The sequence below is a fragment of the Qipengyuania marisflavi genome (genome assembly GCF_005884405.1).
GTDB classification, from domain to species: Bacteria; Pseudomonadota; Alphaproteobacteria; order Sphingomonadales; family Sphingomonadaceae; genus Qipengyuania; species Qipengyuania marisflavi.
This window is the reverse complement of sequence record NZ_VCAO01000001.1, coordinates 114,680-170,565: the sequence shown is the minus strand read 5'-3', so window position 1 is coordinate 170,565 and position 55,886 is coordinate 114,680. Positions and strand designations below refer to the sequence as shown.

Below are 55,886 nucleotides of genomic sequence, written 5' to 3'. Positions count from 1 at the left end.
ACGGTATTGCGCTGGCATCGGCGCAGGGCGGGATCACCATGAACCTGACGCCAGAGATTGTTTACAAGGCGCTGGCCGCCAAGCCCTTTGGCAAGGAACAGACCACCAAGACGTGGTCCGATGTCGATCCCTCACTGCCGAACAAGCCGATTCTGGTTTACGGCCCGCCCTCCACCTCGGGAACGCGCGACGCGCTTAAGGAACTGGTGCTTGAAGCCGGGTGCAAGACCAATGCCGACATGAAGGCGCTAAAGGACAGCAACGAAGACGAGTTTAAGACCCTGTGCACCGAAGTGCGTTCAGACGGCCTTTATGTCGATCAGGGCGAGCAGGATAACCTGATCGTCCAGAAGATCGAAAGCAATCCAAATGCCGTGGGGATTTTTGGCTACTCCTATCTTGAGGAGAACGCCGACAAGGTGCAGGGGCTGAATATGAACGGCGTTGCCCCGACCTATGACAACATCGCAAGCTTCGCCTATCCCGGCGCGCGTCCGCTTTATATCTATGTGAAAAAGGCGCATCTGAACGCCATTCCCGGCCTCAAGGAATTCTTGGCTGAGTGGAGCAATGTGTGGAGCAAGGACGGCCCGCTGGCCAAGCTTGGTCTGGTCGCTTCGCCTGACGACGTGATGGCAGCCAATGCCAAGGCTGTGACCGAGTTCACGACCCTCGATGGCGCGCAGCTGAAGTAAGGCTCGCACCAGAGTATGTCCCCAGCCATCCTGCTTCTCCTGGCCCTCGGGCTCGGCCTTGCCGGATGGCTGGCGGCGCGCGCACGCGCGTGGAGTTTCCGCCGGGCCAAACCCGGCATCAAGCTGGCCGCATTACCCAGTTACCATGCGTGGTATGTGGCGCTGTGGATCGCAGTGCCGGTGCTGTTATTCGTGTCCTTGTGGACCGTGATTTCACCGGGTCTGATCACGCAATCGGTGCTGGCCGACGCTGCCGCATCGAACCTGCCCAGCTTCGGCTTTCAGCGTCAGATGATCCTGAACGAAGCGCGCAATGTTGCCACCGGAGCCGCGCCAGCGGTGTTCAATCCCGACGCTGCGGCGCTGGTTGATCCCTACCGCGCGGCCATCGCGCGCTATCAGTGGATCGGGCTGGCAGTGACGCTGGCAATCGCATTTATGACAGGTGTTTGGGCGTTTCTGCGGCTGAAGCCTGACTTTACCGCCCGCACTCGCGTCGAACGCGCAGTGATGGGCATCCTGCTGGCCGCTTCGCTGATCGCGATCCTCACAACCTTGGGCATTGTGGTCAGTCTGGTGGTTGAAACCATCCGGTTTTTCGGGATGGTCTCACCACTCGATTTCCTGTTCGGGACGCATTGGGGTCCCGACCCGATGGCCAATCCAGAGGTGCCAGATGGCAGCCGCTATGGCGCGATCCCGCTGTTCTGGGGCACTATCTTCATCGGCGCGATTATTGCGATGATCGTCGCGATCCCGCTTGGATTGATGAGCGCAATTTACCTTACACAATACGCTACCCCCCGATTGCGTGCCTGGCTCAAACCGGCGCTCGAAATTCTCGCTGGCGTGCCGACAGTGGTCTATGGCTATTTCGCCGCGCTGACTGTTGCGCCCGCTATCCGCGACCTTGGCTTTTCGTTGGGGATGTCCAACCCTTCCAGCGAGAGTGCGCTGGCCGCTGGTCTGGTCATGGGCGTCATGATCATTCCCTTCGTTTCATCGATGGCGGACGACAGCATAGCGGCGGTTCCGCAGGCAATGCGCGATGGCAGTCTGGCAATGGGTGCGACCACCAATGAGACAATCCGCCGCGTGCTGGTGCCCGCCGCCCTGCCCGGTATCGTGGCCGGGGTGATGCTGGCGATCAGCCGCGCAATTGGTGAAACCATGATTGTCGTCATGGCCGCCTCCACTGCGGCCAACCTGTCTGCCAACCCGCTTGAGGCGATGACCACGGTCACTGTGCAGATCGTCGCCATGCTGACCGGCGAAGGCAGCTTCGACCATCCCGCCACGCTCAGCGCCTTTGCGCTGGGCTTTGTGCTCTTCCTCGTGACGCTGGGGCTCAATTTCATCGCCCTGCGCGTCGTCAAGCGGTACCGGGAAGCCTATGACTGACGCGGCTGAGCCCACTCGCACCCCGACCCGCACGGCAGCTTTCGAAAAGCGGTTGCAGCAGCGCTACGCAGCGGAAAAGCGGTTCAAGGCCCTGGGTCTGGGCGCGGTGCTGTTCTCCGTCGGCGTGTTGCTGTTCCTGCTGGTCACTATGACCATCAACGGGATCGGCGGGTTCCAGCGCACTGAACTGACTGTGCCGATAGACTTCTCGCAATCCGGGATCGCGGCAGATCCGGTGATGATGGAGCAGGCCGGTGCCGCCAATTCGCTGAAGGCGCAGGGGCTGCCCGCTGTGGTCGAATTCTACGCGGTCAAGGCGCTTGGCGAAGCGGGAGCCGAGGAACTCAGCGCAACCGCGTGGCGCGATGTTGCCGATGCCGTGATTGCCGATCCGCAAACCCTCAGCAGCGAAGTTACCTTCAACCTGCCCGCCAGCGCCGATCTGGCAGCAGGCTATTCGGGTGAAGGCTCGCCCGAACTACAGGCGCTGGCCGCCGATCTCGCTGACAAGGGCGTGTTGGAGAAGAATTTCGACACCGGCTTCCTGCAACGTGCCGATGCCACCGATCCGCAGGCGGCAGGCATTTGGGGCGCGCTCAAGGGGTCTATCCTGACCATGATCGTCACCCTGCTGCTGGCATTTCCCATCGGTGTGCTGGCGGCGCTCTATCTTGAAGAATACGCTCCCAAGAACCGCTGGACCGATGTGATCGAAGTTTCGATCAACAATCTGGCGGCTGTGCCCTCGATCATCTTCGGCCTGTTGGGGCTCGCGGTGTTCCTGTGGATCTTCCCCAGCTACCGCTCTGCCCCGCTGATCGGCGGTATGACATTGGCGCTGATGACCATGCCAGTCATCGTGATTTCCGGGCGCAATGCTATTAAGGCGGTCCCGCCCAGTATCCGCGATGGGGCGCTGGCCATCGGCGCCTCTCCGGTTCAGGTGGTTTTCCATCATGTTCTGCCGCTTGCCCTGCCCGGCATTCTGACGGGCACCATCATCGGCATGGCGCGCGCATTGGGCGAAACCGCGCCGCTGCTGATGATCGGTATGCGCGCCTTTGTCGCTACGCCGCCCGATGGCTTTACCTCGCCCGCAACCGTATTGCCGGTGCAGATCTTTCTGTGGTCGGATGAAATCGACCGCGGCTTCGTTGAACGCACCAGCGCGGCAATTATCGTGCTATTGCTGTTCCTGCTCGTGATGAACGGCCTCGCAATCTACCTGCGCAACAAATTCGAGAAAAAATGGTGACTGTAGTCCATCCCAATCTGGAAGATACCGACGCCAAGATGCAGGCGCGCGATGTGTCCGTATATTACGGAGACAAGAAGGCGATTGACGAGGTGTCGATCGACATCCCGACCAAATATGTCACGGCCTTCATCGGCCCGTCTGGCTGCGGCAAATCGACTTTCCTGCGCACGCTCAACCGCATGAACGACACCATTCCTTCGGCGCGGGTTGAAGGCTTGATCGAACTGGACGGGGCGGACATCTATCGCTCTGGCATGGATGTGGTGCAGTTGCGCGCCCGTGTGGGGATGGTATTCCAGAAACCCAACCCCTTCCCAAAGTCGATTTACGAAAACATCGCTTACGGCCCCCGCATCCACGGGCTGGCCGAGGGTAAAGACGAGCTCGACGCCATAGTCGAAAAATCGCTTCAGCGGGCTGGTCTGTGGCAGGAGGTCAAAGACCGCCTGCAGGACAGCGGCACCGCGCTTTCGGGTGGCCAGCAGCAGCGGCTTTGCATCGCACGCGCCATTGCCGTCGATCCCGAAGTTATCCTGATGGACGAGCCTTGCTCGGCCCTGGATCCCATTGCGACCGCCAAGATCGAGGAGCTGATTGACGAGCTTAACGGCAGCTACGCCATCGTCATCGTCACCCACTCGATGCAACAGGCCGCCCGCGTCAGCCAGCGCACCGCATTCTTCCATCTGGGAAAAATGGTGGAATACGGGCGCACATCTGACATATTCACCACCCCGCTCGAAAAGCGGACCCAGGACTATATTACGGGACGGTACGGCTGATGCAGGAACACACCGTCAAGGCATTCGACGAGGACATCACCCGGCTGCGCGGCCTGATCGCGGAGATGGGCGGACTGGCCGAAGTTGCAGTGCATGAATCGATGGAAGCGCTGGTCAAGGGCGACGACGCGCTGGCCGACCGCGTGGTCAAGAATGACCGCAAGATCGACGCGCTGGAAACCGCAATCGACAAGCTGGCCATTCGCGTGATCGCATTGCGCGCACCGATGGCGGACGATCTGCGCGAAGTGATTGCCGCGCTCAAGATCGCCGGCGTGGTGGAGCGGATCGGCGATTATTCCAAGGCTATCGCCAAGGCCAGCAAGGAAATCAGCCGCAGCCGCAAACAGTTTGAACCGCTGACCCTGCTCCCTGCAATGGCCGAAGTGGCCGCCGAAATGGTCCATGATGTGCTGACCGCCTATGCCGCGCGCGATGCCGAATTGGCACTCCAGGTCATCGCCACCGATGAAAAGGTCGATGCGTTCTACAATTCGATTTTCCGCAATCTGGTCAGCCACATGGTCGAAAACCCCTCGACCATCAGCAGCGCTGCACAATTGCTGTTCGTGGCGCGCAATCTGGAACGCGTTGGCGACCATGCAACGAATGTTGCTGAAATGGTCCATTATGCCGCAACCGGGGTTTATCCGCCCGACGACGATGGCTGACACATTACTGTAGCCTGGAGGTCATAAAGCTTTGCCGACCGAGACGAATCTTTCGCAGGAAGGCGCTCCAGTGCACGCGGCCAAACTATTGCTGGTTGAGGACGATCCCGCCCTCTCTGAATTGCTCGAATATCGCTTCACCAACGAGGGGTACCGCGTCCGCACCACTGCGGACGGTGACGAGGCGCTGCTGCTGGCAAGCGAGGACGTGCCCGATCTTGTGATCCTTGACTGGATGATAGAAGGGACCAGCGGGATTGAGGTTTGCCGCCGCCTGCGCCGCGACAAAGCCACTGCGCACATCCCGATCATCATGCTGACCGCCCGCGAAGTCGAAGACGACCGCATACGCGGGCTGGAAACCGGCGCCGACGATTACCTGACCAAGCCATTCTCACCGCGCGAGTTGCTGGCGCGGGTGGCGGCAGTGATGCGGCGGATCCGTCCGGCGCTGGCTGGGGAGAGCCTGCAAGTCAGCGATGTCGCGCTGGATCCCGTCGCCTATAAGGTCACGCGTCAGGGACAACCCATCCATGTCGGCCCCACCGAGTTTCGCTTGCTCAAATTCCTGATGGAAAATCCCGGCAGAGTGTTCAGCCGCAACCAATTGCTCGACGGTGTCTGGGGCACGGAAAGCGATATCGAGCTGCGCACTGTGGACGTCCATATCCGCCGTTTACGCAAAGCTATCGAAGTGGACGGCGGTGCCGAACTGATCCGCACCGTGCGCAGCGCAGGCTATTCGATCGAACCCTGAGTTACCGGCAGACACTGCTCCAGCGCGCCGTCATATCCAGATGCAGATGATCGCGGTGTGCGGCATTGTAATCGGGGCTGAGAACTGTTGCGAAAGCGCCGCAAGCCCCATCGCGGATTTCCCGCAGGAAGCGGGCCTTGTCCCCCTCACCCTGCCAATCGCGCAGCACGCTGATGCGCGTGCCATCGGCCAGAACAAAACCGGCGATGTCGATAGCATTGGCAGTCGCGTGCTCGCTCCAAGGGCCGTCATTTCGGCCATAGAGACGGCGGCAGGAATAGGCACCAAGATGCTCTATTTGTTCGACTTTACTACCGAAAATATCCTGTGCAGCCGACTCGAGAACGTCACGTTTCCACCGCTTCAATGCCACTGCCGACAGACATGTCATTGGCGGCGTCGCAGGACTGAGCGGATAATCAGTCAACCGCGTCCGATCCTCGCGCCGACAGTCGCCTTCGCCCGCCGGCGCCAGAGCGGCAAAGCCAATCTCGCTACGCTCCAGAACCGCGCGGCAGGCTGCTGTATCGCTTCTTAAGGCCAGCAGCTTGGCCTCGGTGGCCCATCCCTCAGGATGCCTCAAATCCAGCGGAGCCCACGGATCATGCTGGGGATGTGCGGCCAGCCAGGTGCGCCCGCCAACCAGCAACGCCAGCAGCATGAGCAGGGCCACAACCCGTCGGTCGCCCGAAAACCTGCCGATCTTTCGCGAGATTACCGCCACCGGCTTACATTCCCAGCAAATCGGTCAGGATGACAGCCGCAATCATCAGGAAGGCACCGCCAATGCCCCTGTCAATCCACTTGCGCGTGGCCGCACTCTCCATCACTCCGGCCAGCTTGCGACCGGCACCAATATACATTCCGCCAATCGCCAAATCGGCGGTCAGCGCGACCAGCGCCAGCACCATGATCTGCACCCCAACCGGGCTCCCCGCATCAACAAATGGCGGAATGATCGCAGCCATGTAAATCAGCGATTTCGGATTGCCGATCGCCACCATGATCCCATCGCGAAAGGCATGGCGCGAAGGTTCCCTTGCAGGTTCAGCAGCAGCGTCATCGCTACGGAACGAATGCCTGATCGCCGCAATGCCCAGCCATGCCAGATACAGCACGCCTGCCACTGCCAGCAGCCGAAACGCCAGCGGATATGCCGCCGCCAGCGTGCCAAGGCCAAATGCCGCCACGATCCACCAGACCACATAACCGATCTGCATACCCAGCAACGCCGCGATGCCCGACCGCGCACCGCGCCAGATCGCCTGGCTGGTCACAAACAGCATCGAAGGCCCCGGCACAATGCTGGTGGTGGCAGTTACCAGCGCAAATGCAGCCAATTTTTCAGCGTCGATCATGTCCAGCGCCTAGCAATATCCTCAGTAGAAATCGCGCGATTTCGGAATGATGGATTGGTGATGCGCAAGCTTACTATGCTTCGGCTGCATACAGCATCAATTCTGCTCTAGCTGCGCGAGCCGCACTTTTACCGCCGCAAGATCCGCGTCAAACAGCCGCGTCTGTTCCTCGCACGCAGGTCCTTCAAGGCGCAGCAGGTAGGAAGGGTGCGCGGTGATCCACAGCTCGCTACCATCATCGAGCACTATCGGCGCACCGCGAGCCTTGGTGATGCTGACCGTCTTGCCCAGCACTCCGCGCGCGGCGCTGGCCCCCAGTGCGAGCACCAGCCTTGGCTGCACGATCGCGCGCTCGGCCTCCACCCACCAGCGGCAGGTATCGATCTCCTTCGCGGCGGGCGATTTGTGCAATCGCCGTTTGCCACTCATCACGTATTTGAAATGCTTGACCGTGTTGGTGACATAGGCCCGCTGACGATCAATTCCGGCCCTTTCCAGATGGCTGTCGAGTAGCTGCCCCGCAGGCCCGACAAAGGGGCGCCCGGCCAAATCTTCCTGATCACCCGGCTGCTCGCCCACAATCATCAGCGCCGCATCCTGCGGCCCCTCGCCCATCACCGCGTGATTATCCAGATTGCCAATCGGGCATTTGCGGCAGGCATGGAGCGCCTTGTCGATAGCGGTGAGCGTTTCGGGCCGCTGATCGAATTCCAACGCGCCCGCCGCCACCATTGTGGCCTCGCGCGCCTGTGCCCCGGCAATCAATTCCGGGATCAACGCGGCTTCGGGCATATTCTTCCAGTATTTCCTGGGCATTTCCTTCAGCATAGCGCCGACCTTCAGCCGCGCAGGATTGAAGATCGAGGCATAATATTTGCGCCACAAATCCTCCATCGGATCACCCTCAGGAGCATCGCTGCGCTGGGCAGGAGGACCTTCCGACATGGTTTTGCCATCCCAATGCAGACAGCCTTGCGGGGTCAGGATCGACCATTTCATGTTGGCGAAGCGGCGCATGAAGAACCCGGCATTGGCACGCAGGATGTGATGCTCCGGCTCGAACCAGGCGACATAGTGCTCGCCCACTTCCTCACCTTCTGGACCTTCTGGACTTTCTAGACCTTCTGGTTCCACAAGGCGGAAACGCACGAAAGCGTGCATCTTGTGACTGTCACGCCGGACATTCTTGGCGAGCTCTTCGATCCGGCGCACATCGCTATCGGCCTTGTCTTCCATCATCCGCGGGGCCGCCTGCAACCGCCATAACAACCGGTAAAGCAGCGCAAAACGGTCAGCGTCGGAATGCAGGATGGCGTTGCGCGCCAGACTGACGAAGCGCTTGTTCGCGCGCACGAGGCTGGCACCGGGAGGTGGGACCGGCATCTGCCGTTCGCCGTGCGGAGACGCAGCTGCCGCGAACAGATCGCCAGAGCCGCCCGGTTCCACCCACGCAACCCGCTCTGGCGGCACGTCACTTTGCACCAGCGTCCGCGCACGCTCGCGCCAAAAGTCGAAATCATCCGCTTCGGGGAGCCTGACGACGTAATGCGCATCAATCTTGGCGTGCTGGAGCGCAATCATGTTGTGAACAGTTCCAGCTGTTCGGTCTTGGGCGCCAGCAGGCTACGCAGATCGGCCCGGTCCGTCAGTGTCACCGGGCGCCAGTCCGCCGCGCATATGAAGGGACGCACCTTGGTGATCGACAACGTCAGCTTCGCCACATCATCAAGGCGCAAAGTACGGTGCCGGCGTGACGCGACAATTTTGTGAACGGCCTTCACCCCCAGACCGGGCACTCGCAGCAATTGTTCCCGACTGGCACGATTGACGTCGACCGGGAAACTTTCGCGGAATTTCAGTGCCCAGGCCAGCTTGGGATCAATATCCAGCGGCAAATTACCGTCCGCATCGGTCGCCTGCATAACCTCGGCGGGTTTATAGCCATAGAACCGCATCAGCCAGTCAGACTGATACAACCGGTGTTCGCGAATAAGGGGCGGACGTTTCAGCGGCAACACTGCGCTGGCATCAGGAATTGGGCTGAAGGCCGAATAGTACACCCGGCGTAATTTGAAGCTATCATACAGCCTGCTTGCCTTGCCCACGATATCGGCATCACTGGCCTTGTCCGCACCGACAATCATCTGGGTTGATTGGCCTGCTGGAGCAAAGCGCGGCGCATGACGGAAACGTTTTCGCGCATCCTTGTTCTCAGCCAGATCCGAAGTAACCTGACCCATCGCGCCTTCGATCTGACGCGCATCCTTGTCCGGCGCGAGTCGGGTCAGACCAGCATCGGTGGGCAATTCGACATTGATGGAAACCCGGTCAGCATAAAGACCCGCCTGATGCGCCAGCTGGGGATCTGCTTCTGGAATAGTCTTGAGATGGATGTAACCACGGAAATCATGCTCTTCGCGCAGGATCCTCGCCACTTCCACCATCTGCTCCATAGTGTGATTGGAACTTTTCACGATGCCGGAGGACAGAAACAGACCCTCGATATAATTGCGGCGGTAGAAGTTCAGCGTAAGATCCACCACTTCCTGCGGCGTAAATCGCGCGCGCTCCACATTCGAACTTTTCCGGTTGATGCAGTAATGACAATCGAAAATGCAGTGATTGGTCAGCAATACCTTGAGCAGCGAGATGCAGCGTCCATCGGGCGCATAAGCATGGCAAATACCCATCCCCTCAGTCGAGCCGATGCCTTTTCCGCCAAGCGAGCTTTTCTTCGTCGTCCCTGAAGAAGCGCAGGACGCATCATATTTGGCTGCATCGGCAAGGATACCGAGTTTTTCGAGGATAGTTTTAGCAGCCATTCGTTCCTTATATGTTCTTTTTTGCGATTTGCCAGCATCATAAGTTAAGTTGCGGGAACCCTCTGGGACATTGAGCGTAAATGGCCACGGACCGGGCCCCTCTGGCGAGCAGATGCTCGTGATGTCGGACGTATCAGCTGCCATCGGCCCGCGCGTTATTCTCGCATCGATGGTGAAGATATCACGCGGTTTTCGCGATCGGCCCCCGGTTTTCAGCCGATGATCCAACGCAGGCCGTCTGTTGGAGCATGACATGAAGTATTTCGCATCCCTCGCCCTCGTTGCAATGGCCGCCGCGCCGCTGGCCGCCGCAGAGAAAGACTGGCACTTTGGCGACGGGACCACTCCCGAACGCTGGTCCACGGTAAATTCGGATTACGCGCTGTGTGATGCCGGATTGAACCAGTCACCGATCGATTTGGGGGGCGCCAACACGCGCGGCGACATCGATGTTGCTCTGAATTACGGCACGGGTGCTGGTACAATAGTGCTTGGCACTGAAAAGGTGCAGGTCGATTTTGCTGCCGGCATGGGAATGATGTCAGGTGGCAAGCAATTCAATCTCTTGCAGGTACATTTTCACACACCGTCGGAGCATGCCATCAACGGCAAACGCTTTCCGATGGTGGCGCATTTCGTTCATGCTACCGAAGCCGGTGAGCTGGGTGTGTTCGGTGTAATGTTTGCCGAGGGTGCGGCCAATCCCGCACTTGGCGCTATCGTCGATGGTGTGGCTGCGGGCAAAGGCACGCCAGTCGCGTTCGACGTCAGCGATCTGATCCCTGAAGATGACGATATCTTCCGCTATATGGGCTCACTGACAACCCCTCCGTGTAGCGAAGGCGTGAACTGGCACGTCGCGCAGACCCCAATGACCGCAAGTGCCGCACAGATTGCGGCAATGGAAGCAAAGTTGGGGCCTAGTGCCCGTTCGCTGCAGCCCATCGGCACGCGGTTGGTGGTTGCTCCGGCCGAATGATCAAACAGGACCCGGCGCATTTCGTGCCGGGTCCTGTTTGTCCCTAAGACGCCGCTAACCCTTAGCGAAAGCACCGACTTAACCACTGCAGGCCGAAGCGCATTGGCAGAACGGGAGCTTTCGGGTGGCGCTATTTCACAAGACATCATTTGATCCCGAGACTGACCGGCGTTCTGTACGGCGCTGGGTGGTCGATTGCGAAGCAGCGCTCAAGATGCTGGGCGGTGATCGGCTTGGTCGGCTGAGCGATCTGTCGGAAACCGGCGCGCGGCTGGAACTGGATCAGCCGCCCGCACAAGGCGCATCCGGTTTGCTGGTCTGGTCGGATCAGGAACATTTCTGCAAAATCATCTGGGTGAAGCAAACCAGCTGCGGGGTATTGTTCGAACGACAGATTGCGCGATCAGTCGTCGAGGCGACAGCGAAGGCAGTCGATGTACCGACCGGGCCGGTCGCCGATTTCAGCAATATCCCGCTGGGTCAGAAACGGTCGCGGCGCGCATCGCTTGTCAGCTCAGCGCAGGGTTCAGCGTACCGCAAGCCGGATGCTGACAGGACCAGCCGAATTCTGGAGATATTTCGATGAAAATTGCGCTCGCGGTCGGCACTATTGCTGCTGGCATTGCTGTTCCGGCGATTGCTCAGGATGAGGTTGAGCGCGATTTGCGTGATCGGCCCGCCGCCTGTGTGCCGGGTCAGGTTATCATCCCGCCGTTCAACAACACGCCAGAGGCGATGGACCAGTCGCGCTATGCCGCCACGGTCGTCATGGGGGAACGCGCGCGCTCGGGCGAGCGCTCGGTCAACGTCTGCCAGACCAGCGCCGTAGCTCCCGAAATCTCGGAACTGAAGCACGGTCCGGAAACTCCCATAGATCCAGAATATGATCCTGAACTGGATGATCTGCCCGACGATGCACCGCCGTCTGATGCGCCGGTCTCGACAGACGCTGGGTGAAAACGCAATCAACGCCAAAAATCGGGACCGAAATCCTGCTTCGCACATTGGATATGCGAAGGAGAAAACCCTGATGAAACACGAACAAGCCGATCCTGAAGCCCTCAAGGAAAAGTTCTGGCGCGCCCTTGCCGATTCGCCCTTTCTGTTTCTCCAGCGCAATGACGATCCCTCGACTGCGGTGCCGATGAGCCCGCAGCTCGACAAGGATGCCAACAGCTCGATCTGGTTCTTTACCCATACCAAGAGCGCATTTGCCAAGCTAGGTGCGGTTACTGCCACTTACGAGGGCAAGGGGCACGACATGTTCGCCCGCTTCAACGGCACGCTGGTCAAGGAAACCAGTCAGGAACGCTACGACCAGTTCTGGAATAACTTCGTCGAGGCCTGGTACGACGAAGGCAAGAATGATCCGGACATTCTGTTCCTGCGCATGGATCTGGGCACTGCCGAGATCTGGGACGGGGACATCGGATTGCTGAACACCGCCAAGATGGCGCTGGGCATGTATGTCGAGCCCGAGGCAGAAAAGCAGCACGTCAAGGAAACCACGCTCTAAGGCGCTCTACCACGGCGCCATCAGCGCAAGACCAATAGCAAAAGGGCCGCTCATGCAAAGGAGCGGCCCTTTCTGTATTCAGCTACCCAGCAGGGACGGGAACAGGCCGGTGACCAGAATAATCGTCACTGCAATCGGACACAGCCACGCAATCAGAAAACGCCACAGGCCAAATGCCCACGGTGACAGTCCGGTTGTGGTCCGGATCAAATTGCGATCCGCTTTCCACCCGACGAATATCGATGTCAGCAATGCGCCCAGCGGCAGCATGATCTTGCCGGTAAACCCGTCAATCGTGTCGAGAATATCGGCGTCGGCAAACAGCGGCCAGAAGCTCAGCGGACGCACATCGGACCAGACATTATAGCCCAGCAGGCAGGCAATCCCGATCACGAACGCGCCGCCGCCAAAGATTGCCGCCGACTTGCCGCGGCTCCAGCCTTTTTCACCAATGCCGTATGCCGTCGGAACCTCCAGCAGCGAGATGGAGCTGGTTATGGCAGCAACCAGAATCAGCAGGAAGAACAGGAAGCCGATCAGGGCTCCCGCTGGCATCGACTGGAAGGCAAAGGGCAGTGACTGGAACACCAGCGTCGGCCCCGCTGCCGGATCCAGCCCGACGGCGAACACGATGGGGAAGATCATCAGACCGGCAATCAGCGCAACGCTGGTATCCGCAATTGCGATCATCGCCGAAGTCGGGCCAAGCCCGCTGCCTTCCTTGATGTAAGATCCATAGGTAATCAGCCCCGCCACGCCCAGCGAGAGCGAGAACAGCGCTTGACCCAGCGCCGAGTTCATCACTGTCGGGGTCAACTTTGACCAGTCTGGTGTGAACAGGAAAGCGATGGTTTCGCCCATGTCGCCGACAATGGCGCCATAGATCGTGATGCCCAGCAACAGCACGAAGAACATCGGCATCAGCACGGTGGCCGCCTTTTCGATGCCAGCGTGCACACCGCGAGCAACGATGAACAACGTTGCACCCATGAAGACCAGATGCATGGCAAGCAGCAGGCCCGGGCTGGCGAACAGATCACCCATGCGGCCCTGCACCATTTCCTTGCTCTCTCCCGCCAATGCTCCGCGGAAAGGCTCTCCATCGCCGATGGCCTGCAGCAGATCACCGCCCATTACACCGACATAATAAAGCACCCAGCCGGCGACGACCGAATAGAACGACAGGATCAGAAACGCCGCGATGGCACCGACACCGCCGAAGAACGACCATGCCGGCGAAGCTTGCGATTGCGCCGCGACCCGGCGGATCGATCCAACCGCGTCGGTCTGGCCAACCCGGCCAATGAAAATCTCCGACAGCACCAGCGGCAGGCCGAGCAGGAACACGCAGCCGATATAAAAAATCACGAAGGCCCCGCCCCCGCTTTCACCCGCCAGCGTCGGGAACCGCCAAATATTTCCCAAACCGACCGCTGCGCCAATGGCAGCAAGAATAAAGGCTGACCGCGAGGACCAGCCCTCGCCCGTGGTTCCGCTCACAGCGACCATGTATCGTATCCCTTCCCATCGCGGCGTCCCTCCACCGCTTTTATCAAGCGGCGTCTTGGCATGAAACAGCTGCCTGCGCCAAGCTATGCTTTGCCTTATTCCCCTTGCTTGCTAGGCACGATCACATGTCCACGACCTTTCAACTCGACACCTCCACCAGCCGCGCCAACCCCACGCCGCAGCCGATGAAGCGCCTGACGGTGCCAAAGATTCGCGCGCGCAAGACTGATGGTGGGACTGACGAACCGCTGGTGATGCTGACCGCCTATACCGCGCGGCAGGCGCAATTGCTGGATGAGCATTGCGATCTGTTGCTGGTCGGCGATTCGTTGGGACAGGTGATTTACGGCCTGCCCTCCACCATTCCGGTCACGCTGGACATGATGGCCAACCACGCCGCCGCCGTGGTGCGCGGCAGTTATCACGCTGTGGTGGTGGTCGATATGCCCTTCGGTTCATACGAGGCATCGAAGGAACAGGCGTTTGAAAGCGCGGCTTTCCTGCTGAAGCAAAGCGGTGCCGCAGCGGTCAAGCTGGAAGGCGGGCAGGCGATGGCCGAAACGGTCGCTTTCCTGTCCCAGCGGGGCATCCCTGTGATGGGCCACGTCGGCCTTACCCCGCAGGCGGTTAATGTGCTGGGCGGCTATATGGCGCGCGGCCGCAGCGATGCCGAAGCGGAAAAAATTGTAAGCGACGCCAAGGCGCTAGACGATGCAGGGGCCTTTGCCATCGTCATCGAAGGCGTGGTCGAACCGATTGCCATTGCGGCAACGCAGGCGGTGACATGCCCGACAATCGGCATTGGTGCTTCTGCACAATGCGATGGCCAGGTGCTGGTTACCGAAGACATGCTGGGCATGTTCGAACGGGTGCCCCGCTTTGTGAAGCGGTATGAAAACATCGCCGAGATGATCGTGAAGACCGTGGCCCGCTATGCCGGTGAAGTGCGTGATCGCAGCTTCCCCGGACCCGAACAGACTTACCAACCCAAGGACTGAGCCGCCCGATGGCTATGATCATGCGTTACTACGGCTTTTCGCTCGCCTTCATGGCGGTCTGCCTTGGCCTGGCTGGCTGGTATGGCTGGTCGAGCACGGGCACGCTGGCGGGGACATTATCATTGCTGTGGATCGTGTTCGTGTTGTCGATCCTCGAAATTTCGCTCAGCTTCGACAATGCTGTGATCAACGCCTCTGTGCTGAAGGACATGGACGAAGTTTGGCAGAAGCGATTCCTGACGTGGGGCATCGCCTTTGCGGTCTTCGGAATGCGGGTGGTATTCCCGCTGGCCATTGTGGCGATTGCCGCAGGCATCGGACCATTGGAGGCGATCAATCTGTCGCTGAATGATCCGCAGGAATACGAGCGGATTGTCAGCTCGGCGCATGTCGGCATTGCCGGCTTCGGCGGTGCATTCCTGGCGATGGTGGGCCTGAAGTTCTTCTTCGACCGCGAGAAAGACATTCACTGGATCCGCATGATCGAGAGGCATCTGGCGAAGTTTGCCGCGCTCCCTGCGGCAGAGATTGCACTGCTGTTGCTGGCATTGTGGGGCATTTCGTCAATGCTACCGCCCGCAGACGCGCTGACATTTCTGATCGCGGGAATGCTGGGGCTGGTGACCTTTATCGCAGTGGAAGGGATCAATTCGATCCTCGAAAGCCGCGAGGCAGCGTCACAGTTGGCCGGTGCCGCGGTGCGCAGCGGACTGGGCGGGTTTCTGTATCTCAACGTGCTGGACGCCAGTTTCAGTTTTGACGGTGTGATCGGGGCCTTTGCGCTGTCCAACAACATGATCGTGATTGCGCTGGGTCTGTCGATTGGTGCGATGTTCGTGCGTTCAATGACTATCCATCTGGTGCGCAGGGGCACGCTGTCGGCCTATCGCTTCCTTGAGCATGGGGCGTTCTGGGCGATACTGGCGCTGGCAGCGATTATGCTGCTGTCGGCACGGTTCCATATTCCAGAGACTATCACCGGGGTTATCGGGGCGGTGCTGATCGGTCTGTCGCTGTGGTGGTCGGTGCGGTACAATCGCCATCACCCGCAGGATGCTGCGCCAGACGACTAGCCAGCGGCGCTGCGACCACCAGCTGGATCAGATGATACAGCAGCAGCGGCACCACGATAAATCCTGCAGCTTCGGGCGCGAACAATATGGTCGCCAGCGGTGCGCCAACAGCGGCGCTTTTCTGCGCCCCGGCAAACAGGAACGACACCCGATCGGCGCGGGGAAGGCCAAGCATACCGCCTGTCAGCCATGCTCCGCCATGCGCCAGCAACAGCATAACCGCGACCAGTCCCAGCAGCGCCGCCCACGCCTGAGGCGCAACGCGGGTCCAGATACCCTGCTCCACAGCTCCGGAAAACGCGACATAGACTGCAATCGCAATCGCCATCCGGTCAACCCAGACGATATTGTGGCGATACCGGGCCGTGAAGCTGTGCGCCGCGGTCTGAAGCGCCTGTCCGATCACGAATGGCAACACCAGCAGCAGCAGGATTTTGGCTATTACCGCACTGCCAACTGCGCCCTGCCCGCTGCCGCCCAGCAACAGGAAAACGGGAACCGTGACGAACACCCCCACGATATTGAGCAGCGCGGCGCTGACCACCGATAGCGCCAGATTGCCCCCGCCAAGCGAGGCGTAAGACGTTGCTGACTGGACCGTCGATGGCAGCGCTCCAAGATAGAGAAAGCCCAGCGCAATCGCGGGCGGCAGCAGGGGCTCGCTCAATGCATTCAGCCCCAGCCCGAGCAGCGCCATTGCCCCGAATACAAACAGGATCAGCGGCAACAAGAACCGCCAATTCGCCAGACCGGCCAGCACGTCGCGCCGCGCAATGCGCAATCCGTTGAGCAGGAACAGCAGGAAAACCGCCGCATTCGCGACCAGCTGAGCCGTGTCACGCGCTTCCCCACGCGCAGGCAGCAATGCGGCCAGCAGCACGGCGGCAACCAGCATCCGCAGCATCGGATCGGCAAATAGTGTGCGCAGCGCCATACTGCGCCCCTGCCGCGCAGCCTCACGCTTGTCGAGGCTCTAACGCAGCCGCAAGGCGCCGAGCTTGGCTTCAAGCTCGCTGCGGGCGTCCGCTTCGTCGTCGGGAAGCGCCGCGATCAGTGCGGCAATCGCCGCCTCGTTCATCGGTTGCATATCATGCGCGGCAAGCGCGAATTCGAGCGCCGCCGCGCTATCACCCAGCTGTCGTGCCGCCACACTGCGCGCCCCCAACACCCAGGGGACACGGGCCATCCCGTTGACCAATGCCGCGTCGAGCAGATCCGCTGCGCGGTGCCACTCACCATTGGCAGCATAGGCATCGGCCAGCAATGCCAGCGCTTCGCCCTCAGTCGGGTTTCCTCGCACATAGGTTTGCAGCAAACTGATCGCCCGCGCTCTGTCCGGCTCGGCAGCAACCCGCCGCAGAGTCAAAGCCCAGGGCTGGCGCACCTGCGCCGAAGTGGCATAGGCACGGCGCGCTGCGCGCCGGTTGCCACTGGCAAACTCAGCATCGCCAAGCAGTGCCAAGGCGTCCGCCGATCCGGGATAACGCTTAGCAAGGTCGCGCGCCTTCTGCCGCGCCAATCGGGTGTTGCGCCCAGCTATTGCAGCGCGGATGGCATCGCGTGCCGCCAGTACGCCCTTGTTGTTTGCGCCGCTTGGCAAGGCAGACAGGCTGGGGTTCCGCAAAGCCGCAAGATCAAGGAAACGGGCGGCAAGATCGCGCCGACCCATTGCCTCATATGCCCGTCCCACAAGGGTCCGTAGATAGGGCGATCCTGCGGGGCCAGCAGCGAAAGTACTGTACCGCCGCACCAACTCTCCCTCGCGGCCGCTTTTGAGCAGCGCCTGCGCAAGCAGGTCGCGGACCAGCGCATTGTCCGGCTGTTCGCTCGCCAGCCGATCAAGCGCCTGTGCAGCGCTGGCGACATTGCCCGTCTCCAGATCGATTATTGCCGACAACATACGCGCCGCCGGACTGCCGCGACCTGCGCTGCCAGCACGCTGCAACAAACTGCGGGCGAGCAGATAATTACCGCCCCGCGCCGCGATGACCGCGCGCAGATAAAGCGAGCGAGCACTGTTCGGGAGGGTGCTTCGCAAAGTATCAAGCGCTTGATTGACACTGCCTGCATCGCCCAATGTGGCAGCAAGTTCATCGCGAAGGTCTGAATTATCCGGGCGCGTTGCCAATGCTGCCTCGAACCAGGGAGCGGCATTGTTGGGCCCAAAAGCATCGCGCGCCAATTCGCCGCGGAACCGCAATGCTTCCGCATTCAGGGGACCAAACCCGACCGCGCGATCAGCTGCTTCGACAGCCTGCAATTGTTCACCGCCGCGATAACGCAAGCGGCCGATATCAACCCACAATTCCGGGTTTTCTGGCGCGATAACATAGGCTTGGTCAAAGGCCTTTGCTGCAGCAGTCAGATTGCCTTTACGCAGCGCAAGGCGCCCCTGCATCCGCAATCCAAGAACGCGCGTTGCGACCGAAAATTCCCCTGGGTCCAGCCAGACATGCGCTTGTGCCAGATCGCCGCATGCCAACGCAGCCTCGCCCATCAGCGCGGCAATTTCCTGTTTCGCGGTGCCATCGGCCAACATCGCCCGCAGCGCAGCTTCGCCCGCCACCAGATCCCCCGCATCCAGTGCCGCACGCGCGCTATCATACTGATTCAGAACCGCGTTTTGGTCAGCGCACCCCGGCATTCCGAACAACAGCAGCGCGGCGAGTGCTACTCTGGCTCTGCGATCACGCCTGCAAGTCATATTGCTTGAGCAGATCGTACAGGGTCGGGCGGCTGATCCCCAACAGTTTGGCCGCGCTCGAGATGTTCCCTTCACTACGAGCCAAAGCCTGCCGGATCATCCGGCGATCCGCCTGTTCGCGCGCGCTTTTCAGATTGAGCGCCATCTCGTTCTCGTCTGCGTCGCCATCAGACAAATCGAGGTCTTCCGGCGCCACCAGCTTGCCGTCCGCCATGATGACCGCGCGCTTGACCCGGTTCTCCAACTCACGGACGTTGCCCGGCCAATGCCAGCCATCGACCGCCGCCAGCGCGTCGGGCGCAAAGCCCTTCACCTGCGGGTTCATTTCGGCAGAAAACTTTTGCAAAAACGCTTTTGCCAGCAAGACCGCATCACCCGGACGTTCCGCCAGCGTGGGGATTTTGACCACGATTTCGGCCAAGCGATAGAACAAGTCTTCGCGGAACAAACCCGCCCCGATCATCGCTTCCAGATCCTGATGCGTGGCACAGACAATCCGCGTGTCGACAGCAATTTGCTTGCGCCCGCCGATCCGTTCGATTGTGCGTTCCTGCAAAAAGCGTAGCAATTTGACCTGTAGCGGTAGCGGTATGTCGCCCACTTCATCCAGGAACAAGGTGCCGCCATCGGCCAGCTCGATCTTGCCCTCGGTGGTCTTGATCGCGCCGGTGAATGCGCCCTTCTCATGCCCGAACAGCTCGCTCTCGAGCAGGTTCTCCGGGATCGCGGCGCAATTGATCGCCACGAAGGAACCCGTGCCGCGCCCGCTCGCCTCGTGGAGTCCGCGGGCCAGCAATTCCTTGCCCGTACCGCTGGCGCCCAGCAGCATGACCGATGCGCTGGTGGGTGCCACCCGCTCGATTGTGCGCGCAACCTTCGCCATTTCGGGTGCAGCGGTGACCATGCTGCCCAAGACGCGGCGGTCCTCGCCCACTTTTTCGGCCAGCCTCCGGTTTTCCGCTTCGATTTGATGCAGACTATGTGCCCGCTGCACAATCAGACCCAGAGTGTCGATGTCGACCGGCTTCTGGTAGAAATCATATGCTCCGCGCTCAATCGCCTGCAGCGCGCTTTCCCGCGCCCCGTGACCGGATGCCACCACAACCTTAGTGTCGGGCTTCAACGCCATAATCGCATCAAGCACCGCAAAGCCTTCGGTCGTACCATCGGGGTCTGGCGGCAAGCCTAGGTCGAGCGTGACCACTGCCGGCATTTCGGCCCGCAGCGCGGCCACAGCCGCCTCGCGATTGCCCGCAATGACCACGTCAAAATCGTCATAGGCCCATTTGAGCTGTGCCTGCAGACCCTCGTCATCCTCGACGATCAGCAGCTTGGGTTTGCTCTGTGACATCAGGCTGTCTCTCGTTTGGGCGGCTGGGTGCCGCGCTCAATCATCTGGGCCGTTGCGTGGAGCGGCATGCTGACCGTGAAGCGTGTGCCCAGCCCTTCACGAGATTCGACATCGAGCCGTCCGCCCATCGCGCGGATAAGTTCACGCGCTTCAAATGCGCCAATGCCAAAGCCGCCCTCCTTGGAGGACACGAATGGTTTGAACAGTTTGTTGCGGACGTATTGCGCGCTCATCCCGTGGCCGTTGTCGATCACTTGGACATTCCCGCTCAGCCCGTCGCTGAACACTTCGAGCATGACCGGGCCATCGGGCTCGCTGGCATCGATGGCGTTCTGAACAAGATGGGCTAGCGCTTGCTCAAACGCCTCCTGATCGCCGCTGACCTTGGCCTTTTCGGCGCGCAGAATGGACACCGGATGCGTGCGACCACAACGGTCAATTACCGCCCGCGCGCTGGTGACCAGATCGAACTTGCTATAGGCGTCGCGGCTCTGAACCCCGTACCGGCCAAGCCTTGCAAGCAAAGCATTCAGCTTGTCCGCACTGTTCCGCAGCGTGACCAGCATATCCTTGCGGAATTCGGGCTTGTCGGCGTGCTTTTCCGCATTGCGCAGCAGCAGCGACATCTGGCTCGACAAATTCTTGATGTCATGCAGCACAAACGCCATCCGGCGGTTGAATTCATCGAACCGGCTAGCCTCAAGCAGGGCCGCTTGCCCGGTCTGCTCGGCCAGATAGCTCGCAAGCTGGCGGCCCACCACACCCAGTAGATCGAAGTCTTCCCAATCCATCTTGCGCGCAACCAGCGGTCGGGCCAGCACCACCACGCCAACCAGACGGTCGAAATGCTGTAACGGGACTGCTGCCCAGGCCCGGGTGTCTTCACGCAGGCTGTCAGGCATCAGTGCGCACTCGCCGTAGTAATCAACCCCTTCGCGGATCTCGTCAAAATCGACGATCAGCCCCTCGCGCTCAAGGATCGTAGCCAGCGCCAGCGGAAACCCGCGTGGCGGCAATTCGAAACTGTTCCAGTGACAGTCGGCGGTCAGTTCAAGCGAACCGTCTTCCTCAGGCATCAACAGCAGACCCGCCGGGCTGTCGGTAATATCGGCCAGCGCCTTGATGACCCGCTCGTGCAGGCTGGTCTCGTCAAAACCAGTCCGGCCGATGGTGTTGGTGAAGCGGATCCATTCATTGCGGTAGTCATAGCGGTGCTTGAACAGGTGCTTCACTGCCGTCACCCGCAACCAACCGCGCAGCCGCTTGGACGGCATCCAGACCAGCGCCAGCGCGCCCGCCGCGATGATCAGCCCAACCTGCGTCAGCCGCGCCATGTCGCCGGTCAGCATGTTCAGCCACCGGGCAAGTGCAAGCATCAGCGCCAGATAACCGCCGATGACCAGCAGTGACAGAAAGCGGAAAGTGACAGCGCGCGAAGGCCGGAATTCCAGCTCAGCCGATTGCGAGTTGAACCCCAGCGCAAAGGGTATCGCGATCAGACCCGCTGCCAAACCGCGCAGTGCCACCATCTCTGCCGGGACCGCAGATGTCAGATAGGCAATTGTGTAATAATTGAGATCAAACGCCCATAGCGCCGCCAGCGCCGCCGCCGGCCAGCGCAACAGCTGGCGCGATGATGTAGCAGCGCCCAAATACAGATTGTGCAGCAGAACCAGCGCCCCGATAGCCACCAGCATCCGGAACATCGTCGAAGTCTCAAAGATGACCAGCGCCACCTCAGGCCCGATCCCGTAACGCCGCGAAAGCACCACCAGTACAAGCTGGAGCACTTCCACAAAAGCGAGCGCGATCACCGCAGGGCGCACCAACCGCAGGCTTTCGTCCCGGCCATCATTGGCGAACAGACGGAACAGCACAAACAGCCACGCAAGATTGCGCGCGATTTCGGTCAGCTGGACGATCGGCTGGCCGGGTTCGAAACTGGCCGCGGCGAAACACCAGTTTGCACTCAACGCCAGCGCGGCAACCGCCGCCATCCGGTCAATCCGCTGTTCATCACCCTTGCGCGCCACCCACAGCGCCGCCAGCGCACAGATGATGGCCCCGGCGGTATAGGCAATATAGGTCATGGTTGCTGCCACTGGCATCAGCGCGCGCCCTCCGGCCACAGGATCACCCGCGCGGTTTGCAGCAGGATCACCAGATCAAGGAAGGGGGTGTAATTCTTGGCATAATACAGATCATATTCCAGCTTATCGCGGGAATCTTCAAAGCTGGCGCCATAGGGAAAATTGATTTGTGCCCATCCAGTGATGCCCGGTTTTACCATATGGCGTTCGCCGTAATAGGGCAGTTGCTCTTCCAGATCTGCGACAAACTTGGGCACTTCAGGGCGCGGGCCGACAAAGCTCATCTGGCCTTTGAGCACGCTCCACAACTGCGGCAATTCGTCGATCCGCACCGTGCGAATAATCTTGCCGATGCGGGTTATACGCGGGTCATCCTCGGATGCCCATTGGACGCCCGCCGCCTCGGCATTTTCGCGCATGGAGCGTAATTTGTAGAGCGCAAAAGGCTGGCCATAGAGACCGACACGCGTCTGGCGGAAGAAGGCAGGGCCTTTGCTTTCCAGCTTAACCAGGACCGCGAAGATCACGATCAGCGGCAGTGCAACGATCAGCAACAGGCTGCTGACCACGACATCGAAAACACGTTTGCCGATGCTTGAAATCATCTGACCGGACGAGAAGCCGTCCGAAAAAATCAGCCAGCTGGGGTTGAGCGTGTCGAGATCAACACGGCCAGTCTCGCGTTCCAGGAAACTGCTGAAATCATTGACGTGCACGCCCTTGGTCTTGACCCTGAGCAAGTCCTTCAGCGGCAGCGCATTGCGGCGCTCCTGCATCGCCAGCACCACCTCGGTCGCGCCTGCGCGTTCAACAAACAGGCCAAGATCCGCGATTGATTCTCGCGGTACTGCTTCGCCAATGGTCGCAGTGCTTTCGCTCATGGCGACATAGGCAACGATGGCGAAGCCGCTGCCCGGCCGGCGAGCGAGCTGTCGCAGGCGCTCGGCACGGGGGCCAGCGCCGAGGACAAGGATACGGCGGCGCAGGGCCTCCAGGCCCAGAAAGCGCCCCATAACGATCCGGTTTACCACCAGAGCCACAATCGCGATCAGAGTCGCGATAAGCAGCACGGAGCGCCAGAAAGTGCTGCCGGGAAGGAAGAAGTTCAGCAGCGAAATTGCCAGCACGCCCAGACTGACTGCGACCAGCATTCGCGCAGTGGCGAAGCGCACCGAACGCAGCGCTTCGGGACTGTATGCCCCCACAGAAATCATGGCGACCCAGACCACCATCGCAAAGCCGAAAAGTTCGACGGCCCGACCGGACAGGGACCCTGCCCCTGCGCCGATCTGATAGACCCGCAATTGCCAAGCGGCCTCCCCCGCCAACACAAGCAGGACGATATCCATCAGGCATAGCAGCACGACATTATAGGCAATGTAGTGCTTGAAGAGTCGGATCATCGGCTACGGGCCACGAATAGCTGGTGTGGTTGACCCGCTTTACAGTGCATAGATGAACTGTCGGTAAATCTTACACTCCTGAATGCAAAAAAGCGACGGAACGCCAAGGCGACCGTCGCTTTTCGCTACACTTGTGAGGCTGAGTTACTCGGTGACGGCATCCTGCACGGCATCGCCAGCGTTCTGCGCAGCTTCGCCGACCTGATTGGCCGCTTCACCCACCTGACCAGCAGCTTCGGTCACTGCATTATCCTTGGCCACTTCGGCATCACTCATCTGCGAAAAGAAGTAGATACCTGCGACGACAGCGACCAAGAGCAGCAGCATCCAGATCCAGCTCCCTCCACCGCCACTGCGCGGCTCGCCATCGGTGATTACGGTACGGGTGGTGTGGGTGTCGCCCGTGTCGGTGGTGGTTTCGGTGATACGTTCTTCAGTCATGTTTCACTCCCTTCGATAATTCTTATTTGCGGCATAAAACGCCTGCGAAGCAGCGCAGTTCCGCGATAGACGGTTAACGGCGGGTCAGGATTCGCCGAAATCAAACGGTGTAGCCCCGCGGCGGATCGGGTCAAAGGCCAGCTTACGCCCGCGCGGCGGCAGCGAGCGCTGACTGCAGCCGGTGCGCAGGCAGCGTTCGCATCCGGGTCCGATTGGCTGGGCGTCGGGCGGCCTAAGGGATACACCGCGCGCCTGGGCAAGATCGGTGGCCAGCACGGCCTCGATACCAATGGCAACGGCAAACTGCGCCTCGCCCGGTGCGCCGCTGCCCTCGACCGTGCGTGCCATGGTGAGCCAGCCACCGCCCTCACGCTCACCCGATTGTTCGAGCGCAACGAATTGCACCTGAAGCTCGCCCGCACGCTCAAAGGCACGGTGCGCCTGCCATAGCGGGCAGCTGGTATCCGCTTCGATGAAATGCGCCGCGCTGGCACCGACAAAGGTCTTAGAGAACTGCCCTGCACGGTCGAGCCGCACCATGAAGAACGGCAAGCCGCGCTGTCCGACGCGCTGCAAGGTGGTGAGCCGATGTGCGAGCTGCTGGAAGCTGACGCCAAAGCGGCGTTCGAGCACCGGGAGGTCGTATCCCGTGGCCTCACAAGCTCGCAGAAACCGGCCATAGGGCATCAGCAGCGCTGCGGCGAAATACCCCGCCAGATGCCGCGCAAACAGATTGCGTGCCGCTTCGTCGTTAAAGCTGGCGCCCCGCGCGATTGCGTCAATTGCCTCGCGCTGTTCGATCTGCACCAACTGCAGGGCGAGCTGAAAATTGCGTGATGGCGGGCTGAGCATTTCCGACAGCTGGACCTGCCGCGCGTGGAGATCGAGGCGGCGCAGCGTATCAGGCAATACTTCGCGCGGGAGAATACGAACGGATAGCTGGTGCCGTTCACGCAGGCGCTCGGTCAGTGCCAGTCCGATGTCGCCGCGTGACAGGCGCATTTCGTCGGCCAGTTCTTCAGCCGCATGATCTAGATCGGCAAAGTGATTACGCCATCGTTCGATCTCGCGCCGGGAAGCGGCGAGTGGATCATCACTTGCCGCCGCTGCCGGGCCAGCATCATCGTAAAGCCGCGCGAATGCTGCTGCAGCTTGCGGAGCGGCGGCGAGCAGTTCCTGCATTTCCTCGCGGTCGATCCCCAGATCGGCAAACCGTTCATCCGCGAACCGCCTGACCAACCCGTCCAATCCGCCAATCGCCTCGTCCTCACGCAGCGAGCGCGGATCGAAGGCAAATTGCTCGACCAATTGCATGACCACTCGCGCGCTGACCGGGCGCTGATTGCGTTCGATCAGATTGAGATAGCTTGGCGAAATCGACAGTCGCGTGGCCATCAACGCCTGCGTCAGCCGCTCCCGTTTACGAAGGCGGCGGATGGCGGGTCCGGCAAAAATAGCGGCATCAGCGATTTGTCATATCCTTTACAACATTACATCTCTTGCTGCCGGGAACGTCCTTCAATGACAAGTTATTTTGTAATTTTTTCTGTTGCATTGCCTCTGATGCGGCGAAGGTTGGGCCAAGGCCAACGTGCCAAATGTATTCAGGAGATTCGCCATGACTTACCAGACCGACATTGCCCAGCTTGGCCAGACCATCGAGGGAGCCGGATCGCCGTGGAACGCCATCGACGCCGAAAGCGCTTCGCGGATGCGGATGCAGAACCGCTTTCCCACCGGCCTCGACATTGCGAAATATACCGCCAAGATCATGCGTGACGATATGGCTGCCTATGACGCCGACCCTGCCGACTACACCCAGTCGCTCGGCTGCTGGCACGGTTTCATCGCCCAGCAGAAGATGATCAGCATCAAGAAGCATTTCGGATCAACCAAGCAGCGTTACCTCTACCTGTCCGGCTGGATGATCGCCGCGCTGCGCAGCGAGTTCGGCCCCCTGCCCGATCAATCCATGCACGAAAAAACCAGCGTTCCGGCGCTGATCGAGGAAATCTATACGTTCCTGCGTCAGGCCGATGCCCGCGAGTTGGGCGGCATGTTCCGCGATCTCGACGCAGCCCGCGAACGCGGCGATGCGGTTGAGGCCAAGCGGCTGGAGAACGCAGTTGAGAATTACGAAACGCACATCGTGCCGATCATCGCGGACATCGATGCCGGGTTCGGCAATGCCGAAGCGACATATCTTCTCGCCAAGAAGATGATCGAAGCCGGTGCCTGCGCAATTCAGATCGAAAATCAGGTTTCGGACGAAAAGCAGTGCGGTCATCAGGACGGCAAGGTCACCGTTCCGCACGAAGACTTCCTCCAGAAAATCCGCGCGATCCGCTATGCCTTCCTTGAGCTTGGCGTTGACGACGGCATCATTGTTGCCCGCACCGACAGCCTGGGTGCCGGCCTGACCAAGCAGATCGCAGTCACCAAGGAAGAAGGCGATCTGGGCGACCAGTACAATGCCTTCCTCGATTGTGAGGAGATCGACCCTGCCAACATCAAGAATGGCGACGTATTCCTGAGCCGCGAAGGCAAATTGCTGCGACCCAAGCGCCTGCCGTCAAACCTTTATCAGTTCCGCGCCGGAACCGGAGAAGACCGCTGCGTGCTCGACAGCATTACCAGCCTCCAGAACGGCGCCGACCTGCTGTGGATCGAAACCGAGAAGCCGCATATCGACCAGATCGCCGGAATGGTTGACCGCATCCGTGAAGTCGTCCCGAACGCGAAGCTGGTTTACAACAATTCGCCCAGCTTCAACTGGACGCTCAACTTCCGCCAGCAGGTCTATGACGCCTGGGAAGCCGAAGGCCGCGATGTGTCGGAGTTTGACCGTGCGAAGCTGATGAGCGTGGATTATGACAGCACCGAGCTGGCCCACACTGCGGACGAGAAAATCCGCACCTTCCAGCGCGATGCAGCCAAGCGGGCAGGCATTTTCCACCATCTGATCACGCTGCCGACCTATCACACGGCTGCGCTGAGCACCGACAATCTGGCCAAGGAATACTTCGGCGATCAGGGAATGCTGGGATACGTCAAGAAGGTCCAGCGCGAGGAAATCCGCCAAGGCATAGCCTGCGTGCGCCACCAGAACATGGCCGGTTCGGACATGGGCGACGACCACAAGGAATATTTTGCCGGTGAAGCCGCATTGAAAGCGGGCGGCAAGGACAACACAATGAACCAGTTTGCGGCGGCCTGACAGTCAGCCGAAGGAACCAGTTCGCGGCAGCCTGAGGAGAGATGCCATGACGACCGAAAGCACTACATCGAAGGAACCGACCCGCGCGCGGGCGCTGTTCTCGACTGCCGATTTCCGGCTGCTGCGCACCGCGCTGACCAACTATGCACGGCAGATCGACGACCGTGAGGAATTGGCGAAGATCAACGCCCTGCATCACCGCCTGGGCACCTACGTGTCAGGCGAATAATCCAGAGTTCTCCTGGGGAGGAGAATACGGCCGTCGGAGTCCCCCAAAGGCTCCGGCGGCCGGCATTTTTCAGTTTGGCCTGCTAGCCCTGCGTCGGCATCAGCTGGAGCGCAGCCGACACCATCCCTTCGGCACCTGTCGCGATCACCTTTTCCGCGTCCGGTGCCCAGAATGGCGAATGCAGAGAAGGCAATGACGCCTCGCCGGCCTGCGCCTTGTCATAAAGGTCCTGCGGCACTCCGCCTACCCAGAAGATCAGCGATTGCACATCATCGGGTGCAGCGCGCTTGAACTGGCTGAAATCCTCGCCGCCCATCACCGACGGCACCTGCATCACGCGCGCATCGCCCAGACGCGTGCGCAGCCCGGCCATGATCGTCTCAGTGAATTCTGGATCGTTATAGGTTGAGGGGGTATATTCCTCCTCGATCATCACGACCGGCATCTTGTCCTCGGGCATCCCCGCCGCAATCGCTTCACCACGCGCGATGCGCGAAATACCGTCGAGCAATAGTTTGCGGCTGGCATCGGAATAGCTGCGCACGGTAATTTGCAGCTTAGCCTCGTCCGAGATGATGTTGTGCTTGGCACCGGCGTGGAAACTGCCGACGGTCACCACTGCGGGATCGAGCGGGCTGCTTTCGCGGCTGACCAAAGTTTGCAGCTTCATCACGATCGCACTGGCCAGCACCACCGGATCGCGGGTGGTGTGGGGATATGCGCCGTGCCCGCCGATACCGGGTACAGTGATGTCCACGCTGTCGACATTGGCCAGCGCGAAACCGGGGGAATAGCCGACCATTCCGGCGGGAAACTGCGCCGCATCGTGAAAGGCCACAGCGTAATCCGGCTTGGGAAAGCGGGTGTATAGCCCGTCATCCAGCATGGCCTTGGCACCCAGCCCGATTTCCTCGGCTGGTTGCAGGATCATCACCAGCGTGCCCTGCCATTCATCCTTGCGCGCGGCCAATTGCTGCGCGGCACCGATAAACGCCGTCATATGCGTATCATGGCCGCAGGCATGCATCACGCCGGTGGTTACACCGCTGGCGGGCGTGGCGACCTGCTTTGAAGCGAAGGCCAGGCCGGTTTGCTCAACCACCGGCAAACCGTCCATATCGGCGCGCAGCATGACGGTTGGCCCTGCGCCATTGGTCATGACTGATACGACGCCGGTCTTGCCCACGCCCTCTGTCACGACGAAACCCAGTTTGCGCATCCGCTCCGCCAGCAATTTGGCGGTGCGATGCTCTTCAAAGCTCAGTTCAGGATGTGCGTGGAGATCGCGGTACAGCTCCATCAACGCGGGCATATCGGCAGCGATATCCTGCGTCAGTTCGTCGGCATGGGCGGGCATGGCTGTGACGGCGAGCGCCGCGGCGAGGAAGGGAAGGTGTCTGGTCATGGCAATCATCCTATCGTGATGGGAGCTATCGGCAAGATACAAGCGTGCAATCGCTGGCGGGCGACGCGGGTAGCAGGGCTGGCTCAATCAACTGCCACACGGGTTTACGCCCCAAACGAGCATTGAACAGGGTGTTGAAGGTGCCTGGGTCGCTGGAAGGCTCATCCAGCGCACCGCCAAATTCGGATCGCACCGCAGCCCGGTCATACCCCATCGCCGCAAGCAGCGTGGGGGCGATCATATAATGGCTGGCTGTGCCGTATGGCTGAAAAGCCAATGCTCCTGCTTTGCCCTGTATTGCAACCAAGGGCACCGCGCCTTCGGACGGGGCGGGATCGGACTGGCAATGCGTTGTCGTGCCTGCATGACCATCCTCGTGGAGGTCCTGCCCGTGATCGGCGGTATAAATAACAAGCGCCCTATTCAGCGTGCCGCTCTCGAGCAGCTTGTCAAAGAACGCCGAGACATTCCACAGCAGGGTGTTGCGATAGGAATTGCGATAGCGCCGCCAATCGTCCGGCGCACCGGCAAAACCTTCGCGTGATCCGGTATCACCGATATCGGTGTAACCGCCCCTTGGCAGCGCAGGACGGTACTGCATCGCGCCATCGGGATATTTGTCATGCACCGGGAAATGCGCGCCCATCTTGTTGACGATGATGAATGCTGCGCGGTCGTCTGCCATTTCCTGCAACAGCGCATCGGCGGCGGCCATATCGCGGTCGCGCACTGTCACTTTGCCGAACTGGATGAAACGGTCGATGCTGGCACGCTCGGCGTCGTCCATCAGGTTCTGATAGGCGCCGTCGGTGCGCTGGGCATCGATATAGACGGTCTGGAGTCCCGCGCCCTTGGCGTAATCCCACAGCGATGGCCCCTTCGCGATCTGGCGCAGATAGTTCGCGCGCGTTCCGCCAAACCGCAGCGCGGCATTGGTCCCGACGCTGCAATTTGTAATCGCAGCTGCAATCCCGAAATTTGCTATGTCGAGGCCAGCCCAATCCTGCGAAAGCGGCGTCGCGACACCCTCTGGCGAACCGATATCGAGGTAGTTCCCTGCAACACTTTCGTCCACGATAAGCACGATATCGCGGTACAATGGCGCGCTGACGGCCTGCATGGTGACGCTCTCACGCGGTCCGAGCCCGCCCTGCAAATGCTCGTAACTGGCCAGCAGGCTGTAAGCAAAGCCGGTATAGCTGTCGGGCAGCCCCTTGGCCCCGTCCCCGCCGCGCACGAACAGCAGCAGCGTGATGATTATGGTCGCAACAATTGGCCCCGCCAGCGTCGGCCATGTGGGCACTTTGGACCGGTTAATTGGCGCCAATCCGATGCCCAGCAACAGCGCGGTGGCCGGCAGGATCGCACCCAGAAAAGCTGCCCGGTTCTGCGCCAGCGCGTCACCGATGAAACCGCTCGACGCGAGCATATTGATATGCGCGTCATAAGTCAGATAGGCCCCGCTCGCCCGCGCAAAGGTGTCGACGTAATAGGCTGCAGCTGCGAACAACGCAGCCAGCGCCCAGCGCAGCCAGTGGTTTCGCACCCATGATGCGCCGAGAATACCCACCCAGGCGATTGCCAGAAGCGCAAGATAGACGAGCCGGGCAGCAAAGCCGTGGATGTCGGCAAACCGGTCTACGACCTGCGGTAAACTCAGCGCCGCGATCAATGCGAAAAGCGCGAATTTCAGCCAGCCTCGCCATGACTGATTGCGCGCTGTCACAGCCTACAGGCCGTAAGTCACAACAAGTGCCAGCGAGAGCGTTGCGACCATCAGCAGCACCAGCGGCACGCCCGTGCGCACATAGTCGCCGAACTCGTAACTGCCCTCCGCCATGATCAGCATATTGGTCTGATAGGCAATCGGGGTCGCGTAACAAAGGTTGCACCCGAACAGCACTGCCAGCACCAGCGGTTCAGGCGGCAGGCCCAGAGTATGTGCGATGCTGAAGGCAATCGGCGTAGCAATTGTGGCCGCTGCGGCGTTAGAGGCGAAATTGGTCAGCAACGTCACAAACAGCATGATCGCCGCCAGCACCGCCGCAGGCGTCAGATATTGCAGGCCCAGCGCCAAAGCTTGCCCCAGCCAATCCGCCGCGCCGCTATCCAGGATAATCCGGCCCACGGCGATGCTGGCAGCGACCAGTACGATGACCTGCGCCGATAGCGCCCGGCCAACCCGGTCGAATTTCACACACCCGGTCAGGAACATCAGAATCGCGCCGGCCAGCGCGGAAATCGCAATCGGCACAAAGCCGAGGCTGGCGAACAGGACCGCCCCGCCCATAATCGCCGCAGCAACCACAGCGCGCGACCGGCGCGGCAATTCGCGCATTCCCTCAAGGATCAGCAGGCTGTCGGATTGCGCAAATTTCTGCAGGTCTTCGGGCAGACCCATCGCCAGCAGCACGTCACCTTCGGTAATGCGAACATCGCCGCCGCTGCTGTATTCATCCTTCGGGCCGACCAGCCGTTCAGGCCGGTGCGTCCCGATCACTGCGACACCATAAAGGTCGGCAATACCCGAGCTTGGCAATGTCCGTCCGATCAGCCGCGAATCCGCCGTCACGGTCATTTCCACCACGACAATATCGGCGCTGGTCTCGATAGAACGACGCTTGATGCGGTCGAGCACCCAGCTGGGCGCTGCATCGCCGCGCAGGATCCGTGCCGCTTCCTCGATTGCCTCATGCGTGCCCGACATCCTCAGGCGTTGCTGCGGGCGGATCAGGCCAAGCGGTACATCATGAAACTCAATGCCATCAGGCAGCCGCGCCTGAACTTCATGCAATTCACGTCCGTTGAGGATCGAGTTTTCATTTACCCGCAAACGCGCATCGAAGCGGCGCATATGACCGGTCTTCACCACGCGGTTGTCGCCCAGCATCCGTGGCATGACCAGCCAGACATATGGCAAGGCCACAGCCGCCGCGATCAACACGATGGGCGTGAAGTGGAAAACGTCCATCTCCGGCATCCCTAGGTCGACGGCGATGGAGACGACCAGGATATTCGTCGAAGTTCCGATTGTCGTGGCCACCCCGCCCAGCAGCGATGCGGCGTTGAGCGGGATCAGTGTCTTGGAAGCAGGCATGGCACCGCGCGCGGCAAGAGCCACAAAGATGGGCATCAACAGCACCAGTACCGGCGTATTGTTGACGAACATCGACAGGGTAAATGCAATCAGTAGCGAAACCAGCAGGCCAAGTTGCAGGTTGATCTTGAACAATCGCTCCATCAACCGCGCGGCCGGCTCCAGCGCTCCGGTAACCACCAGTCCGCGTCCCATTATCATCAGCGCGCAAATGGTGATCAATGCGTAATGGCCAAACCCCGCGAAGGCGAGTGCCAGACCATCGGTGGGGCCGGACCCTTCCAGCGGGAAGAAATACAGACCCACCGCAATCACGGCAATCGTCAGCAGCGAGACGATCTCGACCGACATCCGCCCGCGGGCAAAGGCGATGAACATGACGACGGTAACGGCCATCGCTGCCATCGCGTGATATGAAGGTAGGCCGATCATCGCTGTGCGCGTGGATCACAAAGGCTGGCGCAGAACGCAAGCATTTGTTTTGTGGTGCCCCTGGCCGGACTCGAACCGGCACTTCCGTAGAAAAACGATTTTGAGTCGTTCGCGTCTACCAATTCCGCCACAGGGGCACTGCCCGCAGGAGCGCGCGCTTAGCCGAGCCGGACGCGGCTAACAAGCCGGTCTTGCACTTCGATGAAAATCACGCCTTGATCGCACCCGCCAGCAATTTGTGAAGCCGCGAATGCAGTGTGTCATTGGCGGCCAGCACCTGCTTGGAATGGATCGGCGCCGAACGTCCGCGAAAATCGGACACAAAGCCTCCGGCCTCCCGCACTATCAGGCAGCCGGCTGCGGTGTCCCAATCGTTGAGATCACTTTCCCAGAAGCCATCGAAGCGGCCAGCTGCCAGCCATGCCAGATCCAGCGATGCAGCGCCGTAACGCCGGATTCCAGCAACTTGCGGACCAATCGCGGCGAATATCTTGGTCCATTCGCTGAAATCGCCATGCCCTCCAAACGGAATGCCAGTGGCGATCAGCGCTTCGGACAGACCCTTGCGACCGGAAACCCGCAACCGGCCATCATGCAGCCAGGCACCGCGCGTTTTTTCGGCCCAGAATGTCTCGTCAGTGACCGGGTTGTAAACGACCCCGGCAGTCACTTCGCCCCAGCCAGACCCGTCCAGCTTGGGTTCCTGTGCCGCGATTGAGATCGCGAAATGCGGGATACCGTGCAGGAAGTTGCTGGTCCCGTCGAGCGGGTCGACAATCCAGCGCGGCTTGCCTGCATCGCCTTCGATCACGCCGCCCTCCTCCATCACAAAGCCCCAATCGGGCCGTGCGTAGAGCAGCTCGTCATAGATTGTGCGTTCGGCGATCTGGTCCGCCTTGGACACGAAGTCGGCGGGGCCTTTGCGGCTGACCTGAAGGTGTTCAACCTCGCCAAAGTCACGGCGCAGCCGACCGCCCGCTTTACGCGCGGCCTTTTCCATTACGCGGATAATACCCGATACAGCGGCCATGTGTGATTAGTCCGTAATGACGCGGATCGAGCGCGCTTGAAGGTGAATATCGCCCCACTCGCAGGACATATCGAAACGAGTGCCCTCGATCTTGAACGATGCAATGGCAAAGCGGCGCTGGATCCCGTCCTTGGTTTCCACATCCGCACGATCGAGCTGCAATGTCGAGATGCCGGCGAAGCGCAGCATTCCGGGATGGAAGCAGCAAGTCTCGCCCTCGCCCGGATCTTCGTAATCAATGTGCGCAGGGTCGAGACAGAAATCCATTTCGAGGATCAGCTCGTCATCATCGATGATCACGCCCAGCAGGCAGCTTTTCTCAATATCGACGTTCTCGAAACGGCTGGCGATGGATTTGCCCATGGTTCTGCTCCGTTCAGCTAACTTTGCTAATGTATGTGCGCTCGTACACATCGACCATGATGCGGGTGCCGCTTTCGATATGTGGCGGCACCATGACGCGCACGCCATTGTCCAGCACGGCCGGCTTGAAGCTGGATGAGGCGGTCTGCCCCTTCACCACAGCATCGGCCTCGACAATAACGGCTTCGACCTGTTCGGGCAGAGCGACCGAAATCGGCTTCTCGTCCCACAATTCCAGCGTGATCTGCATCCCGTCCTGCAGGAATGGGCGGGCATCGCCCAGCAGATCGGATGGCAGGTTGATCTGTTCGTAGGTGTCCTGATCCATGAACACCAGCATATCGCCATCTTCGTAAAGGAACTGGAATTCCTTGGTGTCGAGGCGAACCCGCTCCACCGAGTCGGCGCTGCGGAAGCGGACGTTGGTTTTGCGGCCATCCTGCAGGTTCTTCATTTCAACCTGCATGTAGGCGCCGCCCTTGCCCGGCTGGGTATGCTGAATCTTGGCGACCTTCCAGATGCCGCGTTCGTATTCGATGATATTGCCGGGACGAATGTCCACGCCGCTTATCTTCATGAAAAATGCCTTCGATTGGAAAGAGCAGCCGCCCGCCGGGCGACCTGTGCGCCGCGCGCATTAGCCCAGCGGCACAGATGGGGCAAGGCGGGTGGAAAAACTGCGCCTGCAATGCTATATAGCTACTTGGACGTATATGATGAAAACACGCAAACTCCCCTTGATGCTCGCCCTTGCGGCAGGCCTGATCGCTGCCCCGTCGGTGACCGGCGCACTATCCGCACAGGGCCGCTTGGGCCTGTTGTCACAGGGTGAGTATGTGTGCGCCCTGCCCGGAAACGCGGTCGGCACACCCTGGGTCGAAGAACCCACGCGAAATTTCGCGATAACGGGGGCCTCCAGCTATCGTACCGGTCGCGGCAATGGCACTTATTTGCTGGAGGGCGCACGGGTCACCTTCACACGTGGACCGATGAAGGGCATGAAACTGATGCGGCTTGGCTCAGGCCTGCTGCAAGAAGTCGGGCGCGATGATAAATTGGGCCGCTTGCGCTGCCACCGCGCCGGTCCGCTCAACTAAAGCGATAAATCAGACCACCTATTTCGCGCGTGTCAGCAATGGATAGGGATTGAGCGCATTGGCCGGCTCCCACCATTCTGCTTCTGGCGTGGTTCGCATGATAGCGAAATGCAGATGCGGTGCTTCGTCAGACGCATTGCCAGAACTGCCAACCGTGCCCAGCCGCTGACCGCGGCGAACCCGCTGCCCTTCGACCAGGCCGTCGGCATATTGGTCAAGATGTGCGTAATAGTGAATGGTGGTACCATTTTCGCTGCGCACATAGATCGTCTTGCCGCCAGCCTTTGACAGGAACAGTTTTTCCACGGTGCCCGGCGCTGCGGCAAGCACGCTGGTGCCGCGCGGCGCCATAATGTCGATCGCCTCGTGCAACCGGTCCCCGCCTGCACGGGCATCTGTGTAAGTGTCACTGAGGTCATCGGGACGGATATTCATGACCGGTATCATCAGTTCACGCGTACTGCGCGCACTGGGTGCTGTTGCGCTTTCGGTGTCCAGAATTGCAGCAACTTCGACTGGATCGTCGCCAGTTTCTTCACCCGTCGCGGAGTCGGTTGCGACCGCCATCGTCGCCGATGGACTGGGCGCGGCCTCCGCCGGGCGAGTGCTGCCAATCTGGCTGGCACTGCTCGCATTGTCCATCAGGCTACCCCCCGCGACGATCCAGACGGCGCTGGTGATCGTCGCGGTGATGATAATGGTGAGAAAACGGTCGACTATGCTCATTTGTGCAGCCTAGCCGATTACGCTTCGAAAAGCACCTGTGTGCTTGTTGAAACCATCTGGGACAGGCGCGCCGCATCCCAATTGGTCAGACGCACGCAGCCGTGGCTCTGTGCGCGGCCAATGGTTTCGGGCGCTGGTGTGCCGTGGATACCGTAATGTTCCTTCGACAAGTCGATCCACACCACGCCCACCGGACCATTCGGGCCGGGAGGAAGCTGCTGCTTCTCAGTCTCGTCTGAAACGTCCCAGAACAGTTCAGGATTGTAGGCAAACGGCGGATTCTTGGCGACGCCGGTAATTTTCCAATCGCCCAGTGGCAGCGGATCATTGTTCGAGCCGGTAGTGACGGTGAACAGGGCCACCAGTTTGTTGTCCTTGTCGAAAGCCTTGAGCGTTCCTGCGCCCTTGCTGACCACCACCTTGGCAACCTCGGGCTGCTCGGTCCCGACACCCAGAGAGGCGAGCGTTCGCTGCCAATCAGTGGAATCGATTGCGCCCGGCTTGATCTTGTCACCGCCGATATTGGGGACGCGGATCTGCTGTCCGGCGGCGAAATAGGATTTTGGACCAGTAGATTTTGCAGCATCGCTCGCGCTCGCGCTGGCGCTTGGCGTCGGCTTCGCCGAGCTGGTCGCAGTCGGCTTAGCGGCTGCGCTGGCGTCCATTCCCGCCGGGCGGCCATTGGGGTTGAGCTGCTTGAGCACCGCCACAGTGGTGTGAAAACGTTCAGCCAGACGTTCATCGAGCGATTCGTAGCCAAGCCGCTTCATCTTCGCCTGATCAGCGGCATCATCCGGCACCGCCTGATAGCTATCGCTGTTCCAGTCTGTTGGAATGGTAACGACGCGTGTAGCAGGGATCCGCTCCCACTCGCCAAGCGCCGCCTTGGTCTTTTCATCAAGCTTGCCGGTCGCCTCGAAATCATTCGCGAGCTGGAATCCGCGAAGCGCATTCTCGGTGCTCATGCCCATCTTGCCGTCAATCACGCCCGGGCCGAAGCCAAGCCGGTCCAGCACGACCTGCGCCTGCATGACGGGCCGCTCTTCACTGTCCGGAACGCCAGCGTCCGAATCCGCGCCTGCCATATCGCCCGACAAATCATCTTTTGACGCCATGCTGTCAGCGTAATTGTCGTCGCCATATGTCTGATAACCGTAATCGGTGCCCGTCTGGCCAGCGCTGGCGGCGGTGTCGGTTGCGGTCTTGTCATTGTCTTGTCCGCTCATCCCGCAAGCGGCGAGAGCGAGGCAGGATACGGCGGCGAGGATAGTGCGCATGGAATTCTCCCAGAGTTAGGCGGGACGCGACCCGCCCCTTCTGGAGAGTTAAACTCACGCGGCGGCGATTTTATCCGCAAAAGCTTTTACAGCGGCAATTTCGTCCCCAGACCATACTGCCCCGGACACGGCCAGAAAGTCTGCCCCGGCCTTGATGATGGGCGTGCAATTGTCCGGTGTGATGCCGCCAATCGCCACGCTGGGTATCTCGAAAATCTTGCTCCACCATTCGAGCAGGTCGAGCTCGGCGTGGTGTTCAGTGTCTTTGGTGCTGCTGGGGTGGAAGGCGCCGAAAGCCACGTAATCCGCGCCGTGGTCGCCCGCCTCCATCGCGAAATGGCGGCTGTTATGACACGTCACGCCGATCTGCGCTTCACGGCCCAGTTCTTCACGCGCGTCGGCGACAGTGCCATCGCTTTGACCCAGATGGACGCCATCGGCCCCCAGCCGCTTCGCCAAGGCGACATCGTCATTGACGATGAATGCCACATCTTGCGCCGCACAAATTTCTTGCAGTGGCGCAGCCAGCTCAGCCGCTTTGTGCTGGTCCAGCCCCTTCACACGGAACTGAAATGCAGTGACCGGCCCTGCCTTCAAAGCGCGCGCAAGGCGGTCAGGAAAGGTGCCCGAAACTTCGAGCGGCGATATCAGATAAAGCTGGCAATCGGTCATCGGCGGCGTGGTAGTGCCTGCGGAAGCATTCGTCACGCATTCAGGCACGCGAAAGCGCAGCGGGCGCTAAGTTTGTGGATGACCATCCGTTTAGCCCTCACCGCTTTCGCCCCGCTCGCACTGTCAGCCTGCGTGGTGATCCCCGATGCGCCCAATGTTGCCGGCACACCTGTCGCGGAGGGAACCGCCGTCGGCTTGCTGCAACCCGTGCGGATCGCCGATGTTGTCGTGACGCCGATCAAGGTGGCCGAGGACAGCCGCTGCCCGATCAATGCGCGTTGCGTCTGGGCCGGGCGGCTGATCGTCGAAACCCGCATCGACGGCGAAGGCTGGCGCGACACGGCCAATATTACGCTGGGCGAGACCTTTGGCACGCATGGCCGCGTGGTGGCGCTGGTTGCAGCCGCACCCGACATCGTCACCGAGCGCGAGGCACGGCCAAGCGACTATCGCTTCACCTATGAGGCGCGCTAAATTACGCGCGCGCCTTGCGATCAGGTGATTGATGCAGCCTGGATCTTGTCGATTGCCGCGCCGAGCGTCTTGTCGAATTCCGCATCGTCCTGATGATGGCGCAGATCCTGCAACAGCCCGCGGCTGAAACTGGCGATCATACCGGGATTTTGGGACAGTTTCTCGCACGCTTCATCCGTCGAAAAGCCGCCTGACAGTGCCACGACCCGCAGCACGCGGGGATCGCTGGCCAACTGCGCATACAGCCCAGCTTCGACCGGGATCGACAGTTTCAGCATAACCTGCTGACCATCGGCAAGCGTATCAAGGCCCTCCTGGATAGCTACCAGAAGCACTGCTTCTCCAGCGGCGCGATCATCTGCGGTGATGTCGTATTCCGGTTCCAGCATTGGCATCAGCCCGGCTGCCAGAATGCGTTTGGCTTCAACAAACTGCTGCTGGACGATGGCTTTGATACCTTCGGCATTGTTCGACTTGATGACGCTGCGCATCTTCGTGCCGAACACGCCCTTGGCCTTGGCCCGCGCGCACAACGCTTCCAGATCGGGCATAGGCTTCATCAGCTGCACGCCATTGGCCTCGTCTTCCAGACCCTTGTCGACCTTGAGGAACGGGACAATGCCGCGCTCTGCCAGACGGGTCGGGACGGGCTTGCCGCCGCTTTCACCGTCCATTGTCTTTTCAAACAGGATGGCACCGATGACCTTGCCATTACCGAAGCAATCGCTCTCGACGATGCGGCTGCGCATCTGGTGGATCAGCGCAAACATTTCGTCATCGCCGTTCCAGGCATCTTCTTCAACGCCATAGCCGCGCAGTGCCTTGGGCGTTGAACCGCCCGACTGGTCGAGCGCTGCAACAAAACCCTGTCCGTCAGCCACACGGGCCTTCATCTCGTCGAATGTCATATCCATAAACCCCATCTGGCGCGCATACGAATGCACGGCTATCGCGCAGCGCCTCTAGCGAGCCGCACGCCTGCTCGCAACCGGCCCCCGGCGCAGAGCTGTAACTTTTTGCGCATCACGGCGTAGAGCCTCCATAGAGGGAGACAAACAATGCTCGACGAGACCCAGCAGAAATTGTGCGATGAAAACACCACCGATTTTTCCGACCTGACGGCTCTGACGATCAATTGCACGCTGAAGCCCAGCCCCGATGGGTCGCACACCGACAAATTGCTCGGCATCCCCGAGACAATTCTGGTCAGGAACGACGTCAGCCTGGAGCAGGTGCGTCTGGTCGATCACACCATCGCGCCCGGAGTCTATCCCGACATGACACAGCACGGCGCGGCACAGGACGATTGGCCGGCAATCTGGGAGAAGGTCAAAGCCGCTGACATCCTTATTATCGGCACACCGATCTGGCTGGGCGAAAAAAGCTCTGTCTGCCAACGCCTGATAGAACGGCTGTATGCCCATTCGGGACAGACCAATGACAAGGGGCAATATATTTTTTACGGCAAGGTCGGTGGCTGCATTGTCACAGGCAATGAAGACGGCATCAAACATGTCGCGATGGGCGTTCTCTATTCGCTCCAGCACGTCGGCTACACCATTCCGCCGCAGGCCGATGCAGGCTGGATCGGTGAAGCGGGACCGGGACCCAGCTATGGCGATGCCAAGGAAGACGGCAGCGGCTATGTCGGCTTTGACAATGATTTCACCCGCCGCAATTCCACCTTTGCGACGTGGAATTTGATGCACATGGCACGGATGCTCAAGAATGCGGGTGGCATCCCCTGTCATGGCAATTCAGTTGACCTGTGGAAGGAAGGCCGCCGCTTCGACGCGCCCAATCCTGAATATCGCTGAGCCAACCGCGAGTCTTTAATACTGCCGCCAAAATGACGGCGATCGAGATACGCGTGCCCTTACCGTGGAATGGGCTGACCTATTCAGGTGGAAAGGGCCGCTACACCGGGCAGAACCTTTCCCTCCATCCATTCTAGGAAAGCGCCGCCAGCAGTTGAAACATAAGTGAAATCAGCAGCCGCACCTGCATGATTAAGCGCCGCGACAGTGTCTCCGCCACCAGCAACCGACACCAGCGAGCCATCCTGTGTCAGCGCGGCGGCAGTGCGCGCCAGCGCAACAGTAGCGGCATCGAAAGGTTCAGTCTCGAACGCGCCCATCGGGCCATTCCACACCAGCGTGCGGCACGTCTTGAGCACGTCGGCCAGTGCCTCGACCGCGGCCGGCCCAACGTCGAGGATCATCTCGTCTTCGGCAACTTCGTGCACGTTGCAAGTTCGCAGCGAAGCTGGATTGGCGGCAAATTCCTTCGCAACCACGACGTCATAGGGCAGGTGCACCGTACAGCCCGCATGATCGGCCTGGTCGAGGATGCGGTTGGCGGTGTCCGTCAAATCGTGCTCGCACAGTGACTTGCCAACGTTAACTCCGCGCGCGGCGAGGAAGGTGTTGGCCATTCCGCCACCGATGATGAGGTGCTGCACCTTGCCCACCAGATGTTCAAGCACTGCCAGCTTGCTCGACACCTTTGCGCCGCCGACAACCGCGGCAACCGGCGTTTCCGGGTTCCCCAGCGCTGCTTCAAGCGCCTCGAGCTCCCGCTCCATCGCCCGTCCAGCATAGGCGGGCAGAATATGCGCCAGCCCTTCGGTCGATACGTGCGCGCGGTGGGCAGCGGAGAAAGCATCGTTGACGTAGAAATCGCCGATTTCCGCCACTGCTGCGGCAAAAGCGGGATCATTGGCTTCCTCGCCCGGCCAGAACCGGATGTTGTCGAGCAGGCCGATGTCGCTATCGCTTAGTATGCCGAGCGATTGTTTGACCACCGGCCCAGTCACCTCCGGGATGAACATGATCTCGCGGTTAAGTACGCGCTCCAGATCGCCCTGCACCATGCTGGTGCTCATGGTCGAATGGCGCGCGCCCTTGGGCCGCCCGAAATGGGCGAGCAGCAGCACCTTAGCACCCTTGTCAGCCAGCTCCAGAATGGTCGGCTTTGCAGCTTCCACCCGCGTCACATCGCTTGCCCGCCCCTCCAGCATCGGCAGGTTCAAATCGACACGCACCAGGGCAACCTTGCCCGAAAGGTCAGCGGGCAGGTCGTCAAGCGTCTTGAAGCTGGTCATTTATGTTCCTTCAGAGGAAGCGGGCCATCGCTCCGGCCGTGTCGATCATGCGGTTGGAGAAGCCCCATTCATTGTCATACCATGAAACCACGCGGCACAGCTTGCCTTCGGTTACCGTAGTTTCAAGGCTGTCGATGGTCGAGCTGGCAGGATGGTGGTTGAAGTCGCTCGAAACCAGCGGTTCGTCGGTATAATCAAGTACGCCCTTCATCGGGCCGTCAGCCGCTGCCTTGAGCGCGGCGTTGAGTTCCTCGGCGGTAGTGTCCCGGCCCGGCGTGAAGACCAGGTCGACAAGGCTGACATTGGCAGTCGGCACGCGGACGGATGAGCCATCGAGCTTGCCGTTGAGTTCGGGCAGCACCAGGCCAACTGCGCGCGCTGCGCCGGTGGTGGTCGGGATCATGTTCTGCGCCCCGCCGCGCGCCCGGCGCATGTCGGAATGCATCTGGTCGAGCATCCGCTGGTCATTGGTGTAGGAATGGATTGTGGTCATGAACCCGCGTTCGATCCCAACGGTGTCGTTCAGGACCTTGGCGACCGGCGACAGGCAGTTGGTGGTGCAGCTGGCGTTGGAGACGATAACATCGTCCTTCGTCAGCGTTGCATGGTTCACGCCATAAACGATGGTGGCCGAAACGTTCTTGGCCGGGGCAGAGATCAGGACGCGCTTGGCGCCAGCCTTGAGGTGCGGTTCGGCTGCCTCATGCGACTGGAAAAAGCCGGTGCATTCCAGAACGATGTCGATGCCCTGCTCGCCATGCGGCAGATTGCCGGGATCGCGTTCCGAAGTGACCTTGATGCTCTTGCCATTGACGGTGATCGTGTTGTCGCCGGTTTCGACCTTGCCGGGGAAACGGCCATGCGTGCTATCATATTTAAACAGCAGGGCATTGGATTTGGTATCCGCCAGATCATTGATCGAAACCAGTTCCAGATCGTGATCGTCACGCTCCAGAATGGCGCGTGCCACCAGGCGGCCAATGCGTCCGAAACCGTTGATTGCAACCTTGGTCGCCATAATAAGAGCTCCTGCTTAAGCGTTCAATTTGTTAATGATTTGCGGAACGATAGCCTCCGCAGTCAGACCGAATTTCTCGAACAGATCGCTAGCCGGGGCCGAAGCGCCGAAACTGTCGATGCCAATGTTCAGGCCATCCCTGCCGGTATAGCGTTCCCAGCCAAAGGTAGTCCCGGCCTCGATCGAGACTGCCAGCGTATCACCAGGGATCATATCCGCCTGATAGGCCGCGTCCTGCTCGTCGAACAGCTGGGTACAGACCATCGACACCACGCTGGCGCCCACGCCCTGCTTCTCCAACTCTTCTGCGCATTTCAGCGCGAGATGGACTTCGGAGCCGCTGGCGATCAACGTCACCTTGCGTGAATTGCCAGGCTTCTTGAGCCGGTATGCACCCCTGCTCGACTGGTCGACCTCCTCGGGTGCATTGCGCACTTGCGGCAGATTCTGACGGCTTAGCGCCAGCACCGTCGGGCGATTTTTCTGACGCAGCGCGATTTCCCAGCACTCGGCAGTTTCAATCGCATCGGCGGGCCGCATGACGAGCAAATTCGGCATCATCCGCAGAGATTGGACATGTTCGATCGGCTGATGCGTCGGACCGTCTTCGCCCAGCCCAATGCTGTCATGCGTCATCACATAGACAACCCGCGCCTGCTGCAAAGCGGACAGGCGGATCGCGCCGCGACAGTAATCGGTGAAGACCAGGAAAGTGCCGCCATAGGGAATGATCCCGCCGTGCAGCGCCATGCCGTTCATCGCCGCCGCCATGCCAAATTCGCGGATGCCGTAATAGATATAGCGGCCAGCGTAATCATCCGCGGTCAGCGGGCCGATGCCGCCTGCCTTGGTGTTATTCGAGCCGGTCAGATCGGCGCTGCCACCGATGGTTTCGGACAGCTTGCCGTTGATCTGCTCCAGCACCATTTCGCTGGCCTTGCGGGTGGCGACCTTGACAGGGTCTTTCATCAGCGACTGGATATAATTGTCGAGGCTAAAATTGGCAGGCAGATCACCGGCCATACGCCGTTCGAATTCGCCGCGTTTAGCGAAACTTTCCTGACGTTTCTGCCAGCTTGCCCGTTCCTGCGCGCCGCGCCGCGCCGAAGCGCGCCAGTCGGACAGGACTTGCTCGGGAACTTCGAATGGTTTGGCGTCCCAACCGATAGCAGTGCGCGTTCCGGCAATTTCTTCGTCGCCCAGCGGCGCGCCATGCGTTGCGCTGGTGCCCTGCTTGGTGGGGGCGCCTTTGCCAATCACCGTGCTGCACGCGACCAGAGACGGGCGCTCATCAGCCACCGCTTCGTCCAGCGCGCGGCGGATGTCGGCGAATTCATGGCCGTCACAGCTGACCACATGCCAGCCGGTAGCTTCATAGCGGGCCTTGATGTCTTCGCTGGTCGACAGGCTGGTCGGCCCGTCGATCGTGATGGCATTGTCATCCCACAGAACATTCATCCGGCCCAGCTTCAGATGCCCGGCCAGACCGATTGCCTCGTGATTGATGCCTTCCATAAGGCAGCCGTCACCCGCAACGACCCACGTGCGATGATCGACAGTATCATTGCCAAAGGCGGCGTTCAGATGCCGCTCGGCAATCGCCATACCGACCGCCATCGCCACCCCCTGACCCAAGGGGCCGGTGGTGCATTCAACAGCGTCGAGAAGGAAGTTTTCGGGATGGCCTGCACACGGGCTGCCCAGCTGGCGGAAATTGCGAATGTCCTCCATAGTGGGATGCGCATATCCGGACAGGTGCAGTAGGCTGTAAATCAGCATCGACCCGTGGCCCGCCGACAGGACGAACCGGTCACGGTCGGCCCAGTCCGGGGTGGCGGGATCATGCTTGAGATATTCGGTCCACAATATTGTGGCGACATCGGCCATGCCCATCGGCATTCCAGGGTGCCCAGAATTTGCCGCTTGCACCGCATCCATCGACAGAGCCCTTATGGCGTTGGCCATCGGAGCCAAACGGGCGGTATCGAGGGTCATAGAATGCTCTCCGGAAATCAGGTCGATTCGACGCGCGCGAAGCCATCGCGGAGGGGAGCGGCAAGGTCAACCCGGCCACGCTGGAGGCTACGTCTCAACGCCCCCTCAGCCAAGTTATCAACAGCACCATCCAAACCTTTGCACGGGCGCGGATATATTGATATTCCTGCGCCACCATGATTGCAGATCGGATATCTCAGGCGCTTGAGCGTATCGACAGGGCGCTCGCCCAAATCGAAACGCAGGCCGCGCTGGCCAAGCATGCGCCAGCCTCAAACAGTGCCGCAGACAGCGATCTCGCCGTCCGGCACGATGCCTTGCGTCAGAGTGTGACCGCGACGATTGCCGAACTGGATACGCTGATCGAAGGGATCGACACATGAGCGATCTCAAACTCACCGTTGGCGGGCGCAGTTACACCGTCGCCTGCACCGATGGGCAGGAAGAACATGTCCAGCGACTGGCGAATGTCATCGATGGCAAGCTGGGCAATATGGGCGCAAATCTTTCGAGTCAGGAGGCCAAGAACCTGCTGTTCGCCGCGCTACTGCTTGCCGATGAGCTGGAGGAGGCCAAGCGTTCAGCCACCCCGCAACCGGCTCCGGCAGCGGCTTTCGATGCCGAACATATAGCCGGTCGTCTGGAGCGGCTGGCGACCGCAATCGAAAACGTTGCAGCCACGCTTGACGGCGGACTTGAGAGTGCAGCGCCAAACGCCTAGATAGTGCTTGGCGGGACTGCCCGGCACGAGCCGCATGTACATCCCTGAGGCTATAAGCAAATCCTCGGGTGCTGTCCCTGCCTGAGCATGCGGGTTCGTCCTGGAGGCTTGGGCATATGGTGCCCACCTGACGTGAAGGCGTCAGAGGATCTCTCCGGCAAACGACCCATGGTGGTTCCGCTACTTCCCCCCACCCGCCCCGCTCGCTAAGGCCGGGGGATATGACCAAGCAAGACCTTCGTAAGACCCTGCGCGCCGCGCGGCACACCCATGTTGATGCGCTGCCCGATGCAGTGCGCGCGCTGGTCTTCCACCGCCCGCCTGCGCCATTTTTGCAGATGATCCCCCCAGGCGCGGCAATTGGCCTGTATCGGGCAAACCCTCATGAGGCTCCCACGGCATCCTATGCCAAATTCCTGTTCGAGGCTGGTCACGAACTGGGGCTCCCCCGCTTCGCCGAAAGCACCTCGCCAATGGAGTTTGCGCGCTTTACCGACCCGTTCGAGGAAAGCGATCTGGAAACTGGCCCGTTCGACCTGCTTCAACCGGTGGCGGAGGCCGAAGCGATAACGCCCGCTGTGATCGTGGTCCCGCTGATCGGATTTACCGCGCGCGGTGAACGCTTGGGCCAAGGCGGCGGCCATTATGATCGCTGGCTGGCCGATCATCCTGACGGCATCGCCGTGGGCCTTGGCTGGGATTGCCAGCTGGTCGATCAATTGCCCACTGAACCGCATGACCGCAGTCTGTCGGCAATCATCACTCCCACACGTATATACGGACCATTCTGATGCGCAGCGAACCCACTTGGCGGATTCCGGTCGGCATACTTGGGCTGCTGTTAGCGCTGACGATCTACGGCATCGTCATTGCGCGCTATATGCCCGGCCTGATCGGCAGCTGGCCAACGCTGGCACAGACCGCGGTTTATCTTGTGCTCGGGATTGCCTGGCTGCTGCCGCTCAAGCGCTTCCTGATCTGGATGGAGACCGGGCGCTGGGGCTGATCAGCCGCCTGACGGCAAATGCCGCGGCGTGATCTGTCCAGAAGAAAATGTCCCAAGTGGCGCGAGTGACGGGACTCGAACCCGCGACCTCCGGCGTGACAGGCCGGCACTCTAACCAACTGAGCTACACCCGCTTGAAAGCGTGTTGCACCGCTTGGGAGCCGCGCCACTAAGGCAGGGTCCGCATCGTGTCAATGCCCGTCCAACCGGAAATTTCACCTCTTTTGCAAAGGCGATTTTTGCAGGCCTGCTTTTACCCCAAATTAACCCCGTTCAGACAGTTTGCAGTGACACATTAGCGGGGAATCGGGGGGTTCTTAATGCGTAGCGCAATTCTTGCAGCATCACTGGCTTTGCTCGGCAGCGGCGCGTTTGCCGCTCAGTCGGCATTCCATATCCAACGTTCGGTTTATATCGAAACGGTTGAAGACGGCACCCGCGTGCTCGAGCCTGCCACAACGCTGCGCAAGGGCGACAAGGTGGTGCTGGTAACCCACTGGCGCGGTGCCGACGAAGCGCGCCGCACAATGCTGTCAAGCAGCGTGCCCGAAACGCTTACCTATCGCGGCAGCGGCCGTGCCCCGCAGGCGGTGTCTGCCGATGGCGGGGAGAATTGGGGCCAGCTGGGCGAATTGCGCCACGATGGACGTCTGGCGGATGCCAGTGATGTCACCGATCTGCGCTGGACGCTGGCAAGCAAACGCGGGACGCTGACCTGGAGCGCAGTGGTCCGCTGAGCTGCGTTGCGTCACGCTTCGCCTTAGGTAATCCGCAAAATACAATCCCGCCGATGTGATGGCGAACTTGGCAGGCACCTCCTTGCTTGCGGCAAGCTGGTACCCTGCCTTGGTCAACTCATCAGGAGAAGCGCGGGTGCCTCGATCAGCTTTCTGACTGCCTGGACGAAGCTGGCGGCGTCGTAGCCATCCACCACGCGGTGATCGCAGCTGATCGAGATATTCATCAGCTTGCGCTTCTCGATCCGTTCACCGCCCATGCCATCGGCAACAAACATCGGGCGTTCGATAATCCGGTTGGGGCCGATAATGGCAACTTCCGGCCGATTGATGACCGGCGTGGTCGCCACCCCGCCCAGCGGGCCAAGCGAAGTGACGGTGAGCGTCGAGCCGGAAAGCTCTTCGCTCTTCGCATTGCCATTGCGCGCGGCGTCCGCAAGGCGGCCAATCTCGCCTGCCAGCTGCCACAAATTCTTTGCCTGTGCGTCACGGATGACCGGCACCATCAGCCCGGCATCAGTTTGCGCCGCCATACCCAGATGCACCGCGCCGGAACGTGTCACCACGCCCGCTTCGTCATCATAACGCGCGTTGATCATCGGATATTCGGGCAACGCCTTGCAGATCGCTGTGATTAGCAGCGGCAGGATCGTCAGCTTTGGCTTGTCACCGCGGCCCGCATTGAGCTGTGCGCGCAGGACTTCCAGTTCAGTGGCATCGCATTCCTCGACATAAGAGAAGTGCGGAATGTTGCGCTTGGAAGCGGCCATGTTTTCGGCAATGCGGCGGCGCATTCCGATGACTTTGACCTGCTCGTCGGCGCGGGCGGGAGCGGCACCTGCGTAGCCGCCATTGTAAGAAAGGAAGCTATCGAGGTCCGAATGCCGCACGCGGCCATCGGCAGCGGGTTTGACCTGAGCCAGATCAATGCCCAGATCCTTGGCACGCGCGCGCACAGCCGGGGTTGCGAGAACCTTTGCAGTGGGTGCGGTAGGGGCCGGTTCGGGCTCTGGAGCCGGTGCAGGCTCTGGCGTAACCGCCGGTGCTGCCGCAATCGCATCATCGGCATCGCTGGCATCGGGGTTTTCGACCTCGATCCGCTCTTCCATAGCCTCCGAGTTCGGTGCCGGTGCAGCGCTGTGGGCCTCTACGTCATTAGGTATTTCGCCCTCGACCTCGACAACCACGAGCATTGATCCGATCGCGACCATGTCACCCTCGTCGCCAGCGATTTCGAGCACTTTGCCCGATACCGGCGTTTCCATGGGGACCGTCGCCTTGTCGGTCATCATGTCGACGATTTCCTGATCTTCCTCGATCATGTCGCCCGGCTTTACGTGCCACGCGACGATCTCGGCTTCGGCGATGCCTTCGCCAATGTCGGGCATATTGAAGGTAAATCGTGCCATGTCGCTTTACTCGCTCAGGATCTTGTCGAGGGCCTCGCCAATGCGGACGGGACCGGGGAAATAAGCCCATTCAAGGCTGTGCGGATAGGGTGTGTCGAAGCCGGTAACACGTTCGACCGGCGCTTCGAGATGGTAGAAACAGCGTTCTGTGACCAGTGCGGACAGCTCCGCGCCAAAGCCCGACGTGCGCGTGGCTTCGTGAACGATCAGGCAGCGCCCGGTCTTTTTTACCGACACTTCAATCGCTTCAATATCCAGCGGCACCAGCGAACGCAGGTCGAGGATATCGGCATCCACGCCCTTGGCGGCGCAAACCGCCTCGGCAACATGGACCATCGTACCGTAAGCCAGCACGGTCAGTTCCTCACCCTCGCGGACCTGCCGCGCTTTGCCAAGCGGGATGGTGTAATGCCCTTCCGGCACTACCGAATCAGCATGCTTCTTCCACGGCTCGACCGGCTTGTCATAGAAGCCGGTAAAGGGTCCGTTATAAATGCGCTTGGGCTCGAAGAAGATGACCGGATCATTGTCCTCGATGCAGGACAGCAGCAGGCCCTTGGCATCATAAGGCGTAGCGGGGATTACTGTCTTGATGCCCGAGACATGGGTGAAAATCGCTTCGGGGCTTTGGCTGTGCGTCTGCCCGCCGAAAATACCGCCGCCAAACGGGCTACGGATGGTCAGCGGCGAGATGAACTCGCCTGCCGAGCGATAGCGCAACCGGGCGGCTTCGCTGATCAGCTGGTCCAGCCCGGGATAAATATAGTCCGCGAACTGAATTTCAGGGACCGGACGTAGGCCATAAGCCCCCATCCCTACAGCCGCACCAATGATCCCGCATTCGGAAATCGGGGTGTCGAACACGCGGTTCTTGCCGTGCTTGTCCTGAAGCCCTGCGGTGCAGCGGAACACGCCGCCGAAATAGCCGACATCTTCGCCCATCACGATGACGTCGGGATCGCGCGTCATCGCAACATCCAGCGCATCGTTGATCGCATCGATCATGTTTAGACGGCGTTCGCTGCCGGTCTCGCCCGCGTCCTTGTTCTGCGGTGCTTCGGTTACATCGGCGCTCACAGCTTGAGCCCTCCCGGAAACTTGATCTCGCGTTCGCGGATTGCTTGCTCACTCTGTTCCTTGAGGTGCCAGGGAAGTTCTTCAAACACATCTTCGAACATGGTTTGGAACGGGTGGTGCAGGCCGTGGCCGAGAATGCCGTTCTGTTCGGCCTCCTTGGTCACTTTCCTGACGTGCTCCGCCGCTTCAAGATCCATTTTTTCTTGCCGGTCTTCATCCCATTCGCCCAGGGCGATTAGGTGATTCTTCAGCCGCATCACAGGATCGCCCAGCGGCCATTCGGTCCGCTCTTGCGCGCTGCGATAACCGCTGGGATCGTCCGAGGTGGAATGCCCTTCGGCGCGGTAGGTGAAGTATTCGATCAGTGTCGGCCCGCCGTTCGAACGCGCCCGGTTGGCCGCCCACAGCTGCGCCGCATAACACGCCAGTGCATCATTGCCGTCGACCCGCAAACCGGCAAGGCCATAACCGAGCGCGCGCGCGGCAAAAGTCGTCCGCTCCGCCCCGGCAAAGCCGCTGAAGCTGGAAATGGCCCACTGGTTGTTCACCACATTCAGGATGACCGGCGCGTTATAGACCGTGGCAAAGGTGCAAGCCGCGTGGAAGTCACCTTCCGCCGTGCTGCCTTCACCCACCCAGGTCGCCGCAATCCGGCTGTCACCTTTAATGGCAGACGCCATCGCCCAGCCCACGGCTTGCGGGGTCTGGGTGGCGAGGTTGCCGCTGATAGTGAAAAAGCTGTGTTCGCGGCTGGAATACATGATGGGCAGTTGCCGGCCCTTCAGCTTGTCGCCCTTGTTCGAATAGATCTGGTTGATCATCTCGATCATCGGATATCCGCGCGCGATCAGTATGCCCTGCTGACGATAGCTGGGAAAGACCATGTCATCCGCCGCCAGCGCCATTGACGACGCAATACTGGTCGCCTCTTCGCCGGTGCACTTCATGTAAAAGCTGGTCTTGCCCTGCCGCTGTCCGCGGAACATGCGTTCATCGAACGCGCGGGTCATCGCCATATGGCCCAGCATGGTGCGCAGTGTTTCAGGGTCCAGCTTGGGATCCCACGGCCCATGCGCCTTGTCGTCTTCGCCCAGCACGCGCACCAGCCCATAGGCAAGGTCGTGCATATCGTGCGTGTCGCAATTTTCGTCGGGCCGCGGCTGCTCACCGGCAGGCGGCACATCGATGTGCGAAAAATCTACCGCGTCGCCGGGGCGATACTTTGGTTCGGGTACATGCAGCGACAGCGCGGGCTTGTTACTGCCCTGCTGCGGCGCCCCGTCGGGCCTGTCGGCCATAAAAACTCTCCCAGACGCAATCTTACGCTTGCGCGTTATTTTATTTCAACGGAGCGACAGGGTCAAGTGCGCCCTTTCTATACCGCAACCGGCGCCTTTATAGCGCCGTGCGGCATGTAGTCGTGAACAGCGAAATCCTCAATCCGGTAGTCAAATATGCTCGCTGGCCGCCGCACTATCTCAAGCCTCGGGTGGCCGCGCGGTTCCCGTGAAAGCTGCTCGGCAATAAGGTGCGCGTGGTTCAGATAGAGGTGCGTGTCGCCGCCCATCCAGACCAGCTCGCCCGGTTCCAGATCGGCCTGCTCTGCCAGCATCCGCTGCAACAGGGCAGCCGACCATAAATTGAACGGCAACCCCAATGCGATGTCGCAGCTGCGCTGATACAATATGCCGTTCAATTTCGCCATTTCGCCCGTATCCCCGCTCGAAACGTGGAACTGGTAAGTCTTGTGACAGGGCGGAAGCGCCATCTCCGGCACCTCGGCAACATTCCAGCCTTCGATGATATGCCGCCGGCTGCCCGGATTCATGCGCAGCGAATCGACCAGTTCGGCAATCTGGTTGACCCCGCGGCCCTTGCGGAACAGCCCTCCGGCCACCGGGCGATAGGTCGGCCAATCCACCCACTGTTTGCCATAAACCGGGCCAAGATCACCCCATTGCGCCGCGAACCCCTCGTCACCGGCGATCCGCGCGACAAAATCGTCGAGCGGCAGATCGTCGCCTGTCTGTTCGACATAGCGAGCGTGCGGCCACTCGTTCCATATCTTGACGCCCTGAAGCACCAGCGGGCGGATGTTGGTCTCACCGGTCAGGAACCACAGCAATTCGCGAGTGGCGGTTTTCCAATAAACGCGCTTGGTGGTGACCAGCGGCATGGCCCCGTCCGAGAGATCAAAACGCAGCGTCGCGCCAAACACCGAGCGTGTGCCGATTCCGGTCCGGTCGACCCGTTCGTCCCCTTCCAGCCAGACATGGCGCATCAGGTCGAGATACTGCTGTTCTGGATGCGGCTGGGTCACGGCTTCACTCGCTGTTGGAGGCGGAAACTGCCTACCCGCCTAGGCGCACAAATGCCCGCTTGCCACCCCCGCAATCCACACCTATAGCGCGCGCCTTGCCTCGACCCGCGGACAGGTTTCGCGGGGCCGATCCGGTCGGGGAGTAGCTCAGCCTGGTAGAGCACTGTCTTCGGGAGGCAGGGGCCGGAGGTTCGAATCCTCTCTCCCCGACCACTTTTCTCGTGTGCTCTGCTTGGGCAGTGACTGCGCGTTTTTCAGCCCAAACATTATCAGCCCGTTAACTGTGTTCTGGCATAATAGCCCCATGAACGGGTGTCGCTTCTGATGTGGATCGTCGATCAAGTCGCGCGCCGTTCGCGCCATTCGGACTGGCGTGGCTATTTCCTGATCGCCTGTATCGCCGCGCTCGCCCTGATGTTGGCCGGGGCCAGCTTCAGTGCGTGGCGTTCCGCTCAGGAACGTCGGGCGGCAGAGGAGCGGCAGGTCCGTACGCTTGAAGTCCTGATCCAAACTGACAAATTGCGAGCATCGCTGCTGGACCAGATGCGCGGTGAGCGCGGGTATCTTCTTACCAGCGAAGATGCGTTTCTGGAGCCTTACGTTGCCGGACGTGCCAATGCCGCACATAGCTATACGTCGCTGGATCAGCTGACTGCGAAGGATCCCTCCCAACAAGAACGGCTTGGTCGCTTGCAGCAAGATATCGCGATGCTTGAGACGACACTGGCCAGGATGATTGAATTTGAACGTCGCGGTGATCACACATCCGCTGTGTCCATGGTCCGGTCTGGCAAGGATCGCGGCGCAATAGAGCGTATCTTGTCCGAAATCGACAAGATCGAGGCGCATGAGCGCACTCTGCTTGCGCGCCGCACAGCGACCTCACGACGCTGGGCCAGCGCGAACGAGGCATATCAATACGTCCTTGCCGCCGTCGGATTGTTGCTGCTGGCCCTGGCACTTGGCGCAACAATTTTTGTGCGCCGCGCAGTTGGGGCAGAAGCCGCAGCGCGGCGGGAATTGCAACGCATCGCCACAACGGATGTGCTGACAGAATTGCCTAACCGCCGTGCCTTCATGATAGAGTTGGAGCGATCGATCACACGCGCTGAAAGCAAGGGCCGCAGCCTGAGCCTGGCCATCTTCGACATTGACCACTTCAAAAAGATCAACGACCACTTTGGCCATCCAGCGGGTGATCAGGTTATTCGCGCAGTCGCGCAGCGTGCCTCCGATGCCCTGCGCAATCGCGATCTGGTTGGCCGGGTCGGCGGCGAGGAATTTGCTGTGATCCTGCCATCAGCGGATCTGGCCGTTGCGCGCACCGTCTGTGAGCGTGTGCGCTGGGCGATTGCAGAAAATCCATTGCGCTTTGGGGATGCCATCATTCCATTTACAGCCAGTATCGGGATCGCCGAACTGGCTGAAGGCGACGATCTTGATAGACTGATGGCCCGCGCCGATGCAGCACTATATGCGGCGAAAAACGGCGGGCGTAATCAGGTGCAGCTGGCCGCCTGAGCACTTGTCTGGCAGCAGCGAGCCGTTCTAGGATATAAGCCATGAGCGCACCCTCCGTCCTGTTCGTCTGTCTTGGCAATATCTGCCGCTCTCCGCTGGCCGAAGCGGCATTTTGCGATGCTGCTGAGCGCGCTGGACTGGCTGCGGTTACCGACAGCGCGGGCACTGCGGATTACCATGTGGGCGAGCCGCCTGATCCGCGCACCGTCGCCGAGGCCCAGCGGCATGGGATCGACATCACGCAATATCGCGGACGGCAATTGGAACCGGCGGATTTCGAGCGCTTCGCCTGGATCGTTGGCATGGATCACGCCAACATGGCCAATATCGAGCGTATTCGCCCAGCGGACAGCGCGGCAAATGTCGTGATGTTGCTGGATCTGGTTGCTGGCCGTGAGGGTCAGGAAGTGGCCGACCCCTGGTACGGAGAGCAGGACGGCTTTGCCGTAACCTGGTCCGACGTATCGGCTGGGGCAGCGGCCTTGATCGAACGGCTGCGCTAACCCCCGCGCAGCATTTGCACGCCCCAATCGCGCTCAAACAGATAGAGCAACATCCGCGCCGCTTCTCCGCGCGGGCTGGACAATCCGCCGTCGCGCTCGATCAGCATCCGCGCGTCATCATGGGCCTTGGGCAGCAGCTTGGTAATCTGTTCCAGCGTGGCGATGTTGAAAGGCGAATCGCCCGATTGCCGAGTGCCCAAGAGTTCACCGCCGCCGCGCAATTGCAGATCCTCCTCAGCCAGCCGGAAGCCGTCCTGCGTTTCGCGCATCAGCGCCAACCGGCTGCGCGCGGTTTCCGACAGTTCGCCGCCGCGCAGTAACAGGCACACAGATTTCTCGCTGCCTCGACCCACGCGGCCGCGCAGCTGGTGTAGCTGGGCGAGGCCGAAGCGTTCAGCCTGTTCGATCACCATCAGCGTGGCATTGGGGACATCGACGCCAACCTCGATCACCGTGGTAGCGACCAGCAGTTTGGCATCCCCGCTGGCAAACCGTTCCATTCCCGCCGCCTTCATCTCTGGCGACAGCTGGCCATGAACCAGCACGACATCCTTGCCGAAGCGTTCCTTGAGCGACGCATAGCGCGCCTCGGCAGCGGCGATGTCTTCGCCCGGACCGTCCAATTCGCGCACCATCGGGCAGACCCAATAGGCCTGCTGTCCGCCGCCGACATGGCGGGCCACCCCCTCGACCACTTCGGCCAGCCGTTCCATCCCGATCACGCGCGTATCGATGGCCTGGCGTCCGGGTGGCAGCTCGTCGAGCTTGCTCACATCCAGCTCGCCATATTGCGCCAGTGTCAGCGTGCGCGGGATCGGGGTGGCGGTCATTGCCAGGACATGCGGCGCGCGCTTGCCCTTGCTTGCCAGCATCAACCGCTGGCCGACCCCGAAGCGGTGTTGTTCGTCGATCACAACCATCGCCAGATCGCGATAGGATACGCTGTCCTGAAAAATGGCGTGCGTGCCAATGACAATGTCGATGCTGCCATCCATCAGCCCCATCAGCGTTGCTTCGCGCGCCTTGCTGCCGCCGCGCGTCGATCCGCGTCCGGTCAGCAGGGCCACCTGCGCGCCGGTCGGCTCAACGAGATTGCGGATTGTGTCGAAATGCTGGCGTGCGAGGATTTCGGTGGGCGCCAACAAAGCCGCTTGCACTCCAGCCTCGACCGCTATCAGCATCGCTTCCAACGCCACCACGGTCTTGCCCGCGCCGACATCGCCTTGCAGCAGACGCAGCATGGGCGATTGCTGGGCCAGATCGCCCTCGATCTCGGCAATCGATCGGGTTTGCGCGCCGGTCAGCGGGAACGGCAGATTAAGCCGGTCACGCAGCTTCCCATCGCCCACCAATGCCTGCCCGCGGCGCTTGCGATTGTCCGCGCGCACCAGCATCAGCGCGAGGCTGTTGGCGAGCAATTCGTCATAGGCCAGCCGGTCGCGCGCGCCCTCGTGCTCGGCCTTGTGCGCCAGCACCAGCGCATCGCGCCATGCGGGCCATGCGGCCGTATCGACCTGCGAACGCTCGATCCATTCGGGCAGTTCGGGCGTGCGTTCCAGCGATTGCCGGACAAGGCCCGCAATCTTGGGCTGCGTCAGCCCCTCCGACAGGCGGTAAACCGGCTCGCACAACCGCTGCAACGTATCGCCGCCCTCCTCCACCACATGGTCAGGATGGACGATTTGCAGCATATCGCCATAGCGTTCCAGCTTGCCCGCAACCCAGCGCAATTCGCCAACCGGCAGCAGCTTTTTCGCGCTATAGGATGCGCGCCCAAAGTATGTGATCGCCAGCACATTGCCGATGCTATCCTGTGCCAGCACGCGGTAGGGGCCGCGCTGGTTGCGCGATGCGCGGTGCTCGGTCACGGTCAGCGCGATAACGATATGTTCGCCCTCGCCTGCTTCGTCCAGATTTTGCACCGCGCGCCGCGTTACAAATCGGTCCGGCAGATGATAATCCAGATCGCGCACCCGCGTCAGGCCAAGCTTTTCCAGCGGCTTCTTCAGCTTCGGCCCGACCCCATCGAGCGCGTCGATTTCGACGAACAGCGGATTGAGAGCATCGGGGCGCATCGCTGCACGCTATAGCCGCTTGCACGGTTTTGGCGAGTGCCCTACCCGCTCGCCATGCCCGAAGCTCTTACTTTTGCCGGCCGCCTGCTGCGTGCCAAATTCCGCGCCTGGCATCGCGGCACGCGTGAGGCCGATTATATGATCGGCGGTTTCTTCGATCGTTATCATGACGGTTGGAAGGAGGAGCAGCTGGCTTGGTTCGAGGCGCTGCTTGAAGAAGACGATGTCGATATCATGGCTTGGGCTTTGAAGACGCAGCCCTTCCCGCCGCGCTTTGCAGGGCCGCAGCTCGAATTGATGCAGCAACTCGATTACGTCGACATCCCGCGCTGACGGGAACGCCCTGACGCCTGCTGCGCTGAGACCCAAGATGCCCGATATTTCCCGTATCCTTGCCGCCAAGACCCCGCTGACGCTGGCGCAAGTTGCGCGCGGTGCGCAGCCGCTGGTGATGGCCGATCTGGCGCGCGCCAGCACTGGCCGCGCGGTGTTTGTTGCACCCGATGAAACCGCGATGCGCGCAGTGGCAGAGGCGGCGCAGTTCTTCGCGCCGGAGCTGGAAGTCATCGAATTT

The 55,886-nt window shown here is 60.6% G+C and carries 56 protein-coding genes, 3 tRNA genes and 1 other RNA gene (2 of these 60 running past the window's edge); 28 read left to right on the top strand and 32 right to left on the bottom strand.

The window, feature by feature from the left end; all coding sequences use genetic code 11:
- The 6 genes from FEV51_RS00845 to phoB all read left to right on the top strand — a co-directional run.
- Positions 1–695, top strand: partial view of a substrate-binding domain-containing protein gene (locus FEV51_RS00845; RefSeq protein WP_138615342.1) — the 3' portion only. Its footprint begins 355 nt before the window's first position; only the last 695 of its 1,050 coding nucleotides appear in the window; its start codon lies off the left edge, out of view; its stop codon occupies positions 693–695.
- Between the two features lie 15 nt (positions 696–710).
- Positions 711–2,096, top strand: a complete 1,386-nt coding sequence (gene pstC / locus FEV51_RS00840) for a phosphate ABC transporter permease subunit PstC (protein WP_138615341.1) — start codon at positions 711–713, stop codon at positions 2,094–2,096.
- Positions 2,089–3,351 (top strand): phosphate ABC transporter permease PstA, encoded by a 1,263-nt coding sequence (pstA, locus tag FEV51_RS00835; protein WP_138615340.1) that lies wholly within the window; start codon positions 2,089–2,091, stop codon positions 3,349–3,351. Before pstC ends, pstA begins: the two co-directional genes overlap by 8 nt.
- Positions 3,345–4,136: a phosphate ABC transporter ATP-binding protein PstB gene (gene pstB / locus FEV51_RS00830; protein WP_138615339.1), complete on the top strand. Its 792-nt coding sequence runs from the start codon at positions 3,345–3,347 to the stop codon at positions 4,134–4,136. Before pstA ends, pstB begins: the two co-directional genes overlap by 7 nt.
- The gene (phoU, locus tag FEV51_RS00825; RefSeq protein WP_138615338.1) at positions 4,136–4,807 is read left to right on the top strand and encodes a phosphate signaling complex protein PhoU; all 672 of its coding nucleotides are present in this window, start codon (positions 4,136–4,138) and stop codon (positions 4,805–4,807) included. Before pstB ends, phoU begins: the two co-directional genes overlap by 1 nt.
- 70 nt (positions 4,808–4,877) lie before the next feature.
- A complete protein-coding gene (phoB, locus tag FEV51_RS00820; RefSeq protein WP_138615337.1) occupies positions 4,878–5,564 on the top strand; it encodes a phosphate regulon transcriptional regulator PhoB in 687 nt (228 codons plus the stop codon).
- Position 5,565: 1 nt separating this feature from the next.
- Here the strand turns inward: phoB and FEV51_RS00815 are convergent, their stop codons facing one another.
- The 4 genes from FEV51_RS00815 to FEV51_RS00800 form a co-directional block, all read right to left on the bottom strand.
- Entirely contained in the window at positions 5,566–6,225 is a 660-nt protein-coding gene (locus tag FEV51_RS00815; protein ID WP_138616291.1) for an extensin-like domain-containing protein, read from the bottom strand.
- A gap of 67 nt (positions 6,226–6,292) precedes the next feature.
- Positions 6,293–6,922: a LysE family translocator gene (locus tag FEV51_RS00810; protein ID WP_138615336.1), complete on the bottom strand. Its 630-nt coding sequence runs from the start codon at positions 6,920–6,922 to the stop codon at positions 6,293–6,295.
- 96 nt (positions 6,923–7,018) lie between these two features.
- Complete coding sequence (locus FEV51_RS00805; protein ID WP_138615335.1) at positions 7,019–8,503, bottom strand: UdgX family uracil-DNA binding protein; 1,485 nt, start codon at positions 8,501–8,503, stop codon at positions 7,019–7,021.
- The gene (locus FEV51_RS00800) at positions 8,500–9,744 is read right to left on the bottom strand and encodes a putative DNA modification/repair radical SAM protein (protein ID WP_138615334.1); all 1,245 of its coding nucleotides are present in this window, start codon (positions 9,742–9,744) and stop codon (positions 8,500–8,502) included. Before FEV51_RS00800 ends, FEV51_RS00805 begins: the two co-directional genes overlap by 4 nt.
- Before the next feature lie 253 nt (positions 9,745–9,997).
- Here FEV51_RS00800 and FEV51_RS00795 point away from each other — a divergent pair, with 253 nt between their 5' ends.
- The 4 genes from FEV51_RS00795 to FEV51_RS00780 all read left to right on the top strand — a co-directional run bounded on the left by FEV51_RS00795 (position 9,998) and on the right by FEV51_RS00780 (position 12,239).
- Complete coding sequence (locus FEV51_RS00795) at positions 9,998–10,723, top strand: carbonic anhydrase (protein WP_138615333.1); 726 nt, start codon at positions 9,998–10,000, stop codon at positions 10,721–10,723.
- A gap of 124 nt (positions 10,724–10,847) precedes the next feature.
- Positions 10,848–11,309, top strand: a complete 462-nt coding sequence (locus FEV51_RS00790; protein ID WP_171032996.1) for a PilZ domain-containing protein — start codon at positions 10,848–10,850, stop codon at positions 11,307–11,309.
- Complete coding sequence (locus FEV51_RS00785; RefSeq protein ID WP_138615331.1) at positions 11,306–11,680, top strand: hypothetical protein; 375 nt, start codon at positions 11,306–11,308, stop codon at positions 11,678–11,680. Before FEV51_RS00790 ends, FEV51_RS00785 begins: the two co-directional genes overlap by 4 nt.
- Before the next feature lie 73 nt (positions 11,681–11,753).
- The gene (locus FEV51_RS00780; protein ID WP_138615330.1) at positions 11,754–12,239 is read left to right on the top strand and encodes a pyridoxamine 5'-phosphate oxidase family protein; all 486 of its coding nucleotides are present in this window, start codon (positions 11,754–11,756) and stop codon (positions 12,237–12,239) included.
- 78 nt (positions 12,240–12,317) lie between these two features.
- Here the strand turns inward: FEV51_RS00780 and FEV51_RS00775 are convergent, their stop codons facing one another.
- Positions 12,318–13,748 carry a sodium-dependent transporter gene (locus FEV51_RS00775; RefSeq protein WP_138615329.1) on the bottom strand — a complete coding sequence of 477 codons (1,431 nt, stop codon included), beginning with the start codon at positions 13,746–13,748 and terminating at the stop codon, positions 12,318–12,320.
- 125 nt (positions 13,749–13,873) lie between these two features.
- On the opposite strand from FEV51_RS00775, the gene panB reads away from it, so the two are divergent.
- Positions 13,874–14,746, top strand: coding sequence for a 3-methyl-2-oxobutanoate hydroxymethyltransferase (panB, locus tag FEV51_RS00770; RefSeq protein WP_138615328.1), 873 nt, complete (start codon positions 13,874–13,876; stop codon positions 14,744–14,746).
- An 8-nt stretch (positions 14,747–14,754) separates the two neighbouring features.
- Complete coding sequence (locus FEV51_RS00765) at positions 14,755–15,819, top strand: DUF475 domain-containing protein (protein WP_138615327.1); 1,065 nt, start codon at positions 14,755–14,757, stop codon at positions 15,817–15,819.
- Here FEV51_RS00765 and FEV51_RS00760 read toward each other — a convergent pair.
- The 7 genes from FEV51_RS00760 to FEV51_RS00730 form a co-directional block, all read right to left on the bottom strand.
- The gene (locus FEV51_RS00760) at positions 15,731–16,753 is read right to left on the bottom strand and encodes a bile acid:sodium symporter family protein (RefSeq protein WP_138615326.1); all 1,023 of its coding nucleotides are present in this window, start codon (positions 16,751–16,753) and stop codon (positions 15,731–15,733) included. The two genes, FEV51_RS00765 and FEV51_RS00760, sit on opposite strands and share 89 nt — an antisense overlap.
- A 39-nt stretch (positions 16,754–16,792) precedes the next feature.
- Complete coding sequence (locus FEV51_RS00755) at positions 16,793–18,385, bottom strand: tetratricopeptide repeat protein (protein WP_171032995.1); 1,593 nt, start codon at positions 18,383–18,385, stop codon at positions 16,793–16,795.
- A 121-nt stretch (positions 18,386–18,506) separates the two neighbouring features.
- A complete protein-coding gene (prsR, locus tag FEV51_RS00750; protein ID WP_138615324.1) occupies positions 18,507–19,874 on the bottom strand; it encodes a PEP-CTERM-box response regulator transcription factor in 1,368 nt (455 codons plus the stop codon).
- Positions 19,874–21,982 (bottom strand): XrtA/PEP-CTERM system histidine kinase PrsK, encoded by a 2,109-nt coding sequence (prsK, locus tag FEV51_RS00745; protein WP_138615323.1) that lies wholly within the window; start codon positions 21,980–21,982, stop codon positions 19,874–19,876. Before prsK ends, prsR begins: the two co-directional genes overlap by 1 nt.
- On the bottom strand, positions 21,982–23,367 hold the full coding sequence (locus FEV51_RS00740; RefSeq protein WP_138615322.1) for a TIGR03013 family XrtA/PEP-CTERM system glycosyltransferase: 1,386 nt from the start codon (positions 23,365–23,367) through the stop codon (positions 21,982–21,984). Before FEV51_RS00740 ends, prsK begins: the two co-directional genes overlap by 1 nt.
- A gap of 144 nt (positions 23,368–23,511) precedes the next feature.
- Complete coding sequence (locus FEV51_RS00735; protein ID WP_138615321.1) at positions 23,512–23,808, bottom strand: hypothetical protein; 297 nt, start codon at positions 23,806–23,808, stop codon at positions 23,512–23,514.
- An 84-nt stretch (positions 23,809–23,892) separates the two neighbouring features.
- Entirely contained in the window at positions 23,893–25,278 is a 1,386-nt protein-coding gene (locus FEV51_RS00730) for a helix-turn-helix domain-containing protein (RefSeq protein ID WP_138615320.1), read from the bottom strand.
- A 148-nt stretch (positions 25,279–25,426) separates the two neighbouring features.
- On the opposite strand from FEV51_RS00730, the gene FEV51_RS00725 reads away from it, so the two are divergent.
- Complete coding sequence (locus FEV51_RS00725) at positions 25,427–27,025, top strand: isocitrate lyase (protein WP_138615319.1); 1,599 nt, start codon at positions 25,427–25,429, stop codon at positions 27,023–27,025.
- A gap of 46 nt (positions 27,026–27,071) precedes the next feature.
- Positions 27,072–27,254, top strand: coding sequence for a hypothetical protein (locus FEV51_RS00720; protein WP_138615318.1), 183 nt, complete (start codon positions 27,072–27,074; stop codon positions 27,252–27,254).
- Positions 27,255–27,336: 82 nt separating this feature from the next.
- On the opposite strand, the gene FEV51_RS00715 is transcribed toward FEV51_RS00720, so the two are convergent.
- The 7 genes from FEV51_RS00715 to efp form a co-directional block, all read right to left on the bottom strand.
- Positions 27,337–28,659, bottom strand: a complete 1,323-nt coding sequence (locus FEV51_RS00715) for an amidohydrolase (protein ID WP_425466581.1) — start codon at positions 28,657–28,659, stop codon at positions 27,337–27,339.
- 25 nt (positions 28,660–28,684) lie between these two features.
- Positions 28,685–30,385 carry a sulfatase-like hydrolase/transferase gene (locus tag FEV51_RS00710; RefSeq protein WP_138615316.1) on the bottom strand — a complete coding sequence of 567 codons (1,701 nt, stop codon included), beginning with the start codon at positions 30,383–30,385 and terminating at the stop codon, positions 28,685–28,687.
- 3 nt (positions 30,386–30,388) lie between these two features.
- A complete protein-coding gene (locus tag FEV51_RS00705) occupies positions 30,389–32,188 on the bottom strand; it encodes an SLC13 family permease (protein ID WP_171032994.1) in 1,800 nt (599 codons plus the stop codon).
- A 52-nt stretch (positions 32,189–32,240) separates the two neighbouring features.
- A tRNA-Leu gene (locus FEV51_RS00700) sits at positions 32,241–32,325 on the bottom strand.
- Between the two features lie 71 nt (positions 32,326–32,396).
- Positions 32,397–33,218: an inositol monophosphatase family protein gene (locus FEV51_RS00695; RefSeq protein ID WP_138615315.1), complete on the bottom strand. Its 822-nt coding sequence runs from the start codon at positions 33,216–33,218 to the stop codon at positions 32,397–32,399.
- Positions 33,219–33,224: 6 nt separating this feature from the next.
- The gene (locus tag FEV51_RS00690) at positions 33,225–33,581 is read right to left on the bottom strand and encodes a hypothetical protein (protein WP_138615314.1); all 357 of its coding nucleotides are present in this window, start codon (positions 33,579–33,581) and stop codon (positions 33,225–33,227) included.
- Between the two features lie 13 nt (positions 33,582–33,594).
- A complete protein-coding gene (gene efp, locus FEV51_RS00685; RefSeq protein WP_138615313.1) occupies positions 33,595–34,158 on the bottom strand; it encodes an elongation factor P in 564 nt (187 codons plus the stop codon).
- A gap of 160 nt (positions 34,159–34,318) precedes the next feature.
- Here efp and FEV51_RS00680 point away from each other — a divergent pair, with 160 nt between their 5' ends.
- Positions 34,319–34,678 (top strand): hypothetical protein, encoded by a 360-nt coding sequence (locus FEV51_RS00680; RefSeq protein ID WP_425466580.1) that lies wholly within the window; start codon positions 34,319–34,321, stop codon positions 34,676–34,678.
- Between the two features lie 18 nt (positions 34,679–34,696).
- On the opposite strand, the gene FEV51_RS00675 is transcribed toward FEV51_RS00680, so the two are convergent.
- The 3 genes from FEV51_RS00675 to thiE are packed head-to-tail and all read right to left on the bottom strand — an operon-like array spanning position 34,697 to position 37,353.
- On the bottom strand, positions 34,697–35,404 hold the full coding sequence (locus FEV51_RS00675) for a M23 family metallopeptidase (protein WP_138615312.1): 708 nt from the start codon (positions 35,402–35,404) through the stop codon (positions 34,697–34,699).
- Positions 35,405–35,421: 17 nt separating this feature from the next.
- Positions 35,422–36,681 (bottom strand): L,D-transpeptidase family protein, encoded by a 1,260-nt coding sequence (locus tag FEV51_RS00670; RefSeq protein ID WP_246034380.1) that lies wholly within the window; start codon positions 36,679–36,681, stop codon positions 35,422–35,424.
- A gap of 54 nt (positions 36,682–36,735) precedes the next feature.
- The gene (thiE, locus tag FEV51_RS00665; RefSeq protein WP_138616283.1) at positions 36,736–37,353 is read right to left on the bottom strand and encodes a thiamine phosphate synthase; all 618 of its coding nucleotides are present in this window, start codon (positions 37,351–37,353) and stop codon (positions 36,736–36,738) included.
- Positions 37,354–37,431: 78 nt separating this feature from the next.
- Between thiE and FEV51_RS00660 the strand changes: the two genes are divergently transcribed.
- Positions 37,432–37,827: a hypothetical protein gene (locus tag FEV51_RS00660; RefSeq protein ID WP_138615311.1), complete on the top strand. Its 396-nt coding sequence runs from the start codon at positions 37,432–37,434 to the stop codon at positions 37,825–37,827.
- Positions 37,828–37,847: 20 nt separating this feature from the next.
- On the opposite strand, the gene FEV51_RS00655 is transcribed toward FEV51_RS00660, so the two are convergent.
- Positions 37,848–38,735: a fructose bisphosphate aldolase gene (locus FEV51_RS00655; RefSeq protein WP_138616281.1), complete on the bottom strand. Its 888-nt coding sequence runs from the start codon at positions 38,733–38,735 to the stop codon at positions 37,848–37,850.
- Positions 38,736–38,885: 150 nt separating this feature from the next.
- On the opposite strand from FEV51_RS00655, the gene FEV51_RS00650 reads away from it, so the two are divergent.
- The gene (locus tag FEV51_RS00650; protein ID WP_138615310.1) at positions 38,886–39,644 is read left to right on the top strand and encodes a flavodoxin family protein; all 759 of its coding nucleotides are present in this window, start codon (positions 38,886–38,888) and stop codon (positions 39,642–39,644) included.
- Positions 39,645–39,727: 83 nt separating this feature from the next.
- Here FEV51_RS00650 and FEV51_RS00645 read toward each other — a convergent pair whose 3' ends face one another.
- The 3 genes from FEV51_RS00645 to tkt are packed head-to-tail and all read right to left on the bottom strand — an operon-like array spanning position 39,728 to position 43,943.
- Complete coding sequence (locus FEV51_RS00645; protein WP_138615309.1) at positions 39,728–40,930, bottom strand: phosphoglycerate kinase; 1,203 nt, start codon at positions 40,928–40,930, stop codon at positions 39,728–39,730.
- A 10-nt stretch (positions 40,931–40,940) separates the two neighbouring features.
- Positions 40,941–41,948, bottom strand: coding sequence for a type I glyceraldehyde-3-phosphate dehydrogenase (gap, locus tag FEV51_RS00640; RefSeq protein ID WP_138615308.1), 1,008 nt, complete (start codon positions 41,946–41,948; stop codon positions 40,941–40,943).
- Positions 41,949–41,963: 15 nt separating this feature from the next.
- The gene (gene tkt / locus FEV51_RS00635; protein ID WP_138615307.1) at positions 41,964–43,943 is read right to left on the bottom strand and encodes a transketolase; all 1,980 of its coding nucleotides are present in this window, start codon (positions 43,941–43,943) and stop codon (positions 41,964–41,966) included.
- Positions 43,944–44,119: 176 nt separating this feature from the next.
- Between tkt and FEV51_RS00630 the strand changes: the two genes are divergently transcribed.
- The 5 genes from FEV51_RS00630 to FEV51_RS00615 all read left to right on the top strand — a co-directional run bounded on the left by FEV51_RS00630 (position 44,120) and on the right by FEV51_RS00615 (position 45,670).
- Positions 44,120–44,326, top strand: coding sequence for a hypothetical protein (locus FEV51_RS00630; protein WP_138615306.1), 207 nt, complete (start codon positions 44,120–44,122; stop codon positions 44,324–44,326).
- Positions 44,323–44,664 carry a cell division protein ZapA gene (locus FEV51_RS00625; RefSeq protein ID WP_138615305.1) on the top strand — a complete coding sequence of 114 codons (342 nt, stop codon included), beginning with the start codon at positions 44,323–44,325 and terminating at the stop codon, positions 44,662–44,664. The genes FEV51_RS00630 and FEV51_RS00625 overlap by 4 nt, the downstream gene beginning before the upstream one ends.
- A 10-nt stretch (positions 44,665–44,674) precedes the next feature.
- A non-coding RNA gene (gene ssrS, locus FEV51_RS13445) (6S RNA) lies at positions 44,675–44,846 on the top strand.
- Positions 44,847–44,885: 39 nt separating this feature from the next.
- On the top strand, positions 44,886–45,455 hold the full coding sequence (locus FEV51_RS00620) for a 5-formyltetrahydrofolate cyclo-ligase (RefSeq protein ID WP_138615304.1): 570 nt from the start codon (positions 44,886–44,888) through the stop codon (positions 45,453–45,455).
- Positions 45,455–45,670, top strand: coding sequence for a DUF2842 domain-containing protein (locus FEV51_RS00615; RefSeq protein ID WP_138615303.1), 216 nt, complete (start codon positions 45,455–45,457; stop codon positions 45,668–45,670). The genes FEV51_RS00620 and FEV51_RS00615 overlap by 1 nt, the downstream gene beginning before the upstream one ends.
- A 57-nt stretch (positions 45,671–45,727) precedes the next feature.
- Here the strand turns inward: FEV51_RS00615 and FEV51_RS00610 are convergent.
- Positions 45,728–45,804: transfer RNA gene (locus FEV51_RS00610), tRNA-Asp, on the bottom strand.
- Positions 45,805–45,990: 186 nt separating this feature from the next.
- On the opposite strand from FEV51_RS00610, the gene FEV51_RS00605 reads away from it, so the two are divergent.
- Complete coding sequence (locus FEV51_RS00605; protein ID WP_138615302.1) at positions 45,991–46,407, top strand: hypothetical protein; 417 nt, start codon at positions 45,991–45,993, stop codon at positions 46,405–46,407.
- Between the two features lie 113 nt (positions 46,408–46,520).
- Here FEV51_RS00605 and FEV51_RS00600 read toward each other — a convergent pair whose 3' ends face one another.
- The 4 genes from FEV51_RS00600 to thyA all read right to left on the bottom strand — a co-directional run bounded on the left by FEV51_RS00600 (position 46,521) and on the right by thyA (position 51,213).
- Entirely contained in the window at positions 46,521–47,816 is a 1,296-nt protein-coding gene (locus tag FEV51_RS00600) for a dihydrolipoamide acetyltransferase family protein (RefSeq protein ID WP_138615301.1), read from the bottom strand.
- 6 nt (positions 47,817–47,822) lie between these two features.
- The gene (locus tag FEV51_RS00595) at positions 47,823–48,821 is read right to left on the bottom strand and encodes an alpha-ketoacid dehydrogenase subunit beta (protein WP_138616279.1); all 999 of its coding nucleotides are present in this window, start codon (positions 48,819–48,821) and stop codon (positions 47,823–47,825) included.
- 68 nt (positions 48,822–48,889) lie between these two features.
- The gene (locus FEV51_RS00590) at positions 48,890–50,191 is read right to left on the bottom strand and encodes a 3-methyl-2-oxobutanoate dehydrogenase (2-methylpropanoyl-transferring) subunit alpha (RefSeq protein WP_138615300.1); all 1,302 of its coding nucleotides are present in this window, start codon (positions 50,189–50,191) and stop codon (positions 48,890–48,892) included.
- A gap of 77 nt (positions 50,192–50,268) precedes the next feature.
- Entirely contained in the window at positions 50,269–51,213 is a 945-nt protein-coding gene (gene thyA / locus FEV51_RS00585; protein ID WP_138615299.1) for a thymidylate synthase, read from the bottom strand.
- A gap of 136 nt (positions 51,214–51,349) precedes the next feature.
- Here thyA and FEV51_RS00580 point away from each other — a divergent pair.
- The 3 genes from FEV51_RS00580 (at position 51,350) to FEV51_RS00570 (ending at position 53,237) form a co-directional block, all read left to right on the top strand.
- Positions 51,350–51,426: transfer RNA gene (locus FEV51_RS00580), tRNA-Pro, on the top strand.
- A 111-nt stretch (positions 51,427–51,537) separates the two neighbouring features.
- Positions 51,538–52,734: a diguanylate cyclase gene (locus FEV51_RS00575; protein ID WP_138615298.1), complete on the top strand. Its 1,197-nt coding sequence runs from the start codon at positions 51,538–51,540 to the stop codon at positions 52,732–52,734.
- Positions 52,735–52,775: 41 nt separating this feature from the next.
- Positions 52,776–53,237: a low molecular weight protein-tyrosine-phosphatase gene (locus FEV51_RS00570; RefSeq protein WP_138615297.1), complete on the top strand. Its 462-nt coding sequence runs from the start codon at positions 52,776–52,778 to the stop codon at positions 53,235–53,237.
- On the opposite strand, the gene recG is transcribed toward FEV51_RS00570, so the two are convergent.
- Positions 53,234–55,312, bottom strand: coding sequence for an ATP-dependent DNA helicase RecG (gene recG / locus FEV51_RS00565; RefSeq protein ID WP_138615296.1), 2,079 nt, complete (start codon positions 55,310–55,312; stop codon positions 53,234–53,236). The genes FEV51_RS00570 and recG overlap by 4 nt on opposite strands.
- 54 nt (positions 55,313–55,366) lie before the next feature.
- Between recG and FEV51_RS00560 the strand changes: the two genes are divergently transcribed.
- Together FEV51_RS00560 and mfd are read left to right on the top strand one after the other, a co-directional pair.
- Positions 55,367–55,645 (top strand): FAD assembly factor SdhE, encoded by a 279-nt coding sequence (locus FEV51_RS00560; RefSeq protein WP_138615295.1) that lies wholly within the window; start codon positions 55,367–55,369, stop codon positions 55,643–55,645.
- A 37-nt stretch (positions 55,646–55,682) separates the two neighbouring features.
- Positions 55,683–55,886, top strand: partial view of a transcription-repair coupling factor gene (gene mfd, locus FEV51_RS00555; RefSeq protein WP_138615294.1) — the beginning only. The gene runs 3,288 nt beyond the window's last position; the window shows 204 of its 3,492 coding nt (coding positions 1–204); the start codon lies at positions 55,683–55,685; its stop codon lies off the right edge, out of view.

Bases quoted from the DNA above. Each gene is read 5' to 3' on its own strand.
- pstC (WP_138615341.1), top strand. From the start codon at position 711: ATGTCCCCAGCCATCCTGCTTCTCCTGGCCCTCGGGCTCGGCCTTGCC.
- pstA (WP_138615340.1), top strand. From the start codon at position 2,089: ATGACTGACGCGGCTGAGCCCACTCGCACCCCGACCCGCACGGCAGCT.
- pstB (WP_138615339.1), top strand. From the start codon at position 3,345: ATGGTGACTGTAGTCCATCCCAATCTGGAAGATACCGACGCCAAGATG.
- phoU (WP_138615338.1), top strand. From the start codon at position 4,136: ATGCAGGAACACACCGTCAAGGCATTCGACGAGGACATCACCCGGCTG.
- FEV51_RS00815 (WP_138616291.1), bottom strand. From the start codon at position 6,225: ATGCTGCTGGCGTTGCTGGTTGGCGGGCGCACCTGGCTGGCCGCACAT.
- FEV51_RS00810 (WP_138615336.1), bottom strand. From the start codon at position 6,922: ATGATCGACGCTGAAAAATTGGCTGCATTTGCGCTGGTAACTGCCACC.
- FEV51_RS00805 (WP_138615335.1), bottom strand. From the start codon at position 8,503: ATGATTGCGCTCCAGCACGCCAAGATTGATGCGCATTACGTCGTCAGG.
- FEV51_RS00800 (WP_138615334.1), bottom strand. From the start codon at position 9,744: ATGGCTGCTAAAACTATCCTCGAAAAACTCGGTATCCTTGCCGATGCA.
- FEV51_RS00795 (WP_138615333.1), top strand. From the start codon at position 9,998: ATGAAGTATTTCGCATCCCTCGCCCTCGTTGCAATGGCCGCCGCGCCG.
- FEV51_RS00785 (WP_138615331.1), top strand. From the start codon at position 11,306: ATGAAAATTGCGCTCGCGGTCGGCACTATTGCTGCTGGCATTGCTGTT.
- FEV51_RS00780 (WP_138615330.1), top strand. From the start codon at position 11,754: ATGAAACACGAACAAGCCGATCCTGAAGCCCTCAAGGAAAAGTTCTGG.
- FEV51_RS00775 (WP_138615329.1), bottom strand. From the start codon at position 13,748: ATGGTCGCTGTGAGCGGAACCACGGGCGAGGGCTGGTCCTCGCGGTCA.
- panB (WP_138615328.1), top strand. From the start codon at position 13,874: ATGTCCACGACCTTTCAACTCGACACCTCCACCAGCCGCGCCAACCCC.
- FEV51_RS00765 (WP_138615327.1), top strand. From the start codon at position 14,755: ATGGCTATGATCATGCGTTACTACGGCTTTTCGCTCGCCTTCATGGCG.
- FEV51_RS00760 (WP_138615326.1), bottom strand. From the start codon at position 16,753: ATGGCGCTGCGCACACTATTTGCCGATCCGATGCTGCGGATGCTGGTT.
- prsR (WP_138615324.1), bottom strand. From the start codon at position 19,874: ATGTCACAGAGCAAACCCAAGCTGCTGATCGTCGAGGATGACGAGGGT.
- prsK (WP_138615323.1), bottom strand. From the start codon at position 21,982: ATGCCAGTGGCAGCAACCATGACCTATATTGCCTATACCGCCGGGGCC.
- FEV51_RS00740 (WP_138615322.1), bottom strand. From the start codon at position 23,367: ATGATCCGACTCTTCAAGCACTACATTGCCTATAATGTCGTGCTGCTA.
- FEV51_RS00735 (WP_138615321.1), bottom strand. From the start codon at position 23,808: ATGACTGAAGAACGTATCACCGAAACCACCACCGACACGGGCGACACC.
- FEV51_RS00725 (WP_138615319.1), top strand. From the start codon at position 25,427: ATGACTTACCAGACCGACATTGCCCAGCTTGGCCAGACCATCGAGGGA.
- FEV51_RS00720 (WP_138615318.1), top strand. From the start codon at position 27,072: ATGACGACCGAAAGCACTACATCGAAGGAACCGACCCGCGCGCGGGCG.
- FEV51_RS00715 (WP_425466581.1), bottom strand. From the start codon at position 28,659: ATGACCAGACACCTTCCCTTCCTCGCCGCGGCGCTCGCCGTCACAGCC.
- FEV51_RS00705 (WP_171032994.1), bottom strand. From the start codon at position 32,188: ATGATCGGCCTACCTTCATATCACGCGATGGCAGCGATGGCCGTTACC.
- FEV51_RS00695 (WP_138615315.1), bottom strand. From the start codon at position 33,218: ATGGCCGCTGTATCGGGTATTATCCGCGTAATGGAAAAGGCCGCGCGT.
- FEV51_RS00690 (WP_138615314.1), bottom strand. From the start codon at position 33,581: ATGGGCAAATCCATCGCCAGCCGTTTCGAGAACGTCGATATTGAGAAA.
- efp (WP_138615313.1), bottom strand. From the start codon at position 34,158: ATGAAGATAAGCGGCGTGGACATTCGTCCCGGCAATATCATCGAATAC.
- FEV51_RS00675 (WP_138615312.1), bottom strand. From the start codon at position 35,404: ATGAGCATAGTCGACCGTTTTCTCACCATTATCATCACCGCGACGATC.
- FEV51_RS00670 (WP_246034380.1), bottom strand. From the start codon at position 36,681: ATGCGCACTATCCTCGCCGCCGTATCCTGCCTCGCTCTCGCCGCTTGC.
- thiE (WP_138616283.1), bottom strand. From the start codon at position 37,353: ATGACCGATTGCCAGCTTTATCTGATATCGCCGCTCGAAGTTTCGGGC.
- FEV51_RS00660 (WP_138615311.1), top strand. From the start codon at position 37,432: ATGACCATCCGTTTAGCCCTCACCGCTTTCGCCCCGCTCGCACTGTCA.
- FEV51_RS00655 (WP_138616281.1), bottom strand. From the start codon at position 38,735: ATGACATTCGACGAGATGAAGGCCCGTGTGGCTGACGGACAGGGTTTT.
- FEV51_RS00650 (WP_138615310.1), top strand. From the start codon at position 38,886: ATGCTCGACGAGACCCAGCAGAAATTGTGCGATGAAAACACCACCGAT.
- FEV51_RS00645 (WP_138615309.1), bottom strand. From the start codon at position 40,930: ATGACCAGCTTCAAGACGCTTGACGACCTGCCCGCTGACCTTTCGGGC.
- gap (WP_138615308.1), bottom strand. From the start codon at position 41,948: ATGGCGACCAAGGTTGCAATCAACGGTTTCGGACGCATTGGCCGCCTG.
- tkt (WP_138615307.1), bottom strand. From the start codon at position 43,943: ATGACCCTCGATACCGCCCGTTTGGCTCCGATGGCCAACGCCATAAGG.
- FEV51_RS00630 (WP_138615306.1), top strand. From the start codon at position 44,120: ATGATTGCAGATCGGATATCTCAGGCGCTTGAGCGTATCGACAGGGCG.
- FEV51_RS00625 (WP_138615305.1), top strand. From the start codon at position 44,323: ATGAGCGATCTCAAACTCACCGTTGGCGGGCGCAGTTACACCGTCGCC.
- FEV51_RS00620 (WP_138615304.1), top strand. From the start codon at position 44,886: ATGACCAAGCAAGACCTTCGTAAGACCCTGCGCGCCGCGCGGCACACC.
- FEV51_RS00615 (WP_138615303.1), top strand. From the start codon at position 45,455: ATGCGCAGCGAACCCACTTGGCGGATTCCGGTCGGCATACTTGGGCTG.
- FEV51_RS00605 (WP_138615302.1), top strand. From the start codon at position 45,991: ATGCGTAGCGCAATTCTTGCAGCATCACTGGCTTTGCTCGGCAGCGGC.
- FEV51_RS00600 (WP_138615301.1), bottom strand. From the start codon at position 47,816: ATGGCACGATTTACCTTCAATATGCCCGACATTGGCGAAGGCATCGCC.
- FEV51_RS00595 (WP_138616279.1), bottom strand. From the start codon at position 48,821: ATGATCGATGCGATCAACGATGCGCTGGATGTTGCGATGACGCGCGAT.
- FEV51_RS00590 (WP_138615300.1), bottom strand. From the start codon at position 50,191: ATGGCCGACAGGCCCGACGGGGCGCCGCAGCAGGGCAGTAACAAGCCC.
- FEV51_RS00575 (WP_138615298.1), top strand. From the start codon at position 51,538: ATGTGGATCGTCGATCAAGTCGCGCGCCGTTCGCGCCATTCGGACTGG.
- FEV51_RS00570 (WP_138615297.1), top strand. From the start codon at position 52,776: ATGAGCGCACCCTCCGTCCTGTTCGTCTGTCTTGGCAATATCTGCCGC.
- recG (WP_138615296.1), bottom strand. From the start codon at position 55,312: ATGCGCCCCGATGCTCTCAATCCGCTGTTCGTCGAAATCGACGCGCTC.
- FEV51_RS00560 (WP_138615295.1), top strand. From the start codon at position 55,367: ATGCCCGAAGCTCTTACTTTTGCCGGCCGCCTGCTGCGTGCCAAATTC.